Here is a 57,671-nt window from a genome sequence, read left to right on the forward strand (position 1 = left end):
CTGTTAAAACGCGTGTTTTTCCACTTCCTGCTCCTGCGAGAACAAGTAACGGACCATGACAATACGTAACAGCTCTTTTTTGATCATGATCAAAAGAAATCCCGTGCTCTTCAAGTGAACGAAGATACCCCTCTGTAGGACTAGCTTGAGAAGCTGTATTTTCTGCAAATGGTGGAATATTTTTAATACGTACAGGGGTTTTAAAAGGCTTTTCCACTTCTTCGAGAATTGATCGACCTTGAGGTAAACGAAAGCCATTGACTTCTTTTTCTTTCGTTTTCTCTGTTGCTTTCGGAATGACTTCGTCCACATAAGCGCACTCTTTTTCATTGTTATGATAAAATTTTGGTTCATCCTGAATACCTAAATAAAATAAAACGTTTTCACCACAATGGGTACAATAAAGGTTCCCTCGTTTTCCTTCTTCATGTATAAATGGATAGTCTGATCGTTTCAGTGTATGTAATTGAATTAGTTCTTGCATTAATCGTGCACTTTTCATCATTTAGCCTCATAACTTAAAAAATTTACTGCATAAAATTAATCATAACAAAGATTTTAGCGCTAAAAAAGAATAAATATGTTTGTTATCAATTGAAAAGGGTTAGTAGTAAAGTAAAGGGGGCAGTGTAATGATTTATCCAATCTCAACCGTTCAAACGGCATACCAACAATATGTAGAGCGAATGTTTATGAATCGAAATCGCTCAATGACTTATAGAAATATTGAAAGGGTAGATCCATCCCGTGGTCAAACAGAAACCAATCATTTATATAAGGACAATAGAAAAAACCATTTATCCTCTTCGCTAAAAGATAGAGAAACAAATGGTAAACAGGGAATAAAAGGAAAATACGTTGATTATTACGCATAATATTTCAATAGGTCTGGATATGTAACCCGTCTTCTTTTTCCCAGTCAGCATATAGAATTTCCTTCACATTCTCATAACCTTTCTTTTTTAATTTTTCATCTAGAAATTTGACATCCCAACCGAGAATGTTTAGGTTTTCATGAACAATCTCACCATCTAAAATGATATTAATTGGCACCTTAATCTTCGGATATTTTAATTGCAAGTCCTCAATGGTTGGCGTTGTATATTCAGGCTTTTTCAAGGCGGTAATTGTACCATTTGTCTCTAAGAATGCATATTCGCATTGTCTTAAAGAGAAAATATCTTTTGCCCTCAGTAATTCTTGCAGCTGGTTGAGGTCCAAATGATTCTTTTTCAATTGCCCATATTCAATTTTTCCTTTACGAATCACAATGGAAGGACCGCCTTCTAATAATTTTCTTGTTCTTCTGAACTTCTGTGTGATTTTTTCTGTAGTAAGAATCAAAATGGTCCAAAGAAGAACAGAGAAAAGCATTTGACTTATCCCTGTATTCTCATCATAAAGTGCATTTCCTACTAGTTCTCCTAATACGATGGCAGAAATAAAGTCAAAAGGAGTGATTTGGGATATTTGCGACTTTCCAAGAATCTTGGTCATAATGAAAAGGGCAATAAATCCAACAACGAGAACGAAAGTAATATGTATATATTCATGCATGGGAAACACACCTCTTAAACAAATTTACTGTGACCTTGTTATTGTGTGCTCTTCCCCATTTTTTATGATTAAAAAGACGTTCGGATTTTTATTAAATTCAAGCTTCTACATTGTTAATGAAGACAAAAAAGAGATGCGGAATGCACCTCTTTTTTTGCATTTAAATTTGTTTCTTCATTGTTCGGTGAGGTATTCCTGCATCAAGAAATTCTTCAGAGACGACTTCGTACCCTATTCGTTCATAAAAGGGAATCGCATGTGTTTGTGCGTGAAGTTTTAAAGCAGGTACACCTTTTTCTATAGCAAAAGATTCGATCGCATGCATTATTTCTTTGCCGGCTCCTGTTTTTCTTGTATTTTCTTTTACACAAATGCGTTCTACTTTACCATAGCCATCTACAATTCTGAAACGCCCAGCACCACTAGGTTCATTATCTTTATAAAGTACAAAGTGTGTAGCTTCGTCTTCAAATTGATCGATTTCTTCTTCTAATGGAACTTTTTGTTCGTCTACAAATACTTCTTTTCTTACTTGATAAGCTTCCTGTAGCTCTTGTTCGTTTTCTACTATTTTAACGTTCATATTGTTTTAACCCTTTCCGAGGCGGAATGTTTCATGTACACTCCAAGATCCGTTTTCTAATTGATATAATAGGTGGAATCGATCAACCGTTTCTTCGTGTTCTACATCAAGCATTTTCAGTGAACCATAAACATCAGAATGTTCATCATCGGAAAGTTTTTGTCCAATTGTAATATGAGGGACAAAAGCATATTCTGATTTTTCTCCAACTGTTTGTTCATTGATTTTTTCATGTAGTCGTTCGAGTTCATCTGTTGGGTTAATCTTTAAGTAAATAACGTTATTAACAGGTTGAAATGAACTCACCTTTTTAACGTTCATGTGAAAAGGTTGTTGAACTTTTGCAATTGCATTCAAAGCATCAGTTGTTTGTTTTACTTCTTCTTCTGTAGCTTCAAATGATTTTAATGTTACATGTGGAGGAATCAATGCGTAGTGAGGGTCATATCTTTTCCGATAAGAGTTCGCCAAGTCTTGAATTTTTTTTGACGGAAAAATAACGATTCCATATTTCATAGTTCTACCTCCAAAATAAAATATTTTAAAGAACTTGTCTTATTTTACTATTATAACAAATTTTCAAAAATCATCATATACTAACGAATGTATATAGAAGAAAAAGACAGTTTGACTAAGAAGTAGCCAAACTGCTGTTTCATTAAAGCATTTGCTTGAGAGCACGTTTTAAATCTGGTTGCCAATATGTCCATGTATGATCGCCATCAAATTCATCATAAAAATAAGGGAAGCCTTTATCCTTTATTAATTGTGAAAGTTCCCGATTGGGTGTAAGGAAATCTTCTTCCTTACCGTCAGTTGTTTTGACTGTTGTCTCACCCGTACCAATCACATGATATATATTTAACAGATGTGTATCTTTAAAGGATTTGACTTCTTCCATTACTTTTTCATTCGCTAATGGCGATTGTAAAATGACTGTCCCAAAAGTATTAGGGTATTGTAGAGCAGTTAAAAGAGATACAGTCGCCCCTAAGGAGTCGCCGATCAATGCTCGTCCCATTCCCATTTGGTACGTTGGATATTTTTCGTCAAGGTAAGGTACAAGCTCGTGAGCCAAGAATCTGATATAAGCAGCATTTTGTTCACCATCTGGATGATATTTACGACGGCGGTCTTGTACATTTTTATAAGGAATACCAATGATAATTGTATTTTCCATTTCTTTTGCATCAAGCAACTCATCCGCTGTTCTGCCGATTCGTCCTAATTGAAAATAATCTTTGCCATCTTGAGCAATTAAAATATTATATTTATATAGCGGTGAATAATTGCCCGGTAAGTATACAAGTATTTCTAAATCTTCCCCTAGTACCTCACTTTTAAAAGTAAAGTCCGTGATTGTCCCTTTTGCTGTATTCATAAAGTAGAACTCCTTTGTTAAAATAATAATCCTATATGGGGTTATATTATCACACAGTGGATGAAACTTCATATAGTAAGTCTTCATTTCCTTAATGAAGAAAGATTCACTCAATTAAGTATGTATGTTTATTTTCCACTTCTATTATATGTAAAGAGCTCTATAATTATAAAACTTCATGAAATTAAGCAAATACCAGTGAAATCAATTGACAGAAATACGCGTAAATAGTATATTTATAAATGTCTTAAATATATTATACATAAACGATTCCGTAGCTCAGCTGGGAGAGCGCTACCTTGACAGGGTAGAGGTCGCTGGTTCGAACCCAGTCGGAATCATTAATTGAGTTGTATCAAGAGTTTAACGCTGTTAGTAAACTGTATAATGTACTATGGTCGTAGCTGGAAATGCTACAATCCTGAAAGACCACTTCGCATATTTTGTGAGGTGGTCTTTTTTTATGCTTTTAAAGTTTGCTGTTCAGGATTTTCTTGATGATAGGCTTTTTTTAAAATGTAACTCCTAAAACACTAGAAAGTTACCGTATTATGATTAAACAATTTGAGGACTTTTGTTTAGATCGCAATGTTTTAAATGTTGAAGATATAACAGTAAACACAGTCAAACAGTTTATCCTTTTCTAAAACAAGATAACAATGCAACTACTATAAACTCCAAATTACAGCGTGTCCGTGCTTTCTTATATTATATGATTGATGAATGTGAAGTCATTACTGATAATCCTGCTAAAAAATAAAGAAAGGCACAGAAGATATAAAGATTGATGCCTTTACTGATAGTCAAATTAAACAAATGTTGAACTATTATAGAAGGCTAAAACATAAGGATAAAGCTTTTTAGATTGTGGGGTAGGGTACAATGTCCTAGAGGTCTGCGAGTTGAAATTATACGCAATAAATTTTTCAACTGAATCCACCATTTACCAACTTTGTATTACTTAAGTAGACTATTGAAATACTGAAAATGTTGCGGTACTATTATACTAGTAAGTTTACAATTTTAGTATTTAAGGGAGAAAACTGAATATGAAGAAGTTTTTTAAGATTGGTTGCATGGGATTTATTGCAATTTTTGTACTAGGTATTATTGGTGCTATCTTTTCAGGTGGGGATGATGAAACTACACAACCTACTGAAAAGGCTGAACCTGCAAGCACTGAAGAGGTAGCAACTGAAGAGACAGATAAAGAAACTGAAAAAGTAAAAGAAGAAGATGCAGAAGAAATGGCTGAAGAAACTACTGAAGAAAAAGAAGAACCAAAGGAAGAACCTAAAGAAGAAGTGAAGGAAGAAAAAGAACCTGAACTATCTCTTTCACAACAGAACGCAATTCAAACTGCTGTGAATTACCTAGACTATACAGCCTTTTCTAGAACTGGTTTAATTGAACAGTTAGAATATGAAGGTTACAGTAATGAAGAAGCAACATATGCGGTAGATCACATTGAAGTTGACTGGAAAGAACAGGCTGTTCAGGCAGGTAAGAACTATCTTGACTTTACTTCATTCTCTAGAAGTGGGTTGATTGACCAGTTAGTTTATGAAGGGTTTAGCCAGGAACATGCAACTTATGCAGTTGATCAAATAGGATTATAAGAACCAGGGAAGCGAAAGCTTCTCTTTTTTTATCTGAATATTTACCTTTCGTTGTTGTCATATGTTGTAATATATTTTGAAACTACTTGGTTAGATCAATTGGTTGAACAGGTAATTGAAACTGGTGCGGTGAAGCTTACATACTTTTCATTATTCCTTTAATGTCAGCTTCCATTTCACCAATATTTTCTATAATAAATTCAAGTGGTTTTCCCATATCATTCACTGCTATGTTTTCATTAGTTCAGAACTCTTGAATAACTCGTAACCAAGTTCTGAAGGGGGGGATAACTGCATTTTACAGTTCTATTTTCAGGAATTCCCGTAACAAGTATTTAAAATATTACTTGATAAAATCATTTTCTTGCAAATTTTCATATGAAAATGTCATGTTAATCCTGGGATATGAGAAAAGACCCCTATAGACTCTTAAAGGAAGTGAAATGAGGTAAATCAGCCACGTTAAATAGCGAGTGTAAACAAGTCTTACTGCGAAGAAAATGCGAAAAGTGAGTGGGGTGTAAATTAGTAAAAAAAGCACCTCATTTCGAGGCGCCTATAAATTATGATTCTGTTCCTTTACTCATGTGCAAAGGAGGCGGGATTAACCAACCTTTTTCCTTATTTAACTTTAACATTTTGGCACCAAACTGAGCTTTATTCATATGGAACTGACCATACATCATTGCGACATCTTCTCTGATTGATTGACCAATTGCTTGACTACATGCAACTAATCCAGCTGCAGTATCAGCAGAGATTGCAGCACTGATCTCTGGGTCAGTGGATCTTGCACCAACAGGAATATCATTTAAATCTGCATTAGGGCGGGCAGGTGGTGCAGGTGGTAACCCGATTCCATTACTTTTTAAAAGCTCTTCTAATTGTGGGTCTCAGCACGTAACCCTTTAATAGCTTCTTCTATTAGCTTTTTTAAGTCATCATCGCCAGCATGGTTCATAAGTGTCTCATAACCAGATATCGTTCCATTGTTTGTAAAAAGGTTAGTGAATAGTCCATAAACTTCACCATAATGTAGTGGTTCATCTTTTGGATTTCCGCTTAAAATTCCCATAATTGCACTCCCTATCTTATTAAGTTTCATGATTTTCTCCTTATGTAAGGGATTGGCCACGATAGATAGTTTGTGTATGCAATATATAAATTATTCATGAGTGAAAATAGTTAATAAAGGCCCGTTTTAAAACGAGGCGTTTCTTTAAGCTCTGCTTAATTGGATATAAGAATATAAGTAACAAAGCTCACGATATAAATGATAAAAAATAGAAAAGCGGTTTTGGCGGTTTTAGATTGGAGATATCCTTTTAAATTATTTTTAAAAATACCTGAAATGAAAACTATAAGCGAAATGACGAAAGCTACAATAGCAATTATAAAGGTGAGCTGTTCCATAAAAAATATTCTCCTTTCAAAATAGGTGTCAATAAAAGCTTAAATTGTGGAGGAATTCCAAACAATCGAAATACATTACAAAATATGTATTAGTGTGATAATTTCGTCATATTAAGAAAAAGTGGGTAAATAAATTATGATATTACAAAAAGGTAAATTTGAAGTTAAAGATTCCCTATTTTGCCTAGCTCACCTTCTTTGCAGAATTCCTCGGTTCAGGGTTTTAAGTGTGGTGAAATTCAGATTAAGTAGTAGGTGCCATGTTGTGTTGAGAAAAGTTATTCTGATGTTTTGGAAGATGGAGGTACGAACTAAGCCAAAAACATAAAGACGAATTATGAATGTAGGTAGGTCTATTGGAGAAACTTAAAAACATAATAAAGGAAGCCTCGCTAAACAAGGCTTCTTGGTATTTAGAGTAGGGTAGAAAGAGTTTGTATTCACAGTTTGTTTAAGGATACTACTTTTAGTAGTACCAGTAGGATAGAAGTTAACGCCATAAATACAGCCCGAACATATATGTCCGGACTTTTTTATTTATTGATCTCGATTTTCTCTATCTTCTTCTTTTATATCAGATAAATCATTTTCCTCAGCGAATTCTGTAGAGTAACTCACTTGTCTTCCATCAATAACACGATTATCGACGTCTCTGTCTTCTTCTTCTGTCATTGGTGCAAAGAGAAGAGATAGGCAAATGAGGCCGCTAATTCCGACTAATGTATAGACAATGCGAGAGAGGATGGCATCTTGGCCTCCGAAAATCGTTGCAACTAAATCAAATTGGAATAATCCAATAAGTCCCCAGTTAATCGCGCCAATAATAACAAGCGCTAAAGCGATGCGTTGTAATGTTTTCATTGTATGATCTCCTTATTCTAATTTTTATTACATCTATATTTTTTGATAACAGGATTTTTTTATACACGAAGACATTTGTGTCTATTTGATATTTTTTACTAATTATGGTATTATTAGAATAATCAAAAAATAATTATAGCAATTGTTCTTTTTTAGGATATCCTAATAAAGAGGTGATAAAAGAATGTGGTGGTTTCTTATCTTGATTCTTTCCCTTCTAGGATTTGGACTCGTGATTGACTGGGTAGCGAAGAAGAAAGGTTTAACAAAATTTGATCCTGAAGAGAATGAAAAAAATGTCCCAGATTCACAACGTATTTATACGGAGAATTATTTACAACAAATACGAAATCAAGACGATCAAGGTTTCCATTAAAATAATTAGAGGGTGTCCCACAAGGGCAGCCTCTTTTTTCATTAGTATTAGTAAAAATATTTACAAATCCTTGGGGTGTGTCAGAAAGTTAAATAGCATAGTTGAACTTAATTATAAGTATTGTGAGAGACAAAACAAATACAGAAGTGCATTTTACTTAGAATTACTGTATTTATTAAAGGAATAAAGACAACTTTGGCAAATAGTTCGAGGTTAATGTCGACAGTAGAGAGCACTCGATTATAAAAAGAAGTTAAAGGAATAATCATGAATAGCTTTTTGGTGAGTCTTCTAGCTTTATGAGGACTCACCTATTGTACTTTTAATTTGATTGCTCATCCATAACCGTACTTAACTTTCCTTTGACCTCAGAAATTAAGCTGATTTGAATAATATTAAAAATAATAGATACCGCCAGACTGCCAATAAAGAAACCGAGCAAGGTTTTTAGCTTTGCATTGATTATTTTCATCATCTTATTTGCCACTCCTTCCGTTATTATTAGGTATTTTTAGCTTTTATTTGTAAATTATGTATGTCGATAAAGCGATGAAAGGTGAATAAAAAACTATCTCTTGAAACATATTGAGAAAGAGGTTAATTGTGAAGGAGGTAAAGTTATGAGTAAGGAGGAATATCTAACAGCATTACATATAGATAGTAAACAATTTCAACAATTGCTATCTGATTATTGGAAGTCATATTCTGACTATACACATTGGCAATTTTGGATGGTACTCTTTCTCTTTATTGCTCCTTTAGTGTTCGTCTATTTTTTTATTGATCGAAAGCGGATATTTGAGGTGTTTTTCTACGGATATACAGTGAATATGTTATGGACCTTTATCGATACAATGTTATTGCGGAAAGGTTTGTTTATTCATAATTATTTTCTCATTCCTTCATTACCTAGTGCAACAAATATGACGACCTCTTTACTTCCGGTTGTTTTTTTATTTGTTTATCAATATTGTACAAATAGACAAAGAAACTTTTATTTATATACAATTATTGTGAGTGCTATTATTGCATTTGGTTTTGCAACGATTGAAGAGAAGGTAGGCTTCGTAAGCTTTTATGGAAGTATGAATCAGTTCTATATATTTTTGATTGACCTAGGGATATGTTTTACTTCATATTGGTTCACTATATTTTTTCTTAGGTTAAAAGAAAATGCGTTTGCCAATAATTGAAAAAGAGATGTTCTAATGCAGTTGGAGTGCTAATTATGGCTCCCCTCTAGGTAATTGACAATAGAAAGGTCTTTATCGTCATGGCTTTTACGATAAAGATCTTTTTCGCTTTGATATACCTCTCACTTAATATCGTTTAACAAGGAAATATAAAAAAAGCTGAACAAATAAGGAGTGTGCATGAGAAGTGGAATGCCGTAAAGAAGCCGAACGAGAAGTATATAATTATTAATTTTTTCATTTATCATTTGCATGGTAATGGTGAGTACATACAAACAAATTAAAAATAGCGAGGGAGTGAACGTTAAATCGATTCACTTCCTCGCTTTAAGATCCGTGGGAGACCTTTTCTTTGCCTCCCTAGGGCATTGCTTTTTACTTAATGGTTATTTTTGATTACGGAGCTGTTGTTCACCTAAAGCAACCAGTCGTTTAGTCATTTCCCCTCCGACTGATCCGTTAGCACGTGCAGTGGTTTCTGCGCCAAGTTGTACACCAAATTCTTGAGCGATTTCTTCTTTCATTTGATTTAATACTTGACCTGATTCGGGAACGACTAATTTATTTCTGCTCATTGAACAAATCACTCCTTCGTCATTTTGAGCAAGTGAAACATTGCTCTTTTATAAGGTTTCCTAATGTAAGGGCTATCATTCATATGGGTAAAAACTAACAGGTAAAAAGATGAGTAAATTTTCTAAAAAATATAAAATTGAGCATTGACTTATGAGAATTTTGCGATAAAATAAGAATAACTTAATAGATGTCATATAATCTAACATCTATTAGTTAAGTTATATGACGCGGGAAATGGGGGAGAAAAGATATGGATGAAATATTTTATCTGAACAGTGTGTGGACAATGATTGCTGCAATTTTAGTTATTTTTATGATTGGTGGATTTATATTACTTGAAGCAGGATCTACACGAATGAAAAATGCAGGTCATATTACCGGGAAAACTATTTTTACAGTGGGATTAACTTTCCTTGTTTTCTGGGCTGTAGGTTATGGATTTATATTTGGAGGAAACGCGAATTTCTTTGTTGGCATGACGGACTTCTTCTATTCAGGAGCTGAAAGTGGAGATTCAGGTTTATCTGATACGGTTTTCTTTGTATTCCAAAGTGCCTTTGCTGCTATTGCTGTTTGTATCGCCTTAGGTGGTTTTGCTGAAAGAGCAAAGTTCCCAGTCTATGTTGTTTTTACTATTTTATTCTCTGCTGTTATTTATCCGGTTGTTGCACATTGGATATGGGGTGGAGGCTGGTTAGCGGGACATGAGAAGCAAGATTTCGCAGGCTCAACAGTTGTCCATTTAACAGGTGCAATGGCTGCCTTAGCTGCAACTATTTTATTAAAGCCTCGTATCGGGAAGTTCAATAAAGATGGTTCTAGTAACAATATTGCAGGGCATAACCAAGTCTATACTTCATTAGCTGTGCTTATTCTTTGGGTAGGATGGTTTGGATTTAATGCAGGTAGTACAACATCAGTTGATGGTGCATTTTTCGGATTTGTTGCACTAAACACAAATTTAGCTGCAGCGATGGGTGCGGTTGCAGCATTAGCAATCTCTTGGATCGTTCTTGGTAAATCTGATATTGTTACAACATTAAATGGTGCACTTGCAGGTTTAGTTGCCATTACGGCATCGTGTGCTTTCGTTGAACCTTGGGCTGCTGTTGTTATAGGTTTAGTTGCCGGACTTTTAGTATTCTTTAGTGTAAAGTTCTTTGATAAAATGAAAATTGATGATCCAATCTTCGCATTATCTGTTCATGGTGCAGCTGGAGTATGGGGTACTTTATCTACAGGATTCTTTGCAACACCAGAATTAGCAGAGCAGGTAACTGGTCAAGCAGGATTATTCTATGGTGGCGGATTTGGCCAATTAGGCGTTCAAGCGTTAGGAGTTGTAACATCAGGACTTTTTGCCTTTGTTGCTTCATTTGTCATTCTCTTCGTAATGAAGAAAATGATGAATGGTCTCCGTGTTAGTGAAGAAGAAGAAGTGATGGGCTTAGACATGAGTGAACATGGTAACTATGGTTATCCAGAAGAGTTTATGTCAAGTGAGAAACAAACGAAATTAACATCATAAGGTGAAGCCTCCTATAGTGGGAGGCTTTTACCCTCTGTAAGGAAGTGTTGTTTTTGCCGACGGATGATTTTGAGACATATGAAGCGATTAGAGATTGGCGGGATTATGAATTAACTAAGAAAAAGTTTAATCAAGTGCAATTAAACAATTTTCATGATGAAGTAATGAGAGCTACGTTTCATTATGCTGTAAAAAGATTAGGGGAAAAACCACCGAGCGAGTTTGCTTGGTTTATAACAGGTAGCGGTGGAAGAGAAGAACAAGGTTATATAAGTGATCAAGATCATGGGATCATCTATGAAGAAAAAGACGCCACCTTGCAAAGATATTTTCATCAGTTAGGCAAAGAATTAGCCGAGGGGCTCAATATTGTTGGTTACCCATACTGTGACGGTAATATTATGAGTAGTAATCCCCTTTGGTGTAAGTCACAACCTGAGTGGTTTGAGCAACTACAGTCATGGCTAGATGAAAAATCTTGGGCAACCATGAGGCATCTGCAAATATTCTTTGATGCAAGAGTGTTAGTGGGAGAAAGCGAATATATTAATCATTTAAAGAGAAGTGTGCATGAGGCAGTTCAAAAAAATCCTTATAACTTAAAGAGATTATTGGATAATATACAGCATATAAAAACCTCTATTGGGCCGTTGGGGCAAATATTAACGGAAAATCATGGATCACATAAAGGGGAAATCAATATAAAGTACGCAGCATTCTTACCTTTCGTTAATGGCATTCGATTACTTTCTATAAAGGAGGGAATAGTTGAAAGCTCGACATTGTCACGGTTAGAAAAATTAATGTGTAAAAAGTCATATAAACACGCATTATTACCGTATCATCATGATTTCCAACAGTTACTAAAATTACGCCATTCACTACTTACCCCTATGTCAACCTATGAAGATGGCCATTATTTAAATGTGAGAAACATGAATAGGGAAGAAAAAAGTAAGATAAAGGTGATTTTGAAAAATGGCAGAAGACTTCATCAATATGTAGAAGATGTAATTGAGCAGGAAGTGAAATAATGGCTTTTGAACCCTTTTTTCAATTTGTCCGAAAGTTAAATCAAACTAGGTTCGGTGGGCTTCAGACGCAAGACTCTAAATCAATGGCTTTCATGAGACAGCTTCAAAAAGATTTAAATCAAGATCGATTGATACAAACGTCATTAAATCAAATGAGTGCTGTAGTTGTCGATATAGAAACAACGGGGTTTAGTCCAGATAATGGTGATCAGATACTATCAATTGGAGCTGTCAAAATCCTAAATGGAAGAATTGATCATGACAATTACTTTTACTCTTTAATACAATATGAAAAAGATTTAGCTTCATCAATAAAGCATTTAACGGGATTGAAGGAAGAGGAGTTAAAAAATGCGCCACCTTTAGCAGATGTGTTAATGGAATTTTTGAAATATACGGAGAGCTTACCTTTCATTGCTCATCATTCAAACCATGAAAAGCGCTTCTTTCAGCATGCGTTTTGGCAGCTTTATCGAACATCATTTAAACATCGCGTATTTGATACCTCCTTTTTATATCGTATCATTGATACAGTGGAACACTCTGTTAGGCTAGAGACATTATGTGAAAAAAATCAGATTGAAGTCAAACATCGCCATCATGCTTTAGGTGATGCCATGTTAACAGCTAAACTTTGGGTATGTTATGTTGAAAAAGTCAAAGAAAAGGGCTGCTTTACAATGCAAGATGTTTATGAAAAGTTAGCTAAATTACCTTAATTGAAGTAATGCCACAGATGATTGAACTGTGGTTTTTTTTATGAAAAGAATTTCAAGTAGTGACATTTGTCATGTGAGGGGGGTGACATCACACACTAAACGGACAAGTAAGCCATCTCATATAATTTTAGTAAGGAGATGGTGTTAATGGAAACAATCATTGCTACGAAACATTTGACTAAAAGGTATAAGGATTTATGGGCAGTTAACGATGTGTCTTTTGAAGTTGAAAAAGGGGAGTTATTAGCTGTACTAGGGAAGAATGGGGCTGGTAAATCAACAACCTTGCTGATGTTATTAGGGTTAGTTAAACCAACCTCAGGAAATATACTGATTTTAAATAAGAAACCTCATGAGCGAGCGGTGAAAGAAAGAATTGGTGTGATGCTCCAAGAGGTCAGTGTCATTGATGCATTGTCTGTGAAAGAAGTATTACTCATGTTTAGTAGTTATTATGAAAACCCTTTACGTTTAGAAGAAGTGTTGGAAATTACAGGTATCCCTATAGAGCTGCTTAAGAAAAAGGCGTATAAACTCTCGGGTGGTCAAAAAAGAAGGTTGAATTTTGCATTAGCCATTATAAGTAATCCACAAATCGTTTTTTTAGATGAGCCAACTGTTGGCATGGATAGTACAGTAAGAAAAAAATTTTGGCAAGCGATACAATATTTAAATGATGAAGGTAAAACGGTTATTTTTACCACTCATTACTTACAAGAAGCTGATGATGTTGCCAAGAGAATTATGTTATTTAATCAAGGAAAGGTGATTGCTGATGGTTCACCTTTACAATTAAAAAGTCATTTGTCTGATGGAGCTATCTCGTTTAAATCAGATCAGGTTGATATCAGCTTGCTACAAACATTTTCTCATGTCATAAGTGCGAAAATAACTGATCAACGGATTGTGTTAACAACTTCTTCCACTGATGCGCTTTTGGGGGAGTTGTTTGAAAAAAAGGTCGTTATGCGAGACATTCATTTACATCGGGCAAGACTTGAAGATGCGTTTGAATTATTAACAGTAGAAAGGGGGATCAGTGAATGAGAGGATGGTTGATGCAGACAAAAGTAGAGGTATTAAGGATATTTAGAAATCCTTATTTTGTTTTTTGGTCTTTATTTATGCCTATCGTTTTTTATTTTGTTTTTACAAATATATTTAATACTGGAATGGGAGACAGTTGGAACAGTCGGTTCTTAATGTCCGTTACTTGTTTTAGTGTGATGGGGACGAGTATTTTGACGTTAGGCATTCGATTAGTAGAAGAAAAGGCTCATGGTTGGTCCACTTTAATGAGAACAACCCCGCTTAGTTCAAGTGTTTATTTCTCAGCAAAAATGGTTGGGCAAACGATGATTCACATTTGTTCTGTAACCATTATTTTTGTTGTTGGTGCGGTGATAAATGGGGTTAATTTGAGCGTTTGGCAATGGCTGACAAGCGCGCTATGGATATTAATTGGCGCTTTACCTTTTCTCGCTATTGGAACAATTATTGGTGCAATGAACAAGGTGGAGACAGCTGCTGGAATCAGTAATTTCTTTTATATGGTCTTAGCTTTCATGGGGGGGTTATTTATGCCAATTGAAGTGTTGCCATCAATTTTTAAGTCCATTGCTAAAGCGATTCCTTCCTATCATTATGGAGCGGGTGTATGGGAGATTACAGAAGGTGGCAACCCTTCTTTGCTGAATATTGCTGTATTAGCAGGATATTTCCTTCTATTTGTAGTATTAAGTATTTATATTAGAAGAAAGCAAGAAGTGGTGGTGTAAGCTTTTTGGGTTATAAGTTATTTCCTGTCAAATATGGTTTTCTCCCATATGTTTTTTTGGTCTATTTAATGTTTCCGATTATTGTTTTAATAAATGAAACAGGGGTAAAGGCAGTGATTGGATGGATGCTTTTATTCCTTTTTTTTCTATCTTATAGGAAACTTTTCTTTGATCCACCAATGTCCTCTTATATGGGTTGGTTAATACTACAATTTATCATTATTATTATTTTTACCTATTTTTATCAACCTTCATTAGTATTGCTCGGGTTCTATTGTGCAAATTTCATCGGGTGGCTGCGTAATTCTAAGATGTTTACAATTAGTATGATTTTATTTGTATTCTCTTCGATTTTACCTGTTATTTTACAATATGAAATGTTGAGCGAATACTTTTATCTCGTCGTAATGGTTGTTGTTATGATTATATCTCCTTTTGGTATTCACTCCATGTCGACGAAAATGGAGTTAGAAGAAAAATTAAATGAAGCAAACGAACAGATTGAAGTATTAATTAAAAGAGAAGAGAGAATGAGAATAGCTCGAGATTTACATGATACACTCGGTCATACACTATCTTATATAACATTAAAATCTCAACTAGTAGCGAAAATGACTAAGCATCAAGCTGATCCCCAAATTGTCACCAAAGAGGTAAATGAAATCGAGCGGACTTCACGGATTGCCTTAAAACAAGTAAGAGAGTTAGTGGCAGACATGCGAGTTTTAACAATTGCTGAAACGATTAGTGATTGCAAAGGGATATTAAATTCAGCCAATATTACGCTGGAGGTAACAGGGCTGAATAGATGTGAAAATATAACATCAATGATGCAAAATATGATCAGTATGTGTATAAAAGAAGGAATTACAAATATCGTTAAGCATTCTCGGGCGACTCATTGTGTAATTGGATTATCGCAAAATAATTTAGGGATAGAGGTAACTATTTCAGACAATGGAATAGGATTTAATCGAGACACGAAATTAGGGAATGGTTTAAAAGGCATGTCTGAACGTCTAGAGTTAGTTGAAGGTAGCTTGAACTTTTTCCATTATGAAACAGGGTTATCTGTCAATGTATTCATTCCAATTGTAGAAAGAAAGTTCGGAGGTACTTAAATGATATGATAAGAGTTTTAATAGCTGAAGATCAGCAGATGTTAAGAGGAGCGTTAAGCACATTATTAAACTATGAGGAAGATATAGAAGTCATAGCGCAAGCGAATAATGGAAAAGAAGCAACAGAATTAATTCATCAAATGGCACCAGATGTATGTTTATTAGATATTGAAATGCCTATAAAAGGTGGATTAGATTTAGCAGAGGAAATATTTGAAGCAAAGTCATTATGTAAAGTTATTATCTTAACAACGTTTGCTAGAACAGGTTATTTTGAAAGGGCAATAGGAGCAGGAGTTCACGGATACTTATTAAAAGATGGACCGAGTGAAGAACTAGCTGAAGCCATTAGGCGTGTGATGAATGGTCAGAGAATGTTTTCTCCGGAACTGGTATTTAATCAATTGAGACAAGATAACCCACTCACTTCCAGGGAAAAGGAAGTGTTGAAGCTTATTGCGTCGGGTTTAACTTCAAAGGAGGTTTCGGCGCACCTTTTTTTGTCTGCTGGGACGGTGCGCAATTATATGTCAGAAATCATTAATAAGTTAGAGGCAAAGAATAGGATTGAAGCAATAACTAAAGCAAAGGAGAAAGGTTGGATATAGTGGCTTACATAAAAGGTGGAACGCCCTTACTAAATTCAGTTATTAATGTAGAAATTGATTGTAATTGTTGATCATCTAAGTCAAATGCTACCTTGACTTTATTTTCTAAATCCGATGTGACTCGTCTTTTTCCCACTTCAACAAGTGCGATGAGCGAGAAGCTGCAGCTCACAATTCGAGCGAAGTCTCGTTGTGTCATATTATAACTTTTTCTAATAAATTTAATCATATCTTTATTCATATTTTTACTCAAATTCATCACCTACTATAATTGCAAATTTAAAATCACGCTCTCTATAAAATTAGCACTTTTTTACGTTGTTTGTCAAAGTATATTGTTGACAAATAACATTTTACCTGTTAGTGAATGAGTTGTTTTCTCATTGTAAGTATATAGTAGACAACAGTTATCTTCATTTTAATTGATTGCCCATAATAATAAAAAGAGACTGGGATTCACACTTTCCCAGTCTGCTTCAGATTAGACAATTTCTATGTTAGTTGTCTTATGACTTCGTGTGTCAATTATTTTCTTGATGTAAATGATTAACACGATGATCGATAAGACTGTCCCAATTGTTAAAGATATTGGATAAGATAATTGCAATCCTTCAGGTGCGTAAAATATATAAGTAGCAGATACTCCTGTCATGAACATAGCTGGAATTCCTGTTATGAGGTGCTGCTTATTAGATTTTAGTAGGAAACTTGTTGCTGTCCAAAGCATAATCGTGGCAGATAATTGGTTGGTCCAACCAACATATCTCCATAAAAAGGAATAATCAATCGTTGCTAAAAGAAATGTTGGAACACCAACTAATAATGTGACAAGTAGTATCTGTCCATTCCCTTTAAAGTTCAAGTACTTCGAAATAGTTTCAGAAAGCATCATTCTCGATGAACGTAACGCTGTATCTCCTGTTGTAATAGGTAGAATAATAACACCAAGTATCGCTAAAATGCCCCCTAGTGTACCTAAAAGTGAAATGGAAATTTCATTCACCACGCCTGCTGGCCCGCCGGTCGCTAAAGCTTCCTGTAAGCCACCTGTTCCTCCGAAGAATGTCATTCCTGCTGCTGCCCAAATAAGGGCGATGATTCCTTCACCAATCATTGCTCCGTAAAATACTTTTCTTCCATCAGACTCTTTTTTTAAAGTTTTTGATACAATTGGACTTTGTGTTGCGTGGAAACCAGATATAGCGCCACATGAAATGGTAACCATTAATAATGGCCAAATTGGCAATTCTTCAGGGTGTAAATTGCTAAAAGTTAAATTTGGAATAGGTTGACCATTAAATAGTAAAGCGATACCAATGGACACAGCCATAAAGATTAATATCGCACCGAATATCGGATAAATTCTACCAATAATTTGGTTAATCGGGAGAACCGCTGCAATAACGAAATAAGCAAATACAATCATTAACGATACAGTAAAACTAAGTGGGGTAATAGAAGAAATCAATTGGGCTGGGCTTGCTGTAAAAGCAGCTGCTACCAAAATCATTAATATAATGGATAATATATTAATAAAAACTTTCATTCCATTCCCTAGATATCTACCAACGAGATTAGGGAATTGTTCTCCCTTATGTTTAAGTGAAAGCATTCCTGAAAAATAATCATGAACAGCTCCAGCGAAAATACAGCCAATAACAATCCATATAAACGCGACAGGTCCGTATAATGCACCCATTAATGCGCCAAATATCGGACCGGTGCCAGCAATGTTTAATAGTTGAATAAGATTTCCTTTCCACCAGCTCATTGGGACAAAGTCCATGCCGTCTGCTTCTGTATACGCTGGGGTTTTTCTACTATCATCGATACTAAAAACTTTCTCTACGAATTTCGAATAAAAAATGTATCCAAGAATAAGTAATACAATTGCTACAAGGAATGTTGCCATATTTAAGTGCCTCCTGCTGATGTGATATATTTCTGAAACTTTGGAATATATGATGTATTGTAAGTGCTTTTTTGCTGTAAAGCAATACTTTTTCAGAAAAATGTTATTTTTATATAATTTTCTAATAGATGAACTTATTATTGGCTATTATGAACCTCTGAACGGGGCAGAACATAATTTGGTATTATATGTTGTCAGAAGAAAATTAAATAAAGGGAGGTAAGTGTTTATGACCATTATTATTCAGTCACAGGAGAAGCCCCCTATTCATTCATTTAGTCCTATACAACAAGATATTTATAGAGCACTCGATTCTTCACCACAGCAATTTTTTTATGATTCTGCTTTTGTTTTTGAATTTGAGCTACTCTTAAGAGAAAAACTAATTCAAGCCGCTTACCAGTTACATGAAAGTAAAGCAGAATTCGCTCCATTTGATGTATCAAGATTTAACCCTCAGATTTGGACAAAAACGAAGTACGGTTATGTATTAAAACCATATATATTACCCTCGGATGCGATAAGGGATGTGTTTCATAATAGCCACTTATATGCATTTGAATGTTCTACAGCAATTGTATTGTTATTTTATAAATCAGTATTGGATTCAATTTCGATTAGTCGATTTAACACTTTATTCCAAGGTCTTTTAGTTTGGGATTGGAATTATGATCAAGACTTAGGTATAGATACACGGATAGGAAGAGATTTCATTCCAGGAGATGTTGTTTACTTTTATAATCCCGATTTCGAGCATCCAATATGGACGGGAGAAAATGCAGTCTATTTAGGTAATGACCGATACTTTGGACACGGAGTAGGATTGGAAAGTGAAAGAGGGATGATAGAAGCATTGAATACGCTAAGAAAGCCAGGAGCGACACAGGATGCGTATCTTATTTCACAACATAGTCGCTTAAGTTACAAATACCTTTCACAATTTGCACGTAGAGTACCACATCAGAATTACGATTCTTCTATTTTCCAATTACTTTAATAGTAATACTTAATATGTCTCATAAAGGCATATTTTTTTTGTTCGTGGGCATACAAAAAATAGTAACTTTATTGGTGCCTTAAGGAGTTTTTTATATGAAATTAATTGATGTATTTAACTTATTACAAACGGACTTAAAAGATAGTGGTCATGAAGTAGTGAAAGGTTTAACTACAGATTCAAGGAAAGTAAAACGAGGATATTTATTTATTGCCATTTCCGGTTTTGAAAAGGATGGGCATAAATATATAGAAGAAGCAATTAAAAATGGAGCGATTGCTGTGATAGGGGAAAAGCGATTATCGCTCACTGTTCCGTATATTGCAGTTCAAGATTCTAGGAAAACATTAGGCATTTTAGCAAGCATATTTTATGCCCACCCCAGCAAAAAACATCGCTTAATTGGGATAACGGGCACAAATGGTAAAACAACTACAGCCTATCTCATCCACCATCTCATCAAAGAAGCAGGGTATTCTTGTGGAATGATAGGCACGATAGAAAATAATATTAATAACCAAACAAGAAAAGCTAAAAATACAACTCCAGACGCTTTAGAACTACAATCTTTATTAGCTGAAAGTATGGATGATTTTATCATACTAGAAATTTCATCCCATGCACTCCATCAACATCGTACAGAAGGATTACAGCTTGATATAGCTATTTTTACAAATTTAACTCATGATCATATGGACTATCATCAGACGATTGAAGAGTATTACAGCGAGAAAAAGAAAATCTTTTCTTTATTAAAAGATGAAGGCGTTGGATTAGTCAACATTGAGGATACATGGGGGGCGAAAATAGCACTTGAGCAGGAACATAATAAAATAAAAACAATTGGTAAAGCTGGCGATTATGATCTGCAGCTCACGTTTAAAGATGCAAAATATCAGTTAAAAATATCAAGTGTTAAAAAAGATACTATTGTAGCAGATTCACCATTACCGGGGAAACATAATCTTTATAATACAGCTATCGCTATTGCTGCTTGTTTAGAATCGGGCATATCAAAAGAGGTAATATCGCAAGGATTAATGAATTTTAGAGGAGTACCTGGCAGATGGGAGAAATATTACAATAAGAAAGGGGCCGTATTTATTATTGATTATGCTCATACAGAAGATGCTCTCATCTACCTTCTCCAAACAGCTAAGGAAAATAGAGCGAAAAAAATATATATGGTTTTTGGATTTCGAGGAAAAAGGGATAAAAGCAAGCGAATTAAAATGGTTAAGGTGGCATCTACTTATTGTCGGCAGTTTATCCTTACATTAGATGATATAAATGGGGAGAGTAAAACGGTTGTAGAAGAAGAATTATATAACTTAACAAAACCATTTACAAATGGGGAAGTCATAATGGATCGCACTATGGCTATAAAGAAAATGTGGGAAATAGGAGGAAGTGGTGATTGGATATTTGTTATTGGGAAGGGGCATGAGAATTACCAAGATATTTTTCACCTTCAAACGAAAAATGACATTGAAACCATCCAATATTTAATAGAATGGGAAAAAGGTGAAGATCGTTAATATTTACTCCTCACTTTTAGCTAATAACTGTAAATGATCAGTGACAATTGCGTCTATATCCCAACACCTTACACTAGCTAATTGTTTTTTAGTATTAATTGTCCAGATAATTGTTCGTAATTGAGCTTGTTTTATTGCGGACATCACTTTTTTGTTAACCATTGTCCACTTCAAACTCACATAATCAAATTCCTGTGCTATTCTTTTTATGTCTTTAGTTTGAAGGGGGTAATTGACTAATAAGGCCAATTTCACCGAGGGCATGAGCGTTTTTATCTTCCTTAGTGAGTCGAGGTTGAAAGACTGAATTATGATTGAATCAGTAGAATATTGCATAAGTAAAGAATGTAGTAAGCTTTCAATGCCTGGGTTTTTTTCAGGCTTTTTTAATTCAATTAAAACACCTATCTGATTGTAATATTTATTCAATACATCTTTGAGTAATGGAATTTTTTCACCTTGGAATGTTGGAGAGAACCAACTTCCGGCATCAAATTGGCATAACTCTTCATATGTATAATCAGATACTTTACCTGTCCCATTTGTAGTTCGATCAATTGTTGCATCATGTATGACAACGATTTGTCGGTCTTTAGTTAACTGGATATCTAATTCAATCATGTCAGCACCTAATTGAAGCGCACGCTCAAAAGCAATCATGGTATTCTCTGGACATGTTCCGGCAGCACCTCTATGAGCAATTTTTTGAAAGCTGGGATGAAAGAACTTGTTTTGTTTCTTAAACATTAATGCCAATTTAGCATTAATCGTATGATAAGCTCTTCTCACTTGTCTCATTCTGATGCCCCTTTCTCATGATTTTTGCTTATCGTAAATGACGATGACACCTGTTGTCAATCCCAGTCCTCATATTTAATTTTACCACCAGTCAATGCGATTGTTTGATGTTCCCCTTGATATATTAGCTTACCATCCTTCTTTACTACTAATTTTTCATAGGTAAACACTTTTTGTCCTGAAGGTAGTTGAACAACAATTTTCTCGCCATAATCAGTCTTAGGTGCTTCAATAACAATGATACTTCTACTATAAAAGTAAAGGGATGTAATAGCAGTAATCATAAGTGTTATGAGAAGAATCAGTAATTTATCTAAATTAAAATGTTGCTTTCTATTCCTTTCTTGACGTGTCAAACAGTTCCCTCCTATTCTATATTCAACATATTCAGATGGAAGAAAATCATGACAAATAATGAAATATTTGAAACCTATCGCCCGCTCATTCGTATGTATGTTACAACCTATTTTTATACGAGGGGGAGTGTGAATTTGTGTGAAAGAAAGGAAAAGTATAGAAAACAAGGATGATGATGATGGAAGTTTTTAACCTATCCGTTGAAACACTGTATTTGTATGCGTTGATTATCTCAGGTGTACTAATTATTCTTTTATTCTTTTTTGGGGATGTATTAGGTGGAATAGAGGAAGCTAGCCCTTTTCTTAATCCAATATTAATACTTGCCTTTATCGTCTTTTTATCAGCAAGTGGTTATTTATTTGAAGTATTAACTTCGTTGAATAGTATTCTCATTGCATTAATCTCTGTAATTATTGCCTTTATTTTTTCCGTACTATTAAATGTGTTTATACTTGTTCCAATGTCATCTGCTGAAGAATCGCTTGTCTATTCAGAAGACTCGTTAAGGGGACGGGTAGGAGTTATTATCATTCCAATCCCAGAAAAGGGCTATGGTGAAGTATTGATTGAGAGCTATTCAGGTAGAATTTCTAAAACAGCTGAAAGCCTTAATGGGCAGGCAATCGCTAATGGCGAAAAAGTATTAGTCATTGAGGTAAAAGAAAGTCGAGTCATTGTTACGACACATGAACAGATATAAAGGAGGAGAAACCTATGCTTTTAATATGGATTGTTATTGGAATTGTAGCGGTTTTAATTGTTGCGCTATTAGGAATTTTTGTTACGAAATATCGTACTGCTGGACCAGATGAAGCTTTAATTGTGACAGGTAGTTATTTGGGTAGTAAGAATGTACATGTTGATGAAGCAGGTAATCGTATTAAAATTATTCGGGGTGGAGGAGCGTTTGTATTACCTGTTTTCCAGCAAGCAGAGCCTCTTAGCTTATTATCAAGCAAATTAGAAGTCTCAACTCCAGAAGTATATACCGAACAAGGTGTGCCTGTTATGGCAGATGGAACGGCTATTATTAAGATTGGTGGCTCGATTGGTGAAATTGCGACTGCGGCAGAACAATTCTTAGGTAAAACGAAAGAAGATCGTGAAAATGAAGCGAAAGAAGTATTAGAAGGTCATTTACGCTCAATACTTGGTTCAATGACAGTTGAAGAAATTTACAAAAACCGTGATAAATTTTCACAAGAAGTTCAGCGTGTCGCTTCACAAGACTTAGCGAAAATGGGTTTAATTATCGTTTCATTTACTATCAAAGATGTAAGAGATAAAAATGGCTATCTGGATTCATTAGGTAAACCGAGGATTGCCCAGGTGAGAAGAGATGCAGACATTGCTACGGCAGAAGCAGAAAAAGAAACGCGAATAAAGCGAGCAGAAGCCGATAAAGATGCACAAAAAGCAGAATTAGAAAGAGCGACGGAAATCGCTGAGGCAGAAAAAGAGAATCAAATGAAAATGGCGGATTATCGTCGTGATCAAGATATCGCTAAGGCACGTGCTGACCAAGCCTATGATTTAGAAACAGCGAGAGCTAAACAAGAAGTAACAGAGCAAGAAATGCAAATAAAAATTATTGAAAGACAGAAATCGATTGAATTAGAAGAAAAGGAAATACTACGAAGAGAAAGACAGTATGATTCCGAAGTCAAGAAAAAGGCAGACGCAGATCGTTATTCAGTGGAACAGTCAGCAGAAGCTGAAAAACGGAAACAAATTGCCCAAGCAGATGCGCATCAATATCGAATAGAATCAGAGGCGCGTGCAGAAGCAGAAAGGGTACGTGCAGATGGGTTAGCCAAAGCAGAAGCACAAAAGGCACAAGGTGAGTCAGAAGCAGAAATTATACGCTTGAAAGGTTTAGCAGAAGCAGAAGCAAAAAGGAAAATCGCTGAGGCATTTGAGCAGTACGGGCATGCGGCGATTATGGATATGGTTATTCAAATGTTACCAGCATACGCGAAAGAAGTGGCAAGTCCTCTTTCTAATATTGATAAAATTACAGTTGTAGATACTGGTAGTGGAGCAAAAGGTGGAGCGAATAAAGTGACAGGCTATGCCACTGACTTAATGACAACAATGCAAGAATCTGTGAAGGCATCGTCAGGCTTGGATATTAAGGAATTAATCGAAAATTTGTCAGGCAAATCTAATATTAAACAAAGCATTGAGCAATTAGGTATGGATATTAAAACGGAAAATCATAAAAAAGAAGCGTAATAGTGGGTAAAAAAACAGCAGTGAGCCTTAACTCACTGCTGTTTTGCATTCATTTATTCAGCTGTTTTTAAATCTTCAATAGAATCAATATCCATATATTCAGGTACAACTATTCCTAATTTCGTTCCTTCTAAGTTAGAACCTAGATCTTCAAATTTACCTTCAAATTTCTCATAATAATCAGCATGAGTTAAAGGTAACCATCCAGCAACATGGGCATCAAGACTACCTTCAGCAACACCAGTCCACATTGGACCCGCCTCAACTTGACTAATATTCACATCGTAACCTAAATCAGTCAAAACTTTACTGATAACATTCGTACTTGCGATTTCAGTATCCCAAGCAACATAGCCTAAGCTAAGTTTTTCACCATCAACTGAATCAACACCATCAGTCCATTCAGATACGAGGTCTTGGTTATTCTCAACCCATTCAGCCGCTGCTTCTGCAGGATCTTGTCCTTCCGAAATCTTCACCATCACATCATTCATGTGTTCTTCAGTCCAATTGAAAGCATCTAATACTTGATAAGCGCTTGGTTTGTCTTCAGCTAGACCATTTCTAACGATTGTATTGATATTTTCCTCTTCTCCAAAAGTACCTTTAGGGTCTTCTAAATATTTTAGATCAAATTGTGAGAACATCCAATGTGGACTCCAGCCTGTAATAATAATAGGTTCTTCAGCATTATAAGCCTTTTTCAATGAAGCTGTCATTGCCGCACTAGAGCCTTCAACTAAAGTCCAATCACTTAATTCATATTCTTCAAGTGTTGAATTTGCCGCCTTCATAATGCCTGCACCAGGATCGATACCGATAATTTCGTGATCAACCTGATCTCCTACAGTTGCATTTTCGTCGGTTTCATTTGATCCACATGCTGCTAAGCCTAATGCGACAGCTGGAACCATTAAGTAAGATAGCCATTTTTTCTTCATGTTAAAGTCCTCCTAGTTTTTTTTCTTTCCTATATTTTGAGTAAGCCTGTCAAGGATAATAGCCATAACGACAATCGCAAGACCTGCTTCAAAACCTGTACCAATTTGAATCTGTGTTACTGCACGATAAACATCCGCACCTAAACCTGGCGCACCAACCATTGATGCGATAACAACCATTGATAAAGAAAGCATAATACTTTGGTTTATACCTGCCATAATCGTAGGTGTTGCTAACGGTAGTTGTACCTTTAGTAATCGTTGTTTTACAGTTGATCCAAAAGCTTCAGTTGCTTCAATAATATCGGTAGGGACTTGTTGAATCCCAAGAATGGTTAAACGGATAGTTGGTGGTACGGCAAAAATAACAGAGGCAACTACACCTGGTACAACCCCAATACTAAAGAAGAATATAGCTGGAATTAAATAAACGAATGCCGGCATAGTCTGCATAAAGTCAAGAATGGGTGTAACAATTTGTTGCACAGTTCTTTTTTGTGAAGCCCAAACACCTATTGGTAGTCCAATAATGACGGTAATAATAACCGATGTTAAGACAAGGGATAGGGTTTGTAACATACCTTCCCAATAGCCGAGATTTTGTATTAATAACAGTCCAATCAATGTGAAAAGAGCAATGCCCTTGCTAGCCAATTTCCACGCGAGGATTGCTAAAATAATGATTAAAATCAATGCTGGGATAGCCATTAACACTGTATTCATACCATTTACAATCGCTTCAAGTGCAATTGTAATACCGTCAAATACAATCGCAAAAGTAACAGTCAGCCAATCTACAAAGGCATCTATCCAGCTAGCGACGGGAATTTTAGGAATAAAGCTTTCTTCCATGATTAGTACACCTCCTTAATAGATTGATCTTGAGTTGTACTCGTATCATGTTCAAAATCATTAATGGCATCGTTATTGCCTGCGAGTGCAGCAATTACCGCACCACGAACGAGAATACCGTTCAAGCGGCCATTTTCGTTTACCACAGCTACAGGAATGGAGGCAGTAGAAACAATATCAAAGAGATCTGTAAGTACGGTATCTTCCGTTACTGTTTGATAACTTGTATCTAATATCTCTTCGATGGTTTTTCCTGAATCAACTGCTTCTTTTGCTGCTGTTGCATGGACAATACCGCGAATGTTTTTCTTTTTATCAACAGCATAAATACTTGAAATACCTAGTTTCTTCATTAGTTGTAGGGCTACTCTTGGCCCTTTATCTACCTGTACGGTTTCCGCTCTCTTCATTACATGTTGAGCTGTAAGTACTTTCGATAAATCCACATCTTCAACGAATCTTTCAACATATTGATTAGATGGGTTCATCAGAATCTCTTCAGGTGTACCAATTTGTACAATGGCACCATCTTTCATCAACGCAATTCTATCCCCGATTCTTAGCGCTTCATCTAAGTCATGTGTAATGAAGACAATCGTTTTTGCCATCGAGCTTTGTAAATCAAGGAGTTCATCTTGCATATCTTTTCGAATTAACGGGTCAAGAGCGCTAAAAGCTTCATCCATTAATAAAATATCCGTATCATTTGCTAAAGCTCTTGCTAACCCAACACGCTGTTGCATACCACCACTTAGTTGATCAGGATATTGATTCTCATAACCTTCAAGTCCAACAAGTTTTAATGCATCAAGTGCTTTTTGTTTACGGTTATCCTTGGCCATTCCTTGAATTTCTAAGCCATATTCTGTATTTTCTAGAATGGTACGATGGGGGAGTAGGGCAAACTTTTGAAAAACCATGCTTATTTTCTTTCTTCGAGTTTCTCTTAGTTCGTCCTTGGACATTTTTGTAATGTTCTTTCCATCAATAAAAATGTCTCCAGTTGTTGGTTCGATGAGTCGGTTGAGGGTTCTTACTAATGTAGATTTACCACTACCAGAAAGTCCCATTATGACGAAGATTTCACTATCATAAACATCAAAATTGGCTTGGTTAACACCAATGGTTGCACCGGTCTGTTTAAGAATTTCATTTTTACTTTGACCCTCATTTAACAGTTGAGTGGCCTTTTTAGTGTTTTTGCCAAATATTTTTGATACTTGACTCACGCTAATTTTTTTTGCTCTCTCATCCATTGTTTCACCTCGTTTAACTTGTATATGTTTGTTTTTACAGGATTTGGATCATATTCGAATGAAAAAATGGTTTTTTCTTATTAGGTACTTTTTGTATTTACCTACTTTGTGAAATATATGGAATCAAACCGTTATATTATTAATTATTTTGTAACAAAAACTACAAAATGAGACAATTTCCATCATTCTTAATTATGAATCCTCGTTCTATTTTCCTGTGAATTACGACCTCCTTAATTGTAGGAGTTTAAAGAAATAAGAGCAAAGTTCATATATGAGCATATTCTATAATATAGTTTGTACAGTAAAAACTGTACGAACTGTATACAGTGAATTCTTATAAATGCTCTTGAATGCTCGATATTCCAATTGATGTGCTTTCTTTACATAGGAGGAAAAAATGATAAGCTAAAATTATAAATTTCTCGACATGACAAGTTTTAGTTAACTATAATGAACAATAATAAATATCAATGAAATAAAAATGGGTGTGATGATGAAACAATGTATGAAGAAAGGTTAGACAAAGCCAGAGAAAGAGTAATTGAAACCATTTCTCAAAATATGAATCTTTACGGGATAACACCATCTGTAGGTAGGTTATATGGTTTATTATATTTTCAAGCAAAACCAATGACGTTAGATGAAATGAAAGAAGAATTAGGTATGAGTAAAACCAGTATGAGTACCTCTGTAAGAAATTTATTAGAATTAAAAATGGTGGAAAAAGTATGGAGAAAAGGGTCAAGAAAAGATCAGTATCAAGCTGAAGAAGATTGGCATCAAACTTTTGTTGATCTTTTTACAACGAAGTGGAGACCGAGTATTTCCATGAATATTTCCGCAATCGAGAAATCATTAAAGGAAATCAATTTATTAATAGAAGAGGAAAATGCCCCAGAAGAGGTTTTAGCAGCAGCTCGTGAAGATGTAACAAAATTACATGAGGCCCTAAATTATTATGATTGGCTAGGGCGATTAGTGAATAGTTTTGAAACAGGTGAAATTTATCAACTTGTGCCAAAGGAAAGAAATTCTTAAATAACGTTTTCTATAATTACTACCCCATCAATATATGTTGTTGTTACGTAACAACAACAATATAACTAAAAAAGAAACAAAGCTCCTTTTTCTTCAAATGAATTTTTGAAAAAGGAGTTTGTCTACACTCTGAAAGCCACAGCTCTTGTTTCTGTGGCTTTTTATGTTGGTTCACATAAAATGTGGTCTCAGTCACTGAGATAGAGGGGGTGGGCAAAAAAGGAGCGTCTCAATATGGAGAATCACGGTTCTCAGGAGAAAAGGAAGATAGCTTCATAGGTGCATACATAACTTATATATTGTTAGCTTAACATTAAACATGCGCTGCATTCAGAGAGGATTGAAATATTAGGAAAAGCCGCGCAGAATGGACATGCGCTATTCAGAAGGAAATCGATGAATGAGTGCTTCGCAAAAGGGATTAGCAAGTCCCTCAAAAGGAAACCGAAGAGTGATTGCTTTGCAAAAGGGATTAGCAAGTCCCTCAAAAGGAAACCGAAGAGTGAGTGCTTTGCAAAAGGGATTAGCAGGTCACTCAGAAGGAAACCGAAGAGTGAGTGCTTTGCAAAAAGGATTAGCAGTTCACTCAGAAGAAAATTGATAAATGAGTGCTTTGTAAAAGTGATTAGCAGGTCACTCAGAAGGAAATCGATGAATGAGAGCTTCGCAAAAGGGGTTAGCAGGTCCCTCAGAAGGAAACCGAAGAGTGAGTGCTTTGCAAAAGGGATTAGCAGTTCACTCAGAAGGAAACCGAAGAGTGAGTGCTCTGCAAAAGGGATTAGCAAGTCCCTCAAAAGGAAACCGAAGAGTGAGTGCTTTGCAAAAGGGATTAGCAGTTCACTCAGAAGGAAATCGAAGAGTGAGTGCCTCGCAAAAGGGATTAGCAGGTCCCTCAGAAGGAAACCGAGAAGTGAGTGCTTCGCAAAAGGGGTTAGCAAGTCCCTCAGAAGGAAACCGAAGAGTGAGTGCTTCGCAAAAGTGATTAGCAAGTCCCTCAGAAGGAAATCGAAGAGTGAGTGCCTCGCAAAAGGGATTAGCAGGTCACTCAGAAGAAAATCGGTGAATGAGTGCTTCGCAAAAGGGGTTAGCAAGTCACTCAGAAAGAACTCAAAGAGTGAGTGCTTCGTAAAAGGGAATAGCAAGTCCCTCAGAAGGAAACCGAAGAGTGAGTGCTTCGCAAAAGTGATTAGCAAGTCCCTCAGAAGGAAATCGAAGAGTGAGTGCCTCGCAAAAGTGATTAGCAAGTCATTCAGAAGGAACTCGAGAAGTGAGTGCTTCGCAAAAAGAATTAGCAGTTCACTCAAAAGAAAATTGATAAATGAGTGCTTCGCAAAATAGGTTTGCCCGGCATTCAGAACGTAAACCAGAAGAGAAAGCGGAGCAATTTATATATAAACCGGTAAGAGTTGGATGAAGGGGTTCGAGAGACAGAAGATACACTCCTCTTGGATAAGCCTATAGTTATTTGCCCTAAAAATGTGCATTTGACTATCGCACATATTAGGTTAGTTGAATAGGATATATAGAATCAAGATAAAGGAGGTTATTCAAATGTCAGAAGGATTTGGATACGGTGGAGGCTTTGCACTCCTAGTTGTTTTATTTATTTTGTTAGTGATTATTGGAGCTTCTTGGGGATACGGTGGCTGCTGCTAATCACCTAATGGTTTTGGGATAAAGGGTAAATATAAAAAATAGGAGGAGATCTTTTTATGTATGGTTACGGTGGAGGCTGCGGTTATGGCGGTTACGGATACGGTGGCGGATGTGGCGGTTTCGGTGGCGGTTTTGCACTGATCGTTGTATTATTCATCCTTTTAATCATCGTTGGAGCTGCTTGTTTTAGATAATTGCTAAATAAAAAGAGGGGATGCCAATAAAGGCATCTCCCTCTTTTTATTTCATTTGGGCAAAATAATTAATCTATTGGTGCATTAATATAAAGTTTTCCTTCAGCGATTTCCGTTGCTTTATTGCCAAAGCTATCTTTAACAGTGACTTCAATTTCTGCACCAGGAGCTACAACATTAGAAGTTGCAGTATAATAACCAACATAGTGACCTGGAGATGTTTCCATAATTGGTAGGTCATTTACGTTTGTGGTTTGTGCACGTAAGTTTGTTAAAGGCATTTTTAATGCAAATGTTGCTTTTAAGCCTGGCTCACTGTCAAATTCAATTTTCACTGTTTGACCAGCGGCTAATTCTTTATCTTCTCCTGGTTGAAGGTTTTCAATATCAAGGCTTGAGTATTTGGCTTCAATTGTTACAGTTTCAGTCGAAGAGTTACCCGCTTCGTCAGTAGCAACAACTGTAATTTCGTTTGTACCTTCATCTAATAAAATACGTTTTGAGAATGTACCATCAGATACATTTGCATTTTGGCCATTTACTGTAACAGTATCTAAGTGGTCATCAGAAACCGTTCCTTCTACAGTCACCGCTTCTTTATTTGTTTTCGAACCATCTTCAGGACTAGTAATAGCAAGTGATGGAGCTTCTTGATCTAATGTAATTGTCACTGGCTCTGAAGGATCCGTTTCACCAACCTCGCTTACACCTGTAGCAGTTAAGACATTTTCACCTTCATTTAATTCAACATCTAAGCTGAATTCACCCTCTGCACTAGCAGTTGTTGTTCCAGCTTCTTCATCACCATTGTACACTTTAACATCCACATTTGGTTGTGTTGAACCTTCCACAGTTACTGTTTCTTCATTAGTATAACTTCCATCAGCTGGGGAAGTAATAGTTGGTGATGTTAATTCATAGTTTACTACCGCACGAATCATATAGTTTCCTTCAGCAGCAGGTGAAGCTGACCAAGCGCCACCAACTAATTGGAAGCTTCGTCCAGCGTTATCTCCATTCTCATCTGTTCCTAATCCAGGAGCATTAGGGTTAGGGTCTGTTTGAATATAAACCATGAAGAAATCACCATCTACTGTTACACCTTCAGTGGCAAGATCGACATGTGTCCATTCACCATTTCTTAATGCTGTTGCATCAATAGGTCCAGCTAGTTTTTCACCAGGGGTACCATTGTCTGTTGCATCATAAATCGCAACTTGGAAATCTGTTCCACCAGGTGTTGGAAAAGATGTATCCCAGAATCGGAATAAACCGCCAGTAACCATTGCAGATTCTTGACCCTCTTCAAGACTCATACGAACACCCCAGCCATTGCCAGCATCATAGAATGCACGTGCGTTTTCAGCTGTACCATCATCATAGCCAATTTCACCTTCAAAACCGATGAATGGTTTTAGTTCGATATTTACTTCCACGTTTTCTTCATCAAGTGTAACCGTCACATCTTTACTTGAATAAGAGTTAGCCATTACACGTAGAGTGTATTCACCTTCATAAGCCGTAATTGAATAGTTACCATTTTCATCTGTTGTAACTGGTGTTACTTTTGCATCCTCAACAAGCAGGATAGTTGCTCCAGTAATTGGTTCACCAGTTCTTTCATTTGTTACGGAACCGTTAATTGTTCCTTGCGGTAGTTCATCTAAGACGAAGTTTGCAACTGCTTCTCCATCTGCTTCAACATTTACGGTTTGCGTTTCTGAAGCAAATCCATATGTTTCTGCTAAAAGAGTAAATTCTCCAGCCGCGTGTACTAATTGGTAAGAACCATCAGCAGGGTTCGTATTTACAGATCTACCTGATTCAAGGACACTCACCTTTGCACCAAGTGGTAAAGACATAGGAGTTGCTTTTTTGTCAGATCCTTTTTCAACTGTAGCATTTTCAGTATTAGGTTGGATCTTATCAGCGTTTACTGGTTTCGCGTCTTTTTTTGCTTCAGTTTTCGCATCTTTCTTTTCTAATGTAACTTTTCCAGTTTTCGCAGTTTCAAGTGGTGTGTCTGTTAATGCAACATCATCAATGTACCAACCAGGTCTGGTTACAGAACCATCAGTTGTTAAGTTAAAGCCGATATAAATTCTTTGACCTGCATATTCACTTAAATCAACCTGGCCATCAACCCAATCATTTGAAAGATTAGTATATCTAGCAAGTTGAGTCCAATTTTCTTGGTCTGTTGAGACGAAAACATGGCCATAATCATAATTATTTTCAATGTTATACCATTGTTTAAATTGTAAAAAGCTATTTCCTTCTGGTAAATCGATCGGAGGCATAACAAGTGTCATGTTTGCATTACTTGCATATTGACTGTCTAAGCCAGTTGCAAATACTTTTTCTCCAGAGAAAGCACTTTCAGGCCCTGTAGTCGGTACACCCCACTCCCAGTTATTAGCGGCGCCAGAAGAAGTCCAGCCAGCTGGAGTTGATTCAAAGTCTGTTGAATAGCCAACTGTAATACCAGGCAATACAGATACCTCATACATGTCACTTTCAACTGTGTTTCCACCGAAGTCAGTCACAATGAATTTATAGGAGACAGAAGGTTCAGCAATGTCATCTCCTGGAATAACTGTACTATACGTGCCAGATTTGTAATCCCCACTGTCACGTGCAGCTGTAACTGTTTTTGTGCTTCCATCAGCAGCTGTATATTCAACGGTTACATTTGTTACACTTACATTGTCAGCAGCTGAAACTTCTAATGGTAAATCCATACCAGCATAAGTTTCTTCAATTGCTTCATGTTCTAATGTTGGCGCTTCTTCATCTTCGCCATCTTTAGCGACAGTACCCTTAATTGTCCCCAATCCATCTAAGATAGAGTTAACAGCATCGTAAGCGTTTACTAATCCATTACCGAAGCCATTGTTAGGTACTTCTGTATATGTTTCATTTGTTAAAGGTATCGCAGTAGAAGAAATAATTTCTTCCATATCTTCAACAGTTAAACTTGCATTCACTTGTCGAAGAAGAGCAGCAACAGCTGCAACATGCGGACCTGCCATGGAAGTTCCGTTCCAGCCACCTTCATATCCACTGCCAGGTACCGATGAGCGGATATTTACACCAGGAGCTGAAATATCTGGTTTAATAATTCCTCCATAAGGGGAAGGTCCTAATAATGAAAAGCTTCCTAGGTTATCATTGATGTCCGTTGCTCCAGTTGTGTACGCTTCTGGTAAGTTACCAGGATTCGCAACTGAACCAGGACCACCTGGATTAAATAAAGTTGTATTTCCTGCAGAGAATTCAGGGAAGATTTCAGCAGCACGCCATGCTTGAACTACTTCTCTATACCAATCATCGATTCCAGGACCGCCGCCCCATGAATTGTTAACCACATCTGGCGCCATTGCTGGGTTTGGATTACCTTCAGCATCTGTAGGAGCTAAAATCCACTCACCAGCTGCAATTAATTGAGCATCAGAACCGCTACCGCCAGCATCTAATGCTTTAGCAGCAATCCATTCTGCGCCGGGTGCAACACCAATTTGGTTGCCACCGTCTGGCTCAGAACCAACCATAGTACCCGTTACATGTGTACCGTGACCGTGGTCATCATAAGATTCTTCATTGCCACTCACAGCGTCGAAGAAATTGTACTCATGATCTGGTGATTCTGGATTAGCAGGATCATACCCACGATATTTCTCTTTTAATGCTGGGTGATTCCATTGAACACCTGTGTCAATGGAAGCGACAACTGTACCTGAACCGTCTATGCCCATTTCCCACACAGCAGGTGCTCCGATATGATCAATATTCCATTCAATATTATTGATCTTACCAGCTTCTTCCGCTTTTGCTTGCTCTTCTACCGTTGGTGTATGTAGCTTTCTTGTTTCATTTGGTAGAATTTTTTCCACTTCAGGGAAAGTGGCGATTTGTTCCATTACATCTTTAGTCGCTGTAACAGCAACCGCATTTACGATAAAGAAAGATTGAACTTCTTTGGCGTTTCCTTTCTTTTCTTGTTTTTCAAGGTAAGAAAGCACAGTATCTTGTGATTCAATTGCCACTGTTCTCATATCTGAAACAATAGCTGAGCGTTTCATATATTTTGCTTGAGCAGCAGACTGTTTTTGAGCAGCTGCAGCTTTTTCTGCTTTTTGTGCTGATTTTTGAGGATCAGCTTTTTCTTTGAATTTCACTAAAAATGTTACTTGTTCTTCTTTTTTAAATTCTTTCGTTAATGTTTTGCTTATTTTGTTTTCTGCTACTTCACTAGCTGACTTTGCTACAGAGGTATTTACACCTTTATTACTAGCAGAGCTGATGCTAGGAAACATCATTGGCACGATTAAGAAAGCAATCATAGCCATACTTAGTAGACGAAACCAACCATTTTTTCTTTTACGCTTCAAGTAATTCCCCTCCTAAAAATGTTTTCATTATATTTGAATAATCCTTGGTATTCACCTCCTCATATATGAAGGAGTGTTTACTTTTCAAAATAAAAGTAGCTCTCCTTATGATTAACACTCTAGCTAACGAAGGGCTTCAAAGTTGTCGGAAAATGTCGAATTTTTTTGTTCGTTTTTTAAAATGAGTTAATCGTAATAGCGAACAAATCAATAATTAGTACATTTGAAACCAAAGCTATGAGAATTTTTGCCGATTCTTTGCTTGTTTTCAAAAAAAAGGACAGATAATTGATCAAATTTTTAGAAAATTAAGTATTTAGTAGTTGTGTTGGAAAATCTTACAAATTTTTATAAGTCTTTTGATTGCGTTCATAAGTATAGGGTCGATAGTAAGAGGGGAGAGATTTGATGTTCATTTGGTGGGTAAAAAGAAATATTTTTTTGCATATACAATAGTAGAAATAATTGTTACAGGGTATGTTTCACTTAAAAGGAACTAAATAGATAAAGTATAGGAAAATTAGTACGGAGGTTATGGAAAGTTTTTTGTATTAGGTAAATAGTTTCGATTAAAACTGAAAGTAATCTTGTCTTATTTTCTAGAAAAAACTTGTCGCTTTTTTTAGAAAAGGAAAAGAAGGAAAATTCAAGTTTCTTTGGAATTGTAATATGTAGGAAAGATAAAGAAAGGATGAAAAGGGGTTGGGATCAGACGGCCAATCATTTATTGAAATCTATCGTATTTATCATCATCAAATCTTTAGGTTTATTTATTCAATGATTGAGCAACAAGAAACAGCGGAAGATCTAACGCAAGATACATTTATTAAAGCTTTTATGTCAAAAAATCAGGTTGAGCACCCAGACAAAATCCATAGTTGGTTATTCAGTATTGCTAAAAATACGACGATTGATTTTATTAGAAAACAACAGAAGTTACAACATGAGTTATATTTAAATAAAGATTGGATAAAAAATCATTCTATTCCAGAAAATCAATTTATTCAGGATGAGGGAGTTCATGCGTTATATCAGGCAATAAACCACTTGAAAACGAATTACCGAAATGTATTAGTGTTAAGAAAAATAAAAGAATGTACCATTAAAGAAACTGCAGAAATTTTAGGTTGGAGAGAGGATAAGGTGAGAATTACCACAACGAGAGCTATTAAATCATTAAAGAAAATTTGGAAAAACACATATGGGGATCAATACCATCTATTATGATAGATGGCTTATTTTTTGTCATCAGTATTGTAAAAGTGTATATCTTATTCCTCTAGAGAAGACAAGATATGCGCTTTTAAATCACCTCGCTTTTTACTCCAATAATCGTTTGATTCTCTCCATTTCCTCCTTTTTATTTTCTTGAAGGAAATAAAAAACGCCCAAAGGATTCACTATGGGCGCATATCAAAAATATATGAATTGTTTTAAATATGTTCCCTACGCTGCTATGAGACAGATCAGGTTCAAAGGGTCATCATCTAAAACGGATGAAATCTCAACCAGCAATTACTGGCCCCCCCACATTTTGGTTTATTTGCGTTTTTATTTCCACCATTATTGTAGTAGAAGTTTATTATAATGCTAGTCTAAATTAATCTGGGAGAAATATCCTAATTACCCATGGAAAACATTGCGTTTGAAGTAGTCTTTCTATCCATGTTAGTCTTAATTTTGTTATTTTGATTTAAATGTATATATGAATGGAGGAAAAAATGTTGAAACTGATTGCAGTTATCTTTGCAGCAAGTACATTGTTTTTAGTCCATTTCATCCAATCTGCTGATTTACGCGTTTATGCTGAGACATTAGATGTTTATGATATATATGAGGTTAAAGAGGACGAAACAATTACTTCCATTGCTGATCAATTAGAAGTGTCTGAGGAAGAATTAACAATAATGAATCATTTAGAAGATCGAACGGTTCAGAAAGGTGATAAGCTTATCGTTCCAAAAGTAGAGGAAAAGGTAAAGGAAGAAAAGAAGCCTGACATTTCGTTAACATCTGAGGAGCAGGATCTTTTAGCAAGACTTATCCATGCAGAAGCGAAAGGCGAACCGTTTGAAGGAAAGGTAGCTGTTGCAGAAGTTGTGATTAATCGAGTCCAGGACGAACGTTTTCCTGATACCATTCGCGATGTTATTTATGAAAATAAGCAATTTCAACCTGTTGACAATGGTTCGATTAATAAGCCTGCAGATAAAGAAGCAAAAAAAGCAGTAAAACAAGCAATGAAAAATCATGCATTGCCAGATGAAACGGTCTTTTTCCACAATCCAACAATCGTACCGCAATCTTGGTTGAATACGAGAGAAGTTGTTACAGAAATCGGTAATCACCGTTTTTCTATGTAAAGCAAACCCTTCTATCTTATTGAACGAAGATGAACTAATGATAAGGAGCCAAGGGTGACATCAGTCACATTAGGCTCTTTTTATCGTGTTAAAAAGGATTGTTAATAAGGAATTTACTTGCCTTTATTTGGTGTTCAATTATAATGGGAATTGAAATATAAATAATCACCTTACGTTATGTCTTACATAAAGGAGTGATACTATGTTATCAAATATTGGTATACCGGGTCTCATTCTTATACTTGTACTGGCCCTCATTATTTTTGGGCCGAAGAAGTTACCTGAAATTGGACGAGCAGTGGGAGAGACGTTGAAAGAGTTTAAAAACTCTGCTAAAGGTTTAGCTAATGATGATGAGGACTCTAATGAAAAGAAGAAAAACAATTTAGAGAAGTAATTTCAACTAAAAGTTGGCATATCTTATGTCAGCTTTTTTGTTTGTAATAAAACAATATTGGATGACAATAGGATTATTATTGTGAATAAAACGTGCAAACTCATTGGTTATCTTTTTAAATAAAATGCCATATATTGAATACGCATTGCAAAGTTTCTAATACAAGGATAAAATTGAGGGTACGCAGTAGCGACAGATAAGAATTTATACATGTTAGTGAGGAATTTTATTATGAGTACATTTAAAGACGAAGTATTATCACGTCGAACATTTGCAATTATTTCCCACCCGGATGCTGGGAAAACAACCTTAACAGAAAAGCTTCTTTTATTCGGAGGGGCCATTCGTGATGCAGGGACTGTTAAAGGGAAAAAGACAGGGAAGTATGCAACAAGTGACTGGATGGAAATAGAAAAACAACGTGGTATTTCGGTTACGTCTAGTGTTATGCAGTTTGAGTATAATCAAGCTAAAATCAATATCTTAGATACACCAGGACACCAAGATTTCAGTGAAGATACTTATCGTACATTAACAGCAGTGGATAGTGCAGTAATGATCATTGATTCAGCAAAGGGGATCGAGGATCAGACTTTAAAACTCTTTAAAGTTTGCCGTATGAGAGGTATTCCTATTTTTACATTTATCAATAAATTGGATCGACAAGGTAAGATGCCGTTAGAACTTTTAGCAGAATTAGAAGAAGTAATGGGGATTGAATCATATCCGATGAATTGGCCAATAGGAATGGGGAAAGAGTTTCTAGGCATTTATGATCGTTTTAATAATCGCATTGAACAATTTAGGGTAGATGAAGAGGATCGTTTCCTTGAATTGAATGATGAAGGAGAAATTAACGAAGAACATTCTCTAAAACAATCGGGACTTTATGAACAAACGTTAGAAGAAATTATGTTGTTAAATGAAGCGGGTAATGAATTTTCGCGTGACCGCATTGCTTCAGGGGATTTAACACCTGTCTTCTTTGGCAGTGCTTTGACTAATTTTGGTGTGCAAACGTTTTTGGAATCTTATTTACAGTTTGCTCCTTCTCCTCAACCAAGAGAATCGACTGTTGGAGAAATCAATCCTTTAACAGAAGACTTCTCAGGGTTTATCTTTAAAATTCAAGCGAATATGAATCCTGCACATAGGGATAGAATCGCTTTTCTTAGAATTTGTTCAGGTAAATTTGAACGAGGGATGAGTGTAAATATTCCACGTCTGGGTAAACAAGTGAAATTAGCACAATCGACACAATTTATGGCAGATGATCGTAGTACTGTTAACGAAGCTGTAAGTGGCGATATCATTGGGATTTATGATCCAGGAACATATCAGATTGGTGACACATTAACAAGTGATAAAAATGGTTTCCAGTTTGAAAAATTACCTCAGTTCACCCCTGAATTATTTGTTCGAGTGACAGCAAAGAATGTAATGAAGCAAAAACATTTTCATAAAGGGATTCAACAGCTAGTGCAAGAGGGAGCTATTCAGCTCTTTAAAACTGTGAAAACAGATGAGTATTTACTCGGAGCAGTTGGACAATTACAATTTGAAGTATTTGAACATCGTATGAAAAACGAATATAACACGGAAGTATTAATGGAGAGGTTAGGCTCTAAAATTGCAAGATGGGTTGAAGGTGAGGACAATTACGATAACCTTTCTAGCTCACGTAGTTTACTTGTGAAGGACCGATATGAACATCAAGTGTTTCTATTTGAAAATGACTTTGCTCTTAGATGGTTCCAAGATAAAAATCCAGATGTACCATTATATAATCCGATGGATCAGCAGCAACAATAAATATAATTAAAGGCACGCACAATTTTTGTGCGTGCTTTTAATATGCATCTTTAATTTTAGCAATCAACGTACAAGGTTGACATGTTTGGCACGAACATCATCTTGCTTTTTAAAGAAGAAGGTTGATCCACAGATGAGTTTTAGCAACCGTGGTTGTCCGTAAAGTATAGGCTAAGGTCAAATTATTTATATAAAAATAATGATTGACAGTAAATGAAATACAGATTATAGTATAAATACGTTACAAAAATACTTTAGTGCATAAAAGCGTTTAAGTAAAATAGTATTCTTAGTTTTTATATAATTTAACCGGTAGTGCCAGTAGAGGATTTATGAACAGCTAAAGAGACTGAATGGTTGGTGAAAGTTCAGGTCATAAATTTTTCGAATTACACCTACCTATAAAGGTTAAAATAGATGAAGTGGACAAGTGTGGTGTCTTGTCAATTAGGGTGGTACCGCGGAGATCATTCGTCCCTAAATAAGGGATTTATGAGCTCTTTTTTTACGCTTTTAGAAATATTGGAGGTTAATTTATTATGCAACAAGAACCAAGCATCAAAGTAAAAACATGGGAAGCTATACTTATCACAATCATTCTCCTTAGTGGTATAAGTTATTGTATGATTGCCCTTGAGGCACCACCACATATTCCCATTGTATTATCGATGATCATTTTAATTATTTATGGATTATGTAAAGGCGTTAAGTATAGAGAAATAGAACAAGGCATTATGGATGGGACAAAGTCAGGGCTTGGCGCTACATTTTTATTCTTTTTTATTGGTATGTTAATAAGTAGTTGGATGGCAAGCGGGACAATTCCAACGTTCATTTATTATTCTTTAGATATTGTAGGACCGAATTACTTTTATGCCATTAGTTTTGTTGTTACCGCTATTATTGGTATGAGTATTGGCAGTTCATTAACAACAGCAGCGACTATTGGTGTTGCATTTATGGGATTGAGTGGTGCATTAGATTTAAACCCGGCTATTACTGCAGGTGCAATTATCTCAGGAGCATTTTTTGGAGATAAAATGTCTCCACTGTCTGATACAACTAATTTAGCATCCATGACAGTTGGGGTTGATTTATTTGATCATATTAAAACAATGAGTATGACAACAATTCCTGTATTTATCTTATCCTTTATTATTTTTTTCCTAATTTCACCGAAGGGAATGGAAGAAGCCAGCTTAGTAAAAATTAATGAGATGCAGGAAGGTTTATTAGCGCTAGGGTTGGTGAAATGGTATGCAATCATACCTTTTCTTGTATTAGTTGTACTAGCGATAAAGAAAATACCTGCTTTAATTACATTAGCAGCTTCAATCGTTACGGCAATTATTGTTTCATTCTTTGTGCAAAATGAAATGAATTTAGCTAAGCTTATTACTATTTTATTTAGTGGTTATACATCAAATAGTGGGATTGAGGATATCGACTCATTATTAACTAGAGGTGGAATGGAAAGTATGTTTTTCTCTATTTCACTGGTCCTATTGGCTTTAGCAATGGGAGGGTTATTTATTAAATTAGGGATATTAGCAGCACTTATTCGTGGGATTACTGACTACTTATCTAAACGTGGCCCATTAATTTCAGCAACAGCTTCAACGGCAGTTGGTATCAATTTTATTGTAGGTGAGCAGTATTTATCTATCCTATTAACAGGTAACGCTTATAAAGACTCTTTTAGTAAAGCGAACTTGCATCCTCGATATTTATCCAGGGTTTTAGAGGACGCTGGTACAGTGGTTAATCCTCTTGTACCGTGGAGTGTTTGTGGAATCTTTCTAACGACAGTGCTAGATGTTAATACATTAACCTACTTGCCATTTGCCTTATTTTGCTTAATAAGTCCATTAATGACTATTTTATATGGTTGGACAGGTTGGACAATGAAGAAGCAGTAATCATTCAATTTGTATAATATAAGCCATTTTCTCTTCTAGATTTCTAATAGATGAAGAGAAAATTGGCTTTTTTATTTTTTTATAAAAGGGATGTAAAATTATTGAAATAAGTTCATAAAATATTCTCGCTTTCCCATTATTTTAGTGAAAGTTGTCTTAGATTTTGATGACGTTTTGATATATTTTAATTTTTGATAACATTTTTTTAGTTATATTTCACAAGTATGAAAGTTGCACAACTTTTGTCATTATATTGTAGTGAATGTGGTATAAAAATATTCTTTACCCCTATAATTTTCTAATTTTACCCGTATATTTGTAAAGATAGGTTAATAAAGTTTGTGGCAAGTCTTCATGCTCAATTCATCTAAATTTCCTGTGTTATAATTTGGGTGAATAAAGAGGTGAATGCATGATTAAATCACTGTTTAGAGGCTTGAAGACACAACATAAAACCATTGAAGAAGAAGTTTTTGCAATTCAAAATGGTGATCGACAATTAAGAGATGTGTTTATAAATAAATTTAAACCTTTTGTAGCAAAGTCGGTATCTTTAGTTTGCAGGAGATTTATATATGATTCCGATGATGAATTTAGCGTGGGTTTAATCGCTTTTAATGATGCTATTAATAATTATAATCGAGCAAAAGGGACAAGTTTCGTTTCTTTTGCTGAGGTTGTTATTAAACGAAGAGTGATTGATTATATTAGACAGCAATCGAAACATCAGAACCTTAGTTTAGATGCAAGCCATCACTATGAGGATGGTTCGAATGAGCAAGCCAGTGCATTAATAGAATCAGAAATATCGATAAGGGGCTACTTAGAAATACAAGATCAACAGGCAAGGAAGGAAGAAATAATTAAGTTCACGAATGATTTATCTCATTTTGGTATTAGTTTCAAAGAGATTGTAAAATGCTCGCCAAAACATGCCGATGCAAGAAGGACAGCTATTGAAATTGCCCAATTAATTGCCAATGATGTGATGTTGAAAGACCTGTTATATTCCACCAAAAAATTACCCATCAAGCATATGGAATCAAGAATAAAAGTAAGTAGAAAAACAATAGAAAGAAATCGTAAATACATTATTGCAATGACATTAGTTCTATGTAATGACTTTGTCTATTTAAAGGATTATTTGAAAGGGGTGTTAGAAACGTGAAAAGAGGAGTGATTGTCGCTATTGATGAACGTTTCTTAACACTTTTAACAAATGAAGGAGAATTTTATTTTAGTTATAAATACGAAGCAATATATGAAATAGGTCAAGAGATTGAGTTTGAGCCTGTGATGAAAAACCATAAGGTAGAATCTGTTAAAAAACCGAAATATGTAAAAATGATTATGATTGCTGCTGTATTTATTCTTTCCTTTTTAGGCTTATCCTTATGGCCTAATCATTCTGAACAGACAATCTACGCTTATATGACCATTGATATTAATCCAAGTATTGAACTAGCCGTAAATGAACAATTCGAAGTGATTCAATTGAAGGGTTACAATGCAGATGGAAAAAAAATCATTCAAGAGATATCGGATTGGAAAAATAAACAGTTTGATACCATATTTTCAGATATCCTTTTAATTTGTAAGAGTCAGGGTTATATGCAAAAAGGAAAAGAATTAACGTTCGCCACAGTTGTCATGTCAGATCAATATTTTAAAGAAGAAAGATTAAGGAAACATACTGACTTTGTTACAAGGGAATTAAATGAAGAAGATGTAAGTTTGCATTTAATTGAAGGCTCTAAAACAGAACGAGAGTTAGCTCAAGAAAAAGGACTTACTCTAGGGGCATACATGGAGTTGAACGAGAAGACTGAATATGACAATACCGCAAAATCGGATGTAAATGAATCTGAGGAAGAAAAAAAGACTGCAAGTGATAAAGAAGAAAGTAAGGAAGATAACAAAGAAAGTGAAATAAAAAAAGAAAAGGAAACATCCATAGAAGTGAAGGAAGAGAAGGGGACAGTGCCCACTTCTGATGATAATGAAGCTATCGATCCAAATATAGAGACAAATGAATCAATACCAAATAATGAGGTTGAAGAGAAGAAGTTTCGTTATAAGAAGCATATTGATGATGAACACAATGACTCTTCGGCTGTCACTAATAAGGAGATTGAAAATAAAAAATTTAAAGGAAAACATAAAAATAAAAATGATGATGATGACGATGATGAGAAAGAACAAAATGATACCGATAATTCCGATGTTCATGACGACGATGAATGGCATAATAGGCATAATCAAGACAAGCACAATAATGAAAAAAGGGATAAACATAATGAAAGGAAAAAATATAATAAAGAATCACCATAATTGCAAGATTTATGGGTATAATAAAAAGTCCGAGTTGAACCTCGGACTTTTGCCATGTTATTTTTGTTTTCCAGAAAGTTCTGCTTGAGCTTGTTGGACTAATCTTTTTGTAATTTCTCCTCCAACTGAACCGTTAGATCTGGAAACAGTATCCGAACCTAACTGCACGCCAAACTCTTGAGCAATTTCATATTTAACTTGATCTAAATATTGTTCAATTCCCGGTACTAAAAGTTTATTACTATTCTTTGGCATGATTACACATCTCCTAAAGATAATTTACAGTAATTGATATCACTGTATTTGTATTATGATGTATTGCGTTTATTTCATGAGTGGTAAATTAGCTGTTTGTATCCTTGTTTTGGCAAAGAAAGAATAATTAGCTTTCAAAACAGGGGTAGATTATATTATTATAGAGTGTAATTGAGTTTAGTTGAGGTGAAAAACGTTTGTTAAAAGATTTAAAAGACTGGATAAATAGGCGTTCGCCAGCACAAATAATCACTGCATATTATTTCTTGTCGATTTCAATTTCTGTAGGACTCCTCTATTTACCAGGTGTGAATCAAAAAGGTGTAGAAGTTAGCTTTATAGATACTGTATTTACTGCTGTAACTGCTGTTAGCGTAACGGGGTTAACCGTTGTTGATTTATCACAAACCTATAGTGTTTTTGGTTATTTTGTGATTATGATTATTATGCAATTTGGTGGAATTGGTATTATGGCATTAGGTACATTCTTTTGGATGTTGTTAGGTAAGAAAATTGGATTGAAGAGTAGAAAACTAATTATGGTTGATCACAATCAGTATGCGCTTTCTGGGCTTGTTCAACTAGTGAAAGAAATAATTAAATTAATGATTCTTATCGAAGTAATAGGAATGTTTATACTTGGCTTTCATTTTTTAAAGTATTATCCTACGTGGGACGAAGCTTTTCTCCACGGATTATTTGCCTCTGTAAGTGCAACAACAAATGGAGGGTTAGATATAACAGGTTCATCAATGATTCCATATGCCCATGATTATTTCGTGCAGTTTATTACAATCATTTTAATCTCTTTAGGGGCAATTGGTTTTCCTGTTTTAATCGAAGTCAAAGCTTTTCTATTAAAACGTAAATGGGAAAACTCTCTCCCGTATCGTTTTTCTTTATTTACTAAAGTAACAACCGTTACATACGCTTTTTTACTCGTTTTTGGAACAATTATTATTTTAGTTATGGAGTTTCAGCATTTTTTTAAAGGGCTATCATGGCATGAAAGTTTCTTTTATGCACTATTTCAGTCAGCGACGACGAGAAGTGGTGGGTTAGCAACAATGGATGTTAGTGAATTTACTTTACCAACCCTCTTGATTATGAGTATTATGATGTTTATTGGTGCTTCACCGAGCTCTGTTGGTGGAGGTATACGGACAACTACCTTTGCCTTAAATATTTTATTTATCTGGAATTTTGCCAAAGGAAATAAACATGTGAAAATCTTCCGCAGAGAAATTCATCAAGATGATATATTGAAATCTTTGGTTATTACAATTTTAGCCACGCTTTTATGCTTTGTAGCAGTGGTGTTGATTAGCATTACCAATACACATTTATCACTTATTTCCATAATATTTGAAGTTTGCTCTGCTTTTGGAACGACTGGTCTTTCCATGGGGATAACAGCTGATTTAAGTAATACTGGAAAAATTGTCATTATGATACTAATGTTTGTCGGTAGAATAGGCTTAACCTCATTTTTATATATCATAGGTGGTAAAGAAGAAAAGCCACATTATCATTATCCAAAGGAAAGAATTATTATTGGATAATTAGGTTGATATGAAAACCAAGCTTAATAAAGAGCTTGGTTTTCTAATCTGCTTTATAACCTGCATCTTTTGTTGGGTGAGAGAAGGGAGCATCCGGTAATTCTTTTTCTTCTATAAGTGCGCGATTCTCAGGGGTATTAAAACCAATATCATTTGTTGGATGAACCCATTTGTCTCCAGCCATCACAGCTGGGTCTACGTCATCACTCCAATTCTCAAGTGGAGACTGCTCTGATACATAATTACTATCCCCAATTGTTACCCCAAATTCGTTTACAAAAGGTGGTTGAAGCTTCTTATGACTTTTTCGAAAGTCAGGTGAAGAAATTTGATGTGGTAAACTTTCTATTTCGCTTCGCTCTTGCTTGTTTTTTCTTTTCACTTATTATCACTCCTCTTTTTATCTTTCTCTTCTGTTTAATCGTTTATGAGATTGAACATGAAGAAATAAAAGGTAAGCATAATGACCCTAAATTAGGCGGAAAATATGTTTGTTCTTACGAAATATGAAGGAGGAGTCAGAAAATGAAGAGAAAAGCTAGCCATCGTGCTGTTGAAAAATATAGTAAGACACCAAAAGCCAATCAAGAAGATGTTGAATTTTCAGCTGAATTTACTAGTGGTGAAAATGTAAATAAAGGTGCCAACCGCAATTCAAAACAAGGAAGAAAAGGGAGAAGTTAAATGTACCAGTTGAAAAATGAGCGGAAACAGAAACAGCCTCCTCAAGTGAATGTTGAGTTCGGGATGGAGTTTGGCGATTTGAACGCTTCAAAGATTTATGAAGTTACAAGTAAAAAAGTCAAGGTTAATAAGAAATGAAAGTACAAGCCAGAAAAGTTCAAACTACTTTTCTGGCTTGTTTTTTCATTCTATGATGCAAACACAGCTGCCTGTTCTTTGGCATAATATACAACCATCACAGATTCATCCATTTCAATGAAACCGGTCTGAATATATTTCTCAAGATTAAATGGAAGCTTCTCTACAATGGAATGCTTATATAGTTCTTTTTCGTTTAAATGTAATTGAGCAAAGTCTTTGCTGACGGAACTTGGATCTTTCAGAAAATGTTGATAAAGCAAAGATCGTTCTTTTTTATCAATTGAGGATGGCCACCAAGGTTTTCTAGGTTTATATTTTTGATTAGATAGGTAATCATATTTCATTAAGCCTTCTATGACCTCTAAATTTTTCACTTTTGTATCCTCTAAGAAAGAAAATAATCGATGGAATAAATCTTCTAATTGGTGGCCAATTCTTGACCAGCCTTTCCCTTCCCAATAACTTCCGAACTCTTGGAAAAAATCAAAAGGGGTAGGGAAAATGTTTGTAACTAAGTATTCAATCGTATGATCCATCCGATGGTCATTCCAATATTTTTCTAATACATCTTCTACTTGTTTGATTCGGATAATATCTTGGAATGATAATACATTGTTTCCAAGGATTTCATAAGGTGATTGATCCATATAAATATATTGGTGATTGGCAGCACTTTGTCTTAACCCTGTACCCCTCAACATTTTTAAAAATCCTAGTTGTAATTCTTCTGGACGCAGAGCAAAAACATCATTGAAGGTCTTCTTGAATGATGCATAATCCTCCTCAGGCAAACCAGCAATTAAATCAAGATGCTGATCAATCTTGCCACCTTCTTTTACCATTGTCACTGTTCGAGTCAACTTCTGAAAGTTTTGTTTTCGCTTCACTAATTCATTCGTATAATCATTAGTTGATTGTACGCCAATTTCAAACCGGAATAAACCAGCAGGTGCGTGATCGTTTAGAAATTGAATGACTTCTGGCCTCATAATATCAGCTGTAATTTCGAATTGAAAAACCACGCCAGGCATATGTTCATCAATAAGAAATTGAAACATTTCTAACGCGTAACTCCGGCTAATATTAAATGTTCGATCCACAAATTTAATCGTTTTCGCACCGTTTCGCATTAAATAACGAATATCTTCTTTCACCTTTTCACGATCAAAATATCGAACACCAACTTCAATGGAAGAAAGACAGAATTGACAACTAAAAGGGCAGCCCCTACTCGTTTCAATATATGTAACCCTTTTGCCAAGTTCCCTCTTATCCTCTTCAAATCGAAAAGGAGAGGGGAGTTCACGAAGGTTAAGTTTGTTGTTTTGTGGATTAACATGCAATTTGCCATCTTCAAGATAAGCAATGCCGTTCACTTTGCGCCAATCCTTTTCACCATCTATTTGATGAAGTAGCTGTTTAAAAGTTTCTTCACCTTCACCTACAGCGATAAAATCAATCTCTGAAACATTCTCTAACCATTCAGGGACATCATAGGTCACTTCTGGTCCACCAAGTATAATTATTACTTCCGCATTTATTTTTTTGATCATACGAATGACTTTAATTGTTTCTTCAATATTCCATATATAACAACTGAAACCTATGACATCTGGTTGCTTATTAATTAAATCAGTAACAATATTCATAACTGGGTCTTTAATTGTATATTCAGCTAGTTCAACGTTGAAATCAGGCTCAGCAAATGCTTTTAAATACCTTATGGCAAGGTTAGTATGAATATATTTAGCGTTTAATGTTGACGCAATGACTTTCATTTTCTTCTCCTTTTATATGCATTAAGAAAAGCGGTCGAGGCATAAATACCTAACAGCTTCTTATCTTTGACTAACGTTTTCATTTGACAGTTTTCTAGGCAATACATTTTATTTTATCATAATTTTTATTAAAATCCTAAAGTTAAAAATTAATAAGTTTTAACATTGACTTCATATTGTCTTTAAATTGGTAAGGTATGATTAACCTATCAAAGGAGGAGTGATAAGATGTTAATCGCAGCGATTATACAGTGGCACCGCTTTTGGTTTGTTGGTATAAATTACTTTTTAGAAGGTGATATACCTGAGTGGTTGTTTCACCGACTATTTTCGAAGTCCATGCATCATCAAGAAAAGCTCATCTTTTTCTTGAAGAAACAGAAGGTCACCTCACGCACAAGGAGAGCATCAATACATGGGTAGTATTGTTATAAATAATATAAAAAAATGGCTATAGACATATACTCATCAAAAGTATAATATCTATAGCCATTTATTTATTCTTTACGATTGTTTTTTTCTTCTTCAATAATCCCATCATTTCCTTTATCAATGCCAGTAGCCTGATTGATCATCATGGAGAAAAGGTTTAAACCTTGATCCATTGGATCCATTTCATATTGTTTTTGGCCAATTTTTCGAGATTTTTCAATATCACTCATTAAAGGCACCTCCATGTTAATTAGGTTGCACTAGTTAATTTGGCACCATTCATAAATGAAAGAATTAATTATTTTTGGTTAAGGTAATGTTGTAAGCACATGGCACAAGTGATGGAATCTTTACTAATAAACTTTATCCGCCTTAAATCTGAACGATTAACTATTGTAAAGTGATGATAAGTAAAACCACATTCCGTCTTTTTTTGATTTTTAACAATATGAACTACATTATCTTGTTTACTTACAATTGTTGGAAACATCATAAACGTTTTACTCCTTTTATACCTGGTACTAATATGTGATAATGTAATGATAATCTATTTTGTGTTTTTTGTGAAATGATAAAATAAGGTAATCGAAAGGAAATTTGATACATAATTAGAAATTTATGAAGTGGATAGTGCCGATTAAAATAGTAGTGTTTATTAAGAAGATTTTAGTCGCAAATTTATTTAGATGACCAAATTAATCGCAGTGTTTTTATTAAATTTAAATAAACAGTCTGTTTATATAGGAATAAAAGACAATAACGGCAAGGAGATTTATGAAGTGGATGTCATTATAGTTACTGACCAAGAGCATTTTTAAGGTATTAAATTTTGATGAAGCATTCTTTCAACTGCTGAATTTGCCTGAATTAAATGAACAAAGGAATATAAAGAAAGAACTTTGTAGATTATTGCAAACAAAGGGGTACATACATCTAAAGAATTCTTTTATCAAAATGAGCACCAAGATCAGGGTCTAGGTGCTCCGGGAGGATGAAAGTAAGGGGGGATTTTTAGCCAGCCTCTTTTGTGCATTGTGTTTTTAAGATTCATACTAAATATCATTTTTTCTGCATAAAATCTAGCCCACATAAGTCCAATATCATTTCTAATTGATTGAGTCATGTTAGTTGAACACATCATGATATTTGAAGCGATTTTAATACTAATTAAATTTGCAATTTCATCATTTGTAGATTTAACACCTAATGGAATGTTATTCGGATCAGAGTTAGGCTTCGATTGAGCTGTATTTGAAAGAGGGATACCTTCATTTATCATAAAATTTTCTAAAGTTCTTTTTTGGTGTTCAGCTAATCTTTTCGATTCAGTTAATAAATCTAATAACTCTTTATCAGTAGTTGTATTTAAACAAGTTTCTAATGCAGGAATTTCTTCAGCAATTGAAGTGTAGTACAACCAACACCCCATGGCTTCTCCTATATGTGGATTTTGTTTAGGATCATCTTCTATCGATGTTGATTTTATGTAATTTATAACTGCTTGAAAAGCGTTAGGCAATGATCATCCCTCCGTAATCTTTAGTTATTTAATCTAAATTATCTCCAAAAGTTAAATAACTATGTGTGTAATGAGAATATAAGAAAATGTACCATGAAATAAATAAACTAAAGTTGCGCTCAATTGATCAGATAGGACTTATTAGCAAATTATAGTACTCGAACATAAAAACGTAGGAGGAACTTATTCGTTTTCATTAAGTCGGAGAACCCATAAAAACATGCTGATTCTAACAAAATGCTTGCAGATATGAAAAAATAGCAATGCATCGTTAGGAAATGCTACCAATAGAAAAGTTTGCTAACATGGATTAAAGTTGATTAGGTGATGCCGTAAATTAACAAAAGGTAGCTGGGGTAAATCCAGAGGGCTTGTACCCCTCTGGATCGAAAATTAAATGGCAGTGAATCTATTTACCTTTCCGCCGCTATCCTGAACAATAGCAAGTCCTAATATTGCATTGATTAAATCTGGTATATTAATATCTTGGGCATCTAAAATATAAGCAACAGTACCTCCACCTAATGGGAAACTATTACACCCAATGATATAAAGTTGACCTTGCTCTACTTGATATTCTTTTAGTGCAGGTGCTCCAGAACCTGGAAATGTACAGCTTGATTCAGCAGTTTCACCACCTGAGGTAAGAACAATAACATCACCTAAACCTGGAACAGGAACAGTTATAGCCATAAATATCAAACTTCCTTTCAAATCTAATTGCCAGCTGACTTTGTATCTTATGTTAATCAAATGTGAAAGATTGGATTTAAAACCTAAAGAAGTAAAAATGATATTAATGACCACTGTATATTAAACAAATAATCGATTGATTGAGCTAAGCTAGGTTTACATATAAATAAGTAAGTAGGAAGGGACATTTTTTGAATAAAAATATTAAAAAATTCATTCCGACCCTAACTATTATTTTTTACTGGAATGTAAGAAATGGAAATTAAAAATAAAAGGTCGATAACCCCCTTTAATACCAAGGGTTATCGACCTTTTATAATTAGCGTCCCAGATAGGAATCGAACCTACGACCTACAGCTTAGGAGGCTGTTGCTCTATCCTGCTGAGCTACTGGGACATATATTGTTTTTTTCTTTTGACAATATAAAATTATATACCTATATAAATAAACGGTCAATAATAAAGCCTTTGAAAATTTTTAATGATTTTTATGGTATTAAAATAATGGGGAAAGAGCGCCCATAGATGTATAAATTATAAAAGGCAGTAGTTACATAGCACTGTAACTACTGCCTTACCTATTTAACCAATTCGGTATTTTCTACGATAATATCGAAAGATCGTTCTAATCTGTCTCTTTAGTTGTTTAAACCGTGCAGTGCTTAACTCAATCAGCGGCTGAGTCACTGCGGTGACCCATTTGCTTGATAATAGCAAAGTAAGCACTAAGGCGAGTCCTGCTAACAAGAGAAAACTTCTTGCATCATTGAAGAAATCCTGCACTTCACTTTCTCTAAATACTCGTACGAAAAACCCGTGAAGAAGATAAACGTATAATGTGTTTTTACCTAGCTTTGTAAATGAATAATGTCTATTAGGCACAAAGGCAAAGAAACATGCCATCATCATCAAACTGAGTAAATAGAAACCTAATCTAGTTAACATGGACGAAATAGATGCATCATCAACGACGGAATATGGCTTTGACCCAAGTAACCATTCATAGTTGATGTTTGGATTAAAGTAGAATAACACAAAGACAGCTACAAAAATACCAATCGCACCGATGCGAACCGATGGTCTAAATAAAACTTGGAAATGCTCTTTCTTCATTAAATAACCTAGTAAGAAGAATGGGAAAAACACAAAAGTTCTAGATAAGCTCAAATAGTTTGTAACCCAATCAGCATATCCTACAGCTAGCCCAATCGCAAAAGAGAGGATAATGGCTACACTAGGTTTGAATTTGGCAAATATCAATAACAATAGATGCCAGAAAAATAAAGAAATTAAGAACCATAGCGACCAATGTGGATTAAGCGGATCCACGTTAAAGGCTGCACCTTGATGTAAGAAATAATAAAAGACCGAATAGATTAGTTGGAAAATAAGGTATGGCAAAATCAATTTTTTAGCTATTTTTTGAATATATCCCTTTTGATAATACCCTTTTGCAAAAAAGCCTGAAACTAATATAAATGCAGGCATATGAAATGTATAAATCACTTTGTAAAGCGTATAAATTGTTTCACTATCTTCAATAAAAGAGCGAATCAAATGTCCGAATACCACAAAGAAAATAAGAATAAACTTTGCGTTATCAAAAAAGTAATCACGCTGTCTCATAAATCCTCCTTTATTAAAGACCCCCTAAAACATCACTTATTATATACCCATTATGTAAGAAAATAAATCAATTCAAACATGTGAACGAGTGGATAAAAATCCAAAACATGGACATGTAAAGGTAATATGGCATTGAAGTGTATAGGTATATATAACTATTTTTAGTTAAAATACTACTTCAATATCCCCTTTTTATCGATTATAATGTTAGCAGAATCTAGTATAATAGAATCATTATTGTTAAAAGGGATACATTTTTTTAAAAGGAGGAATTATATTGAAATTACTGAAAAAATGGCGTTTAAAACAAAGTAGCATCCCCTTTTTAAATGCGATGTTAATACGGGTGTCCAAGTCAGATAAATGGAGAAAGTTAAAAATCGGTCAAAAGTATGGGGTAGCTTTGTGGCTTACTTTAGGCGTATTCACTATATCAACGATTTTGTCTTTTATTATGCTTGTCTACAGTACCTTTAAACTTAATGAAGCAGAGAAGGCAAGTGAAAGAGCGCTAGAAATCGCTGATATAGGCACAGATTTCTACTTAAAAGGCGGGACAATTGGGAATTATATTATTGATTCTAATCCAAAACATTTAAATACATATGAAGATTTAGAAACAGACATAAAGAATAAACAACAAGAAATACAAGCAATGATCCAATCGGAAACAGCACAGGAAATGTTTGTTAAAATCAATGAATATGATAAAGAAGTAAATCAATTATTTTATGATGAAATCGCACCAAATGTGAAGTTACAACATGTACGCGAATACCGCTTAGGGAAGTTGCAGGTGGATAATTACATCGAGCAAACAATGAATACATTAGATGAACTAACATCTATTATTAAGGAAGAGCAGGAATCTGCCATTAACCAAGCGAGTTGGATGATGATCGTTTCAATTGTTATCTTAGTACTGTCACTAGTACTATCAGCAATTTTCGGATTTTTTAGTCATAAAATCGTGAATAAACAATTAGCTTATCGTCTTACAAAGGTTGTGACAGCTTCAAAGGAAATAACAAAAGGAAACTTAAAAGCTAGTGATATTCATTCGAATAATCAGGATGAAATTACAGAAATCGCAGACGCTTTTAACCAAATGAAACACCAGTTGCGCCAAATGATTCAAGAAATGCTTACAGTTTCACAAAGTTTAAATGAGAGAAGTGTTCACCTTGGTGCCGTTTCATCTGAAGTCGCAGCTGCTAGTCAAGAAATATCGGCGACAATGGAGGAATTATCGGGAGGAGCAGAAGAGCAAGCAAGTGCAAGTGCGGATTTATCAAAAATTATGGAAGATTACTTATTTAAAGTGGAGAATGCAGAAACGAAAAGTGTTTCTATGCGTGAAGCAGCCTCAAATGTGAAGAATATGACATTAGCAGGAAATGAATTGATGGAAAATTCTAAAGAGCAAATGAATAGGATAGATGAAATAATTAATGATTCGATGCATCGAGTGAAAGGGTTAGATCAAGAAACGAAACAAGTAAATAAGTTAATATCTGTGATACATGAAATCGCTAACCAAACGAATTTATTGGCATTAAATGCGGCGATTGAAGCTGCGAGAGCAGGAGAGCATGGCAAGGGCTTTGCTGTTGTTGCGGAGGAAGTAAGAAAACTTGCTGAAAAAGTCTCCTATTCAATAAGTGATATCACTTCAATCGTCAATAAAATTCAGTCAGAGTCTGTTGGAGTCGTAGAATCGTTACAAGCCGGCTATGAGCAAGTAGAGATTGGTAGTAATAAAATTCATCAAACAGCCAATACCTTCCAAAGTATATCAACTGCCATCACTGATATCCATGGAGATATCGAACATATTTCATCAAGTATGGTAGAAATGCTAGATAATTCAGTTGGGATGAGCGAATCTATAGAAAATATCGCTGCGGTTTCTCAACAATCAGCAGCTGCAGTAGAAGAGACGAGTAATTCTGTTACACATACAAATGATTCAATGGAAAACATCCAGCTATATGTACAAAAGTTAGTTGAAATGGCTAATACATTAAGTAAACTTATAGAAAAATTTAAACTATAATGGGGAAAACAAGTATTCTGCTAGTTTAAGCGGGTACTTGTTTTTTTATTATGAATAAAAAGGATTATGGCGATTTTTGTAGAATAACCTCGTGGTAGAATAATTTGTTTTAGGGGGTAAGGTAGTTTGCCAACATCGAATAGTTCTTTTGAAAGACAAAAGTTGTTAGAAAAGCTCTCAAATGATGAAGGAATCTATTCAGAGCTCTTTATGGAAGCCATAGATGGAATCATCCTATGGGAGGATGGTGGTAATATTGTACATGCGAATGAATCAGCGTGTCGAATATTTGAAACTTCATATAATGAAATTACAAAATGTAAGATTGAAGATTTTGTTGTCGATAAAGATAAAAAGTACAAGGAAATCCTAAATGTATTATATAAAAGAGGGGCAATAAGAGATGAAATTCTATTCTTTATGCCTAACGGACAATCTAAGATTTTAGAATTTACAATGAAATTACAATCTTACACTGGTTTTCATATGGGTATTTTTCGTAATGTGAGTGAGCGAAACCAAATGGAACAAGAGTTAAGAAAGAGTGAATTGAAGTTTAGAAGAGTATTCGAGGGTACACTTGAAGGTATCATTTTATGGGATAACGAGGGAGTGGTACAAGACGTTAACCCTTCTGGAGAGAAAATATTAGGGGCAAGTCGTGAAGAATTAATCGGAAAGTCGTTAAAACATATGATGGCTAGATTTTCTGGGAATTTAGATGAAATGAGAGAGATCATCACACAAATAACAATGAACGGTTCTTATGAAGGAAGGATACAACTACAAGGTAAGGGAAATGAAAATAAATTATTTGAGTATTTAGTCAACTATAATTTGTTTTCAGAGTTTACAATTTCTACATTTAAGGATATAACGGATAAAGTCGAAATGGAAGAAAGATTAAGAAAGTCTGATACACTGAATGTATTAGGACAACTTGCTGCAGGTATTGCTCATGAGGTGCGCAATCCAATGACTGCAGTAAAAGGATTTATACAATTGCTTGAGAACTCATTAAAAAAAGAATCTGATCATGATATGTATTTTAATATTATTTCAACGGAACTCGCAAGAATCGATTCTATTATTAATGAATTTCTTTTTTTAGCAAAACCACAGGCCGTGAGATATATGGAGAATGACATAATTAACATTATGCGCGAAACGGTTAAGTTATTAAATGCTCAGGCCCTACTGAATAATATCCAATTCCGTACTTATTATGAATATGGTTTACCAAAAATGATGTGCGAAGGAAACCAACTAAAAAAAGTTTTTATAAATATTATAAAGAATGCAATTGAAGTAATGCCGGATGGTGGATATATCACAATTACCATTAAACGTCTTGAGGATCAAACTGTAAGAATTTCAATTCAGGATGAAGGTGGAGGAATACCACAGGATAAGTTAGAAAAGCTAGGACAGCCATTTTATACTACAAAAGAAAGGGGAAATGGTCTTGGATTAATGGTTTCATATAAGATTGTTGATGAACATAATGGGGCAGTACAAGTGGAAAGTAGTGAGGGAGTAGGAACAACTTTTCATATTATTCTTCCTATGAGTAATTAATTTTTTTTAAAATATAGGTAGGAAGAATGTAATTTATGTTTCAAAATTAGATATATATCTAATTAGATATATGTTAAAATGGATTTATTCATAACTGTTGTTAAGAAAAGGAGTGAAGGATTATGCAATTAAACCGCATTGTTGCTTTTCATAAAACCATGGGCGATCCAACGAGAATAAGAATTGTTTATTTGTTATCAAAAGGGCCATTACACGGACAAGCAATAGCAGGAAAGTTAGGATTAACACCACCAACGATTACACATCACCTTCATAAATTAAGAGATATTAATTTAGTTTATACAAGAAGAGAAAAAAATACGGTCTATTATTATTTAAACGAAAAGATTATTCTTCATCAAGCTGTTACATTAGAGAAAATCATTAGCCAAAAGGAGGAGTTAGAAGAAATGGAGCAAGACAACGCATATAGAAAGAAAGTACTAGAAGCTTTTATTCAAACTGATGGAAAATTAAAATCTATTCCTGCTCAAAGAAAGAAAAAGCTTATCATTTTTGAACATATGGTAAAAGGGTTGAAAAAAGGTGTGAAATATGAAGAGAAAGAGATAAATGAATATATTAAAAATTTTCATGATGACTTTGCCACGATTAGAAGGGAATTTATTACGAATCAATATATGTATCGTGAGAATGGGATCTATGAAGTAAATCCTCCAGAAATGTGGGCGAAAATAGAATAGTAGTAGTTGGCCTACTGTAGACGGCAAAATCCACTGCTGTGAGTGCTGGTTGGCATTCATTATAAAGAAGCTGCGAATCTAATTTGGCTCTAAATAGACGAGCAAATGCTGACAGATATATAACAGTATTTGCTCGTATTTGATTTTAGCTAATCATGTATAAAATTCAGGTTTGCGATCATCGAAAACAGGGATGGTTTTCCTGACACGATCAACCTCCGAAAGATCAATCGTTGCTGTGACAATTTCCTCTTCTTCGGTACCACTTTTGAGAACTTCCCCCCAAGGATCAATGATCATCGAATGTCCAGCGAATCTATTATTAGGATCCTGCCCTACACGGTTACAAGCAATCACATAACATTGGTTTTCAATCGCTCTTGCCCTTAATAATGTTTGCCAATGATCGACTCTTGGTTTTGGCCATTCTGCCACAACAAAAATAGCTTTGGTCCCGTTTAATGTATGTGCTCGAAACCATTCCGGGAAACGAATATCGTAACAAATCATACCGGCTACTTTCTCACCATTAATATTAAAGCTGCCTTTTTCTTCTCCCGCAGATAAAAATTTATGTTCATCCATTAATTTAAATAAGTGCATTTTATGATATTCTTGTAGCAATTCTCCGTTTTTATCAACTGAAATCATCGTATTAAAGTATTCCTTATCACGCTTAGTAGCAACTGATCCGCCTACGATATGGACTTGATATTTTTTTGCTAAGTTTTTTAAGAATTCAATTGTTTTTTCACCTTTAACATCAGCAGTGGACGACAAATTTTCTAGATCATATCCAGTTGTCCACATTTCTGGTAGGACAATAATATCTGGATATGGTTGAACTTCACAAGCTTCCTTTACTTTTATTTCTACATGCTTATAGTTTTCTTCAGGATGGCCAAATTGTATATCCATCTGTATACAAGCAATATGTAATTTCATCGTTAAAACTCCCTTATTTCAATCTTATTTATACTTTAAATATATACGATTTTTAAAAAGTTTACTACTGTTAATGATTTTAAGTACTTGTCGAAAAGTAATGCAAACTATTCTCAGAAAGCGTCGAATCATGTTGATATAAAAAAAGATTGTCTTATTTTGCGAATCTATTTACTTTTATAAAAATTCTTGTAATAATTTCTCAAGTAGACAAAAAATAATCGAAAGCAGGACAAATTTAGGAGGAGAAAAGTTGAAGTTAAATCAAAGGGAATTATTGGACAAGATTCAAATGAAAAGAGAAATTATGATGAAATGTGCGTGGAAAGTAGGTATTAATGACAAATTAACTATCCAG

The 57,671-nt window shown here is 34.9% G+C and carries 60 protein-coding genes, 2 tRNA genes, 2 pseudogenes and 1 riboswitch (2 of these 65 cut by a window edge); of the genes and pseudogenes, 37 read left to right on the plus strand and 27 right to left on the minus strand.

Features of this window, described 5'->3' with window-relative positions:
- Nucleotides 1-502, minus strand: partial view of an ATP-dependent helicase gene (locus MKX83_RS09195; RefSeq protein WP_341055154.1) — the start only. Its footprint begins 1,790 nt before the window's first position; 502 of the gene's 2,292 nt are visible here — the first part of the coding sequence; its start codon is at nt 500-502; its stop codon lies beyond the left edge, outside the window.
- A 130-nt stretch (nt 503-632) separates the two neighbouring features.
- Between MKX83_RS09195 and MKX83_RS09200 the strand changes: the two genes are divergently transcribed.
- Complete coding sequence (locus MKX83_RS09200) at nt 633-875, plus strand: hypothetical protein (protein ID WP_341055156.1); 243 nt, start codon at nt 633-635, stop codon at nt 873-875.
- 4 nt (nt 876-879) lie between these two features.
- On the opposite strand, the gene MKX83_RS09205 is transcribed toward MKX83_RS09200, so the two are convergent.
- The 4 genes from MKX83_RS09205 to MKX83_RS09220 form a co-directional block, all read right to left on the minus strand.
- Entirely contained in the window at nt 880-1,557 is a 678-nt protein-coding gene (locus MKX83_RS09205; RefSeq protein WP_095369769.1) for a DUF421 domain-containing protein, read from the minus strand.
- A 160-nt stretch (nt 1,558-1,717) separates the two neighbouring features.
- The gene (locus MKX83_RS09210; RefSeq protein ID WP_341055157.1) at nt 1,718-2,140 is read right to left on the minus strand and encodes a GNAT family N-acetyltransferase; all 423 of its coding nucleotides are present in this window, start codon (nt 2,138-2,140) and stop codon (nt 1,718-1,720) included.
- 6 nt (nt 2,141-2,146) lie between these two features.
- The gene (locus MKX83_RS09215; protein ID WP_095369768.1) at nt 2,147-2,656 is read right to left on the minus strand and encodes a YjcG family protein; all 510 of its coding nucleotides are present in this window, start codon (nt 2,654-2,656) and stop codon (nt 2,147-2,149) included.
- 142 nt (nt 2,657-2,798) lie between these two features.
- The gene (locus MKX83_RS09220) at nt 2,799-3,521 is read right to left on the minus strand and encodes an alpha/beta hydrolase (RefSeq protein ID WP_095369767.1); all 723 of its coding nucleotides are present in this window, start codon (nt 3,519-3,521) and stop codon (nt 2,799-2,801) included.
- A 268-nt stretch (nt 3,522-3,789) separates the two neighbouring features.
- On the opposite strand from MKX83_RS09220, the gene MKX83_RS09225 reads away from it, so the two are divergent.
- Together MKX83_RS09225 and MKX83_RS09235 are read left to right on the plus strand one after the other, a co-directional pair.
- Nucleotides 3,790-3,862 (plus strand) — tRNA-Val (locus MKX83_RS09225).
- A 708-nt stretch (nt 3,863-4,570) separates the two neighbouring features.
- The gene (locus MKX83_RS09235; RefSeq protein WP_322909182.1) at nt 4,571-5,140 is read left to right on the plus strand and encodes an Ltp family lipoprotein; all 570 of its coding nucleotides are present in this window, start codon (nt 4,571-4,573) and stop codon (nt 5,138-5,140) included.
- A 563-nt stretch (nt 5,141-5,703) separates the two neighbouring features.
- Here the strand turns inward: MKX83_RS09235 and MKX83_RS09240 are convergent.
- Nucleotides 5,704-6,215: pseudogene (locus MKX83_RS09240) on the minus strand (DUF3231 family protein).
- A gap of 875 nt (nt 6,216-7,090) precedes the next feature.
- Entirely contained in the window at nt 7,091-7,414 is a 324-nt protein-coding gene (locus MKX83_RS09245; protein WP_095369765.1) for a DUF378 domain-containing protein, read from the minus strand.
- A 184-nt stretch (nt 7,415-7,598) separates the two neighbouring features.
- On the opposite strand from MKX83_RS09245, the gene MKX83_RS09250 reads away from it, so the two are divergent.
- A complete protein-coding gene (locus MKX83_RS09250) occupies nt 7,599-7,790 on the plus strand; it encodes a hypothetical protein (protein ID WP_095369764.1) in 192 nt (63 codons plus the stop codon).
- A 322-nt stretch (nt 7,791-8,112) separates the two neighbouring features.
- Here MKX83_RS09250 and MKX83_RS09255 read toward each other — a convergent pair whose 3' ends face one another.
- Nucleotides 8,113-8,265 (minus strand): hypothetical protein, encoded by a 153-nt coding sequence (locus MKX83_RS09255; RefSeq protein WP_157733742.1) that lies wholly within the window; start codon nt 8,263-8,265, stop codon nt 8,113-8,115.
- 145 nt (nt 8,266-8,410) lie between these two features.
- On the opposite strand from MKX83_RS09255, the gene MKX83_RS09260 reads away from it, so the two are divergent.
- Nucleotides 8,411-8,983 (plus strand): hypothetical protein, encoded by a 573-nt coding sequence (locus tag MKX83_RS09260; RefSeq protein ID WP_095369763.1) that lies wholly within the window; start codon nt 8,411-8,413, stop codon nt 8,981-8,983.
- Between the two features lie 386 nt (nt 8,984-9,369).
- Here the strand turns inward: MKX83_RS09260 and MKX83_RS09265 are convergent, their stop codons facing one another.
- Entirely contained in the window at nt 9,370-9,558 is a 189-nt protein-coding gene (locus MKX83_RS09265) for an alpha/beta-type small acid-soluble spore protein (protein WP_095369762.1), read from the minus strand.
- A 251-nt stretch (nt 9,559-9,809) separates the two neighbouring features.
- Here MKX83_RS09265 and MKX83_RS09270 point away from each other — a divergent pair, with 251 nt between their 5' ends.
- The 7 genes from MKX83_RS09270 (at nt 9,810) to MKX83_RS09300 (ending at nt 16,347) form a co-directional block, all read left to right on the plus strand.
- A complete protein-coding gene (locus MKX83_RS09270) occupies nt 9,810-11,087 on the plus strand; it encodes an ammonium transporter (protein WP_095369761.1) in 1,278 nt (425 codons plus the stop codon).
- A 53-nt stretch (nt 11,088-11,140) separates the two neighbouring features.
- Nucleotides 11,141-12,121: a DUF294 nucleotidyltransferase-like domain-containing protein gene (locus MKX83_RS09275; RefSeq protein ID WP_095369760.1), complete on the plus strand. Its 981-nt coding sequence runs from the start codon at nt 11,141-11,143 to the stop codon at nt 12,119-12,121.
- Nucleotides 12,121-12,840, plus strand: coding sequence for an exonuclease domain-containing protein (locus MKX83_RS09280; protein WP_095369759.1), 720 nt, complete (start codon nt 12,121-12,123; stop codon nt 12,838-12,840). The genes MKX83_RS09275 and MKX83_RS09280 overlap by 1 nt, the downstream gene beginning before the upstream one ends.
- A gap of 147 nt (nt 12,841-12,987) precedes the next feature.
- Entirely contained in the window at nt 12,988-13,887 is a 900-nt protein-coding gene (locus MKX83_RS09285; protein ID WP_095369758.1) for an ABC transporter ATP-binding protein, read from the plus strand.
- Nucleotides 13,884-14,618, plus strand: coding sequence for an ABC transporter permease (locus MKX83_RS09290; RefSeq protein WP_095369757.1), 735 nt, complete (start codon nt 13,884-13,886; stop codon nt 14,616-14,618). Before MKX83_RS09285 ends, MKX83_RS09290 begins: the two co-directional genes overlap by 4 nt.
- 5 nt (nt 14,619-14,623) lie before the next feature.
- Complete coding sequence (locus tag MKX83_RS09295; protein ID WP_307314758.1) at nt 14,624-15,739, plus strand: sensor histidine kinase; 1,116 nt, start codon at nt 14,624-14,626, stop codon at nt 15,737-15,739.
- Nucleotides 15,740-15,744: 5 nt separating this feature from the next.
- Nucleotides 15,745-16,347: a response regulator transcription factor gene (locus tag MKX83_RS09300; protein WP_341055161.1), complete on the plus strand. Its 603-nt coding sequence runs from the start codon at nt 15,745-15,747 to the stop codon at nt 16,345-16,347.
- 4 nt (nt 16,348-16,351) lie between these two features.
- On the opposite strand, the gene MKX83_RS09305 is transcribed toward MKX83_RS09300, so the two are convergent.
- Nucleotides 16,352-16,600 (minus strand): helix-turn-helix domain-containing protein, encoded by a 249-nt coding sequence (locus MKX83_RS09305; RefSeq protein WP_306469957.1) that lies wholly within the window; start codon nt 16,598-16,600, stop codon nt 16,352-16,354.
- 228 nt (nt 16,601-16,828) lie between these two features.
- The gene (locus MKX83_RS09310) at nt 16,829-18,259 is read right to left on the minus strand and encodes a carbon starvation CstA family protein (protein WP_095369754.1); all 1,431 of its coding nucleotides are present in this window, start codon (nt 18,257-18,259) and stop codon (nt 16,829-16,831) included.
- Between the two features lie 229 nt (nt 18,260-18,488).
- Between MKX83_RS09310 and MKX83_RS09315 the strand changes: the two genes are divergently transcribed.
- Together MKX83_RS09315 and MKX83_RS09320 are read left to right on the plus strand one after the other, a co-directional pair.
- On the plus strand, nt 18,489-19,256 hold the full coding sequence (locus tag MKX83_RS09315) for a protein-glutamine gamma-glutamyltransferase (RefSeq protein ID WP_095369753.1): 768 nt from the start codon (nt 18,489-18,491) through the stop codon (nt 19,254-19,256).
- A 95-nt stretch (nt 19,257-19,351) separates the two neighbouring features.
- Nucleotides 19,352-20,794 carry a UDP-N-acetylmuramoyl-L-alanyl-D-glutamate--2,6-diaminopimelate ligase gene (locus tag MKX83_RS09320; RefSeq protein ID WP_341055165.1) on the plus strand — a complete coding sequence of 481 codons (1,443 nt, stop codon included), beginning with the start codon at nt 19,352-19,354 and terminating at the stop codon, nt 20,792-20,794.
- Between the two features lie 3 nt (nt 20,795-20,797).
- On the opposite strand, the gene MKX83_RS09325 is transcribed toward MKX83_RS09320, so the two are convergent.
- Together MKX83_RS09325 and MKX83_RS09330 are read right to left on the minus strand one after the other, a co-directional pair.
- Nucleotides 20,798-21,592: a glycerophosphodiester phosphodiesterase gene (locus MKX83_RS09325; RefSeq protein ID WP_095369750.1), complete on the minus strand. Its 795-nt coding sequence runs from the start codon at nt 21,590-21,592 to the stop codon at nt 20,798-20,800.
- Between the two features lie 56 nt (nt 21,593-21,648).
- Nucleotides 21,649-21,948, minus strand: a complete 300-nt coding sequence (locus MKX83_RS09330) for a hypothetical protein (RefSeq protein WP_095369749.1) — start codon at nt 21,946-21,948, stop codon at nt 21,649-21,651.
- A gap of 179 nt (nt 21,949-22,127) precedes the next feature.
- Between MKX83_RS09330 and MKX83_RS09335 the strand changes: the two genes are divergently transcribed.
- Together MKX83_RS09335 and MKX83_RS09340 are read left to right on the plus strand one after the other, a co-directional pair.
- Nucleotides 22,128-22,652, plus strand: coding sequence for a hypothetical protein (locus MKX83_RS09335; protein WP_322909186.1), 525 nt, complete (start codon nt 22,128-22,130; stop codon nt 22,650-22,652).
- A gap of 14 nt (nt 22,653-22,666) precedes the next feature.
- Entirely contained in the window at nt 22,667-24,187 is a 1,521-nt protein-coding gene (locus MKX83_RS09340) for a flotillin family protein (RefSeq protein ID WP_341055169.1), read from the plus strand.
- Between the two features lie 53 nt (nt 24,188-24,240).
- Here MKX83_RS09340 and MKX83_RS09345 read toward each other — a convergent pair whose 3' ends face one another.
- The 3 genes from MKX83_RS09345 to MKX83_RS09355 are packed head-to-tail and all read right to left on the minus strand — an operon-like array spanning nt 24,241 to nt 27,236.
- Complete coding sequence (locus MKX83_RS09345) at nt 24,241-25,128, minus strand: glycine betaine ABC transporter substrate-binding protein (RefSeq protein WP_095369746.1); 888 nt, start codon at nt 25,126-25,128, stop codon at nt 24,241-24,243.
- 12 nt (nt 25,129-25,140) lie between these two features.
- Nucleotides 25,141-25,980 (minus strand): ABC transporter permease, encoded by an 840-nt coding sequence (locus MKX83_RS09350; protein ID WP_095369745.1) that lies wholly within the window; start codon nt 25,978-25,980, stop codon nt 25,141-25,143.
- 2 nt (nt 25,981-25,982) lie between these two features.
- Entirely contained in the window at nt 25,983-27,236 is a 1,254-nt protein-coding gene (locus MKX83_RS09355; protein WP_095369744.1) for a quaternary amine ABC transporter ATP-binding protein, read from the minus strand.
- Nucleotides 27,237-27,740: 504 nt separating this feature from the next.
- On the opposite strand from MKX83_RS09355, the gene MKX83_RS09360 reads away from it, so the two are divergent.
- The 5 genes and pseudogenes from MKX83_RS09360 to MKX83_RS09380 all read left to right on the plus strand — a co-directional run.
- Complete coding sequence (locus MKX83_RS09360) at nt 27,741-28,277, plus strand: GbsR/MarR family transcriptional regulator (RefSeq protein ID WP_095369743.1); 537 nt, start codon at nt 27,741-27,743, stop codon at nt 28,275-28,277.
- A gap of 400 nt (nt 28,278-28,677) precedes the next feature.
- Nucleotides 28,678-28,878 carry a hypothetical protein gene (locus MKX83_RS09365; protein ID WP_341055171.1) on the plus strand — a complete coding sequence of 67 codons (201 nt, stop codon included), beginning with the start codon at nt 28,678-28,680 and terminating at the stop codon, nt 28,876-28,878.
- A gap of 54 nt (nt 28,879-28,932) precedes the next feature.
- On the plus strand, nt 28,933-29,259 hold the full coding sequence (locus tag MKX83_RS09370; RefSeq protein WP_341055174.1) for a hypothetical protein: 327 nt from the start codon (nt 28,933-28,935) through the stop codon (nt 29,257-29,259).
- A gap of 569 nt (nt 29,260-29,828) precedes the next feature.
- Nucleotides 29,829-29,933, plus strand: coding sequence for a YjcZ family sporulation protein (locus MKX83_RS09375; RefSeq protein ID WP_095369741.1), 105 nt, complete (start codon nt 29,829-29,831; stop codon nt 29,931-29,933).
- Between the two features lie 113 nt (nt 29,934-30,046).
- Nucleotides 30,047-30,127 (plus strand): annotated as a pseudogene (locus MKX83_RS09380) (YjcZ family sporulation protein); the annotation flags it as partial.
- A gap of 68 nt (nt 30,128-30,195) precedes the next feature.
- Here the strand turns inward: MKX83_RS09380 and MKX83_RS09385 are convergent.
- Nucleotides 30,196-34,518 carry a S8 family peptidase gene (locus MKX83_RS09385; RefSeq protein WP_095369739.1) on the minus strand — a complete coding sequence of 1,441 codons (4,323 nt, stop codon included), beginning with the start codon at nt 34,516-34,518 and terminating at the stop codon, nt 30,196-30,198.
- A gap of 702 nt (nt 34,519-35,220) precedes the next feature.
- Here MKX83_RS09385 and MKX83_RS09390 point away from each other — a divergent pair.
- The 7 genes from MKX83_RS09390 to MKX83_RS09420 all read left to right on the plus strand — a co-directional run bounded on the left by MKX83_RS09390 (nt 35,221) and on the right by MKX83_RS09420 (nt 43,340).
- On the plus strand, nt 35,221-35,745 hold the full coding sequence (locus tag MKX83_RS09390) for an RNA polymerase sigma factor (RefSeq protein WP_095369738.1): 525 nt from the start codon (nt 35,221-35,223) through the stop codon (nt 35,743-35,745).
- Between the two features lie 199 nt (nt 35,746-35,944).
- Nucleotides 35,945-36,057, minus strand: a riboswitch (TPP riboswitch).
- 182 nt (nt 36,058-36,239) lie between these two features.
- Nucleotides 36,240-36,881 carry a cell wall hydrolase gene (locus MKX83_RS09395; RefSeq protein WP_180316982.1) on the plus strand — a complete coding sequence of 214 codons (642 nt, stop codon included), beginning with the start codon at nt 36,240-36,242 and terminating at the stop codon, nt 36,879-36,881.
- 202 nt (nt 36,882-37,083) lie between these two features.
- Nucleotides 37,084-37,278 (plus strand): twin-arginine translocase TatA/TatE family subunit, encoded by a 195-nt coding sequence (locus MKX83_RS09400; RefSeq protein ID WP_095369736.1) that lies wholly within the window; start codon nt 37,084-37,086, stop codon nt 37,276-37,278.
- 231 nt (nt 37,279-37,509) lie between these two features.
- A complete protein-coding gene (locus tag MKX83_RS09405) occupies nt 37,510-39,090 on the plus strand; it encodes a peptide chain release factor 3 (RefSeq protein WP_233435266.1) in 1,581 nt (526 codons plus the stop codon).
- A 539-nt stretch (nt 39,091-39,629) separates the two neighbouring features.
- Nucleotides 39,630-41,009, plus strand: a complete 1,380-nt coding sequence (gene nhaC / locus MKX83_RS09410; RefSeq protein WP_180316981.1) for a Na+/H+ antiporter NhaC — start codon at nt 39,630-39,632, stop codon at nt 41,007-41,009.
- 412 nt (nt 41,010-41,421) lie between these two features.
- A complete protein-coding gene (gene sigI, locus MKX83_RS09415; protein WP_095369734.1) occupies nt 41,422-42,177 on the plus strand; it encodes an RNA polymerase sigma-I factor in 756 nt (251 codons plus the stop codon).
- Nucleotides 42,174-43,340 carry an anti-sigma factor domain-containing protein gene (locus MKX83_RS09420; protein WP_095369733.1) on the plus strand — a complete coding sequence of 389 codons (1,167 nt, stop codon included), beginning with the start codon at nt 42,174-42,176 and terminating at the stop codon, nt 43,338-43,340. Before sigI ends, MKX83_RS09420 begins: the two co-directional genes overlap by 4 nt.
- Before the next feature lie 57 nt (nt 43,341-43,397).
- On the opposite strand, the gene MKX83_RS09425 is transcribed toward MKX83_RS09420, so the two are convergent.
- Nucleotides 43,398-43,595, minus strand: a complete 198-nt coding sequence (locus MKX83_RS09425) for an alpha/beta-type small acid-soluble spore protein (RefSeq protein ID WP_095369732.1) — start codon at nt 43,593-43,595, stop codon at nt 43,398-43,400.
- Between the two features lie 197 nt (nt 43,596-43,792).
- Between MKX83_RS09425 and MKX83_RS09430 the strand changes: the two genes are divergently transcribed.
- Nucleotides 43,793-45,157, plus strand: a complete 1,365-nt coding sequence (locus MKX83_RS09430) for a TrkH family potassium uptake protein (RefSeq protein WP_307314723.1) — start codon at nt 43,793-43,795, stop codon at nt 45,155-45,157.
- A gap of 43 nt (nt 45,158-45,200) precedes the next feature.
- On the opposite strand, the gene MKX83_RS09435 is transcribed toward MKX83_RS09430, so the two are convergent.
- Complete coding sequence (locus MKX83_RS09435; RefSeq protein WP_095369731.1) at nt 45,201-45,539, minus strand: DUF3905 domain-containing protein; 339 nt, start codon at nt 45,537-45,539, stop codon at nt 45,201-45,203.
- 143 nt (nt 45,540-45,682) lie between these two features.
- On the opposite strand from MKX83_RS09435, the gene MKX83_RS09440 reads away from it, so the two are divergent.
- A complete protein-coding gene (locus tag MKX83_RS09440) occupies nt 45,683-45,841 on the plus strand; it encodes a hypothetical protein (RefSeq protein WP_180316980.1) in 159 nt (52 codons plus the stop codon).
- Nucleotides 45,842-45,979: a hypothetical protein gene (locus MKX83_RS09445; protein ID WP_307314721.1), complete on the plus strand. Its 138-nt coding sequence runs from the start codon at nt 45,842-45,844 to the stop codon at nt 45,977-45,979. It abuts the gene before it with no gap.
- Nucleotides 45,980-46,029: 50 nt separating this feature from the next.
- Here the strand turns inward: MKX83_RS09445 and MKX83_RS09450 are convergent, their stop codons facing one another.
- Nucleotides 46,030-47,760: a B12-binding domain-containing radical SAM protein gene (locus MKX83_RS09450; RefSeq protein WP_095369730.1), complete on the minus strand. Its 1,731-nt coding sequence runs from the start codon at nt 47,758-47,760 to the stop codon at nt 46,030-46,032.
- Nucleotides 47,761-47,988: 228 nt separating this feature from the next.
- Between MKX83_RS09450 and MKX83_RS09455 the strand changes: the two genes are divergently transcribed.
- Nucleotides 47,989-48,183, plus strand: a complete 195-nt coding sequence (locus MKX83_RS09455) for a hypothetical protein (protein ID WP_095369729.1) — start codon at nt 47,989-47,991, stop codon at nt 48,181-48,183.
- Between the two features lie 74 nt (nt 48,184-48,257).
- On the opposite strand, the gene MKX83_RS09460 is transcribed toward MKX83_RS09455, so the two are convergent.
- Nucleotides 48,258-48,422 (minus strand): hypothetical protein, encoded by a 165-nt coding sequence (locus MKX83_RS09460; protein ID WP_180316979.1) that lies wholly within the window; start codon nt 48,420-48,422, stop codon nt 48,258-48,260.
- Between the two features lie 68 nt (nt 48,423-48,490).
- Entirely contained in the window at nt 48,491-48,685 is a 195-nt protein-coding gene (locus MKX83_RS09465) for a hypothetical protein (RefSeq protein ID WP_095369728.1), read from the minus strand.
- A 193-nt stretch (nt 48,686-48,878) separates the two neighbouring features.
- Between MKX83_RS09465 and MKX83_RS24630 the strand changes: the two genes are divergently transcribed.
- Complete coding sequence (locus MKX83_RS24630) at nt 48,879-49,010, plus strand: YopX family protein (RefSeq protein WP_157733738.1); 132 nt, start codon at nt 48,879-48,881, stop codon at nt 49,008-49,010.
- Between the two features lie 149 nt (nt 49,011-49,159).
- Here the strand turns inward: MKX83_RS24630 and MKX83_RS09470 are convergent, their stop codons facing one another.
- The 4 genes from MKX83_RS09470 to MKX83_RS09485 form a co-directional block, all read right to left on the minus strand.
- Nucleotides 49,160-49,711 (minus strand): DUF3231 family protein, encoded by a 552-nt coding sequence (locus tag MKX83_RS09470; protein WP_307314720.1) that lies wholly within the window; start codon nt 49,709-49,711, stop codon nt 49,160-49,162.
- Between the two features lie 393 nt (nt 49,712-50,104).
- Nucleotides 50,105-50,404 carry a hypothetical protein gene (locus MKX83_RS09475; protein WP_095369726.1) on the minus strand — a complete coding sequence of 100 codons (300 nt, stop codon included), beginning with the start codon at nt 50,402-50,404 and terminating at the stop codon, nt 50,105-50,107.
- A 323-nt stretch (nt 50,405-50,727) separates the two neighbouring features.
- Nucleotides 50,728-50,801, minus strand: a tRNA-Arg gene (locus MKX83_RS09480).
- A gap of 185 nt (nt 50,802-50,986) precedes the next feature.
- Nucleotides 50,987-52,030 (minus strand): acyltransferase family protein, encoded by a 1,044-nt coding sequence (locus MKX83_RS09485; RefSeq protein WP_095369725.1) that lies wholly within the window; start codon nt 52,028-52,030, stop codon nt 50,987-50,989.
- 277 nt (nt 52,031-52,307) lie between these two features.
- On the opposite strand from MKX83_RS09485, the gene MKX83_RS09490 reads away from it, so the two are divergent.
- The 3 genes from MKX83_RS09490 (at nt 52,308) to MKX83_RS09500 (ending at nt 56,368) form a co-directional block, all read left to right on the plus strand.
- Nucleotides 52,308-54,086, plus strand: a complete 1,779-nt coding sequence (locus tag MKX83_RS09490; protein WP_095369724.1) for a methyl-accepting chemotaxis protein — start codon at nt 52,308-52,310, stop codon at nt 54,084-54,086.
- A gap of 126 nt (nt 54,087-54,212) precedes the next feature.
- On the plus strand, nt 54,213-55,664 hold the full coding sequence (locus tag MKX83_RS09495; protein ID WP_307314716.1) for a PAS domain-containing sensor histidine kinase: 1,452 nt from the start codon (nt 54,213-54,215) through the stop codon (nt 55,662-55,664).
- A gap of 122 nt (nt 55,665-55,786) precedes the next feature.
- The gene (locus MKX83_RS09500; RefSeq protein WP_328197220.1) at nt 55,787-56,368 is read left to right on the plus strand and encodes a DUF2087 domain-containing protein; all 582 of its coding nucleotides are present in this window, start codon (nt 55,787-55,789) and stop codon (nt 56,366-56,368) included.
- A 153-nt stretch (nt 56,369-56,521) separates the two neighbouring features.
- On the opposite strand, the gene MKX83_RS09505 is transcribed toward MKX83_RS09500, so the two are convergent.
- Nucleotides 56,522-57,313 carry a carbon-nitrogen family hydrolase gene (locus tag MKX83_RS09505; RefSeq protein WP_341055189.1) on the minus strand — a complete coding sequence of 264 codons (792 nt, stop codon included), beginning with the start codon at nt 57,311-57,313 and terminating at the stop codon, nt 56,522-56,524.
- 253 nt (nt 57,314-57,566) lie between these two features.
- Here MKX83_RS09505 and MKX83_RS09510 point away from each other — a divergent pair, with 253 nt between their 5' ends.
- Nucleotides 57,567-57,671, plus strand: the start of a protein-coding gene (locus tag MKX83_RS09510; RefSeq protein ID WP_095369720.1) for an aspartyl-phosphate phosphatase Spo0E family protein. It continues 132 nt past the right edge of the window; 105 of the gene's 237 nt are visible here — the first part of the coding sequence; it begins with the start codon at nt 57,567-57,569; its stop codon lies off the right edge, out of view.

This window comes from Cytobacillus sp. FSL M8-0252 (assembly GCF_038007345.1).
Classification (GTDB): domain Bacteria; phylum Bacillota; class Bacilli; order Bacillales; family Cytobacillaceae; genus Cytobacillus; species Cytobacillus kochii.

What these genes read in the sequence shown, in the direction of transcription:
- MKX83_RS09200 (WP_341055156.1), top strand. Translation starts at nt 633, where the DNA reads ATGATTTATCCAATCTCAACCGTTCAAACGGCATACCAACAATATGTA.
- MKX83_RS09205 (WP_095369769.1), bottom strand. Translation starts at nt 1,557, where the DNA reads ATGCATGAATATATACATATTACTTTCGTTCTCGTTGTTGGATTTATT.
- MKX83_RS09210 (WP_341055157.1), bottom strand. Translation starts at nt 2,140, where the DNA reads ATGAACGTTAAAATAGTAGAAAACGAACAAGAGCTACAGGAAGCTTAT.
- MKX83_RS09215 (WP_095369768.1), bottom strand. Translation starts at nt 2,656, where the DNA reads ATGAAATATGGAATCGTTATTTTTCCGTCAAAAAAAATTCAAGACTTG.
- MKX83_RS09220 (WP_095369767.1), bottom strand. Translation starts at nt 3,521, where the DNA reads ATGAATACAGCAAAAGGGACAATCACGGACTTTACTTTTAAAAGTGAG.
- MKX83_RS09235 (WP_322909182.1), top strand. Translation starts at nt 4,571, where the DNA reads ATGAAGAAGTTTTTTAAGATTGGTTGCATGGGATTTATTGCAATTTTT.
- MKX83_RS09245 (WP_095369765.1), bottom strand. Translation starts at nt 7,414, where the DNA reads ATGAAAACATTACAACGCATCGCTTTAGCGCTTGTTATTATTGGCGCG.
- MKX83_RS09250 (WP_095369764.1), top strand. Translation starts at nt 7,599, where the DNA reads ATGTGGTGGTTTCTTATCTTGATTCTTTCCCTTCTAGGATTTGGACTC.
- MKX83_RS09255 (WP_157733742.1), bottom strand. Translation starts at nt 8,265, where the DNA reads ATGATGAAAATAATCAATGCAAAGCTAAAAACCTTGCTCGGTTTCTTT.
- MKX83_RS09260 (WP_095369763.1), top strand. Translation starts at nt 8,411, where the DNA reads ATGAGTAAGGAGGAATATCTAACAGCATTACATATAGATAGTAAACAA.
- MKX83_RS09265 (WP_095369762.1), bottom strand. Translation starts at nt 9,558, where the DNA reads ATGAGCAGAAATAAATTAGTCGTTCCCGAATCAGGTCAAGTATTAAAT.
- MKX83_RS09270 (WP_095369761.1), top strand. Translation starts at nt 9,810, where the DNA reads ATGGATGAAATATTTTATCTGAACAGTGTGTGGACAATGATTGCTGCA.
- MKX83_RS09280 (WP_095369759.1), top strand. Translation starts at nt 12,121, where the DNA reads ATGGCTTTTGAACCCTTTTTTCAATTTGTCCGAAAGTTAAATCAAACT.
- MKX83_RS09285 (WP_095369758.1), top strand. Translation starts at nt 12,988, where the DNA reads ATGGAAACAATCATTGCTACGAAACATTTGACTAAAAGGTATAAGGAT.
- MKX83_RS09290 (WP_095369757.1), top strand. Translation starts at nt 13,884, where the DNA reads ATGAGAGGATGGTTGATGCAGACAAAAGTAGAGGTATTAAGGATATTT.
- MKX83_RS09300 (WP_341055161.1), top strand. Translation starts at nt 15,745, where the DNA reads ATGATAAGAGTTTTAATAGCTGAAGATCAGCAGATGTTAAGAGGAGCG.
- MKX83_RS09310 (WP_095369754.1), bottom strand. Translation starts at nt 18,259, where the DNA reads ATGGCAACATTCCTTGTAGCAATTGTATTACTTATTCTTGGATACATT.
- MKX83_RS09315 (WP_095369753.1), top strand. Translation starts at nt 18,489, where the DNA reads ATGACCATTATTATTCAGTCACAGGAGAAGCCCCCTATTCATTCATTT.
- MKX83_RS09320 (WP_341055165.1), top strand. Translation starts at nt 19,352, where the DNA reads ATGAAATTAATTGATGTATTTAACTTATTACAAACGGACTTAAAAGAT.
- MKX83_RS09325 (WP_095369750.1), bottom strand. Translation starts at nt 21,592, where the DNA reads ATGAGACAAGTGAGAAGAGCTTATCATACGATTAATGCTAAATTGGCA.
- MKX83_RS09335 (WP_322909186.1), top strand. Translation starts at nt 22,128, where the DNA reads ATGGAAGTTTTTAACCTATCCGTTGAAACACTGTATTTGTATGCGTTG.
- MKX83_RS09340 (WP_341055169.1), top strand. Translation starts at nt 22,667, where the DNA reads ATGCTTTTAATATGGATTGTTATTGGAATTGTAGCGGTTTTAATTGTT.
- MKX83_RS09345 (WP_095369746.1), bottom strand. Translation starts at nt 25,128, where the DNA reads ATGAAGAAAAAATGGCTATCTTACTTAATGGTTCCAGCTGTCGCATTA.
- MKX83_RS09350 (WP_095369745.1), bottom strand. Translation starts at nt 25,980, where the DNA reads ATGGAAGAAAGCTTTATTCCTAAAATTCCCGTCGCTAGCTGGATAGAT.
- MKX83_RS09355 (WP_095369744.1), bottom strand. Translation starts at nt 27,236, where the DNA reads ATGGATGAGAGAGCAAAAAAAATTAGCGTGAGTCAAGTATCAAAAATA.
- MKX83_RS09360 (WP_095369743.1), top strand. Translation starts at nt 27,741, where the DNA reads ATGTATGAAGAAAGGTTAGACAAAGCCAGAGAAAGAGTAATTGAAACC.
- MKX83_RS09365 (WP_341055171.1), top strand. Translation starts at nt 28,678, where the DNA reads ATGAGTGCTTCGCAAAAGGGATTAGCAAGTCCCTCAAAAGGAAACCGA.
- MKX83_RS09370 (WP_341055174.1), top strand. Translation starts at nt 28,933, where the DNA reads ATGAGAGCTTCGCAAAAGGGGTTAGCAGGTCCCTCAGAAGGAAACCGA.
- MKX83_RS09375 (WP_095369741.1), top strand. Translation starts at nt 29,829, where the DNA reads ATGTCAGAAGGATTTGGATACGGTGGAGGCTTTGCACTCCTAGTTGTT.
- MKX83_RS09395 (WP_180316982.1), top strand. Translation starts at nt 36,240, where the DNA reads ATGTTGAAACTGATTGCAGTTATCTTTGCAGCAAGTACATTGTTTTTA.
- MKX83_RS09400 (WP_095369736.1), top strand. Translation starts at nt 37,084, where the DNA reads ATGTTATCAAATATTGGTATACCGGGTCTCATTCTTATACTTGTACTG.
- MKX83_RS09405 (WP_233435266.1), top strand. Translation starts at nt 37,510, where the DNA reads ATGAGTACATTTAAAGACGAAGTATTATCACGTCGAACATTTGCAATT.
- nhaC (WP_180316981.1), top strand. Translation starts at nt 39,630, where the DNA reads ATGCAACAAGAACCAAGCATCAAAGTAAAAACATGGGAAGCTATACTT.
- sigI (WP_095369734.1), top strand. Translation starts at nt 41,422, where the DNA reads ATGATTAAATCACTGTTTAGAGGCTTGAAGACACAACATAAAACCATT.
- MKX83_RS09425 (WP_095369732.1), bottom strand. Translation starts at nt 43,595, where the DNA reads ATGCCAAAGAATAGTAATAAACTTTTAGTACCGGGAATTGAACAATAT.
- MKX83_RS09440 (WP_180316980.1), top strand. Translation starts at nt 45,683, where the DNA reads ATGAAGAGAAAAGCTAGCCATCGTGCTGTTGAAAAATATAGTAAGACA.
- MKX83_RS09445 (WP_307314721.1), top strand. Translation starts at nt 45,842, where the DNA reads ATGTACCAGTTGAAAAATGAGCGGAAACAGAAACAGCCTCCTCAAGTG.
- MKX83_RS09450 (WP_095369730.1), bottom strand. Translation starts at nt 47,760, where the DNA reads ATGAAAGTCATTGCGTCAACATTAAACGCTAAATATATTCATACTAAC.
- MKX83_RS09455 (WP_095369729.1), top strand. Translation starts at nt 47,989, where the DNA reads ATGTTAATCGCAGCGATTATACAGTGGCACCGCTTTTGGTTTGTTGGT.
- MKX83_RS09460 (WP_180316979.1), bottom strand. Translation starts at nt 48,422, where the DNA reads ATGAGTGATATTGAAAAATCTCGAAAAATTGGCCAAAAACAATATGAA.
- MKX83_RS09465 (WP_095369728.1), bottom strand. Translation starts at nt 48,685, where the DNA reads ATGATGTTTCCAACAATTGTAAGTAAACAAGATAATGTAGTTCATATT.
- MKX83_RS24630 (WP_157733738.1), top strand. Translation starts at nt 48,879, where the DNA reads ATGACCAAATTAATCGCAGTGTTTTTATTAAATTTAAATAAACAGTCT.
- MKX83_RS09475 (WP_095369726.1), bottom strand. Translation starts at nt 50,404, where the DNA reads ATGGCTATAACTGTTCCTGTTCCAGGTTTAGGTGATGTTATTGTTCTT.
- MKX83_RS09485 (WP_095369725.1), bottom strand. Translation starts at nt 52,030, where the DNA reads ATGAGACAGCGTGATTACTTTTTTGATAACGCAAAGTTTATTCTTATT.
- MKX83_RS09500 (WP_328197220.1), top strand. Translation starts at nt 55,787, where the DNA reads ATGCAATTAAACCGCATTGTTGCTTTTCATAAAACCATGGGCGATCCA.
- MKX83_RS09505 (WP_341055189.1), bottom strand. Translation starts at nt 57,313, where the DNA reads ATGAAATTACATATTGCTTGTATACAGATGGATATACAATTTGGCCAT.